Origin of the sequence: Micromonospora sp. NRRL B-16802, assembly GCF_001279555.1 — a bacterium.
GTDB classification, from domain to species: Bacteria; Actinomycetota; Actinomycetes; order Mycobacteriales; family Micromonosporaceae; genus Micromonospora; species Micromonospora profundi.
Window position 1 is genome coordinate 56,400 of sequence record NZ_LGEB01000035.1, and the last position, 57,156, is coordinate 113,555.

Annotated in this window: 51 protein-coding genes (2 of these 51 running past the window's edge); 30 read left to right on the plus strand and 21 right to left on the minus strand. The window is 70.5% G+C overall.

Annotated features, from left to right (window positions below):
- The 3 genes from ADK66_RS05905 to ADK66_RS05915 all read left to right on the plus strand — a co-directional run.
- Window positions 1-554, plus strand: partial view of a metallophosphoesterase gene (locus tag ADK66_RS05905; protein ID WP_053652875.1) — the 3' portion only. Its footprint begins 193 nt before the window's first position; the window shows 554 of its 747 coding nt (coding positions 194-747); its start codon lies off the left edge, out of view; its stop codon occupies window positions 552-554.
- 2 nt (window positions 555-556) lie between these two features.
- Window positions 557-1,189, plus strand: a complete 633-nt coding sequence (locus ADK66_RS05910) for a LysE family translocator (protein ID WP_053652876.1) — start codon at window positions 557-559, stop codon at window positions 1,187-1,189.
- 85 nt (window positions 1,190-1,274) lie between these two features.
- Complete coding sequence (locus ADK66_RS05915) at window positions 1,275-1,769, plus strand: DUF2231 domain-containing protein (protein ID WP_053652877.1); 495 nt, start codon at window positions 1,275-1,277, stop codon at window positions 1,767-1,769.
- Between the two features lie 59 nt (window positions 1,770-1,828).
- Here the strand turns inward: ADK66_RS05915 and ADK66_RS05920 are convergent, their stop codons facing one another.
- Window positions 1,829-5,173 carry a S8 family serine peptidase gene (locus ADK66_RS05920; protein ID WP_157552277.1) on the minus strand — a complete coding sequence of 1,115 codons (3,345 nt, stop codon included), beginning with the start codon at window positions 5,171-5,173 and terminating at the stop codon, window positions 1,829-1,831.
- 339 nt (window positions 5,174-5,512) lie between these two features.
- On the opposite strand from ADK66_RS05920, the gene ADK66_RS05925 reads away from it, so the two are divergent.
- On the plus strand, window positions 5,513-7,393 hold the full coding sequence (locus tag ADK66_RS05925) for a Xaa-Pro dipeptidyl-peptidase (protein WP_053652878.1): 1,881 nt from the start codon (window positions 5,513-5,515) through the stop codon (window positions 7,391-7,393).
- Between the two features lie 9 nt (window positions 7,394-7,402).
- Here the strand turns inward: ADK66_RS05925 and ADK66_RS05930 are convergent, their stop codons facing one another.
- Window positions 7,403-8,287: a helix-turn-helix transcriptional regulator gene (locus ADK66_RS05930; protein WP_053652879.1), complete on the minus strand. Its 885-nt coding sequence runs from the start codon at window positions 8,285-8,287 to the stop codon at window positions 7,403-7,405.
- A 190-nt stretch (window positions 8,288-8,477) separates the two neighbouring features.
- Here ADK66_RS05930 and ADK66_RS05935 point away from each other — a divergent pair, with 190 nt between their 5' ends.
- Window positions 8,478-9,239, plus strand: coding sequence for an SDR family oxidoreductase (locus ADK66_RS05935; RefSeq protein WP_053652880.1), 762 nt, complete (start codon window positions 8,478-8,480; stop codon window positions 9,237-9,239).
- Between the two features lie 99 nt (window positions 9,240-9,338).
- A complete protein-coding gene (locus tag ADK66_RS05940) occupies window positions 9,339-9,863 on the plus strand; it encodes a DinB family protein (protein WP_053652881.1) in 525 nt (174 codons plus the stop codon).
- A 72-nt stretch (window positions 9,864-9,935) separates the two neighbouring features.
- Here the strand turns inward: ADK66_RS05940 and ADK66_RS05945 are convergent, their stop codons facing one another.
- From ADK66_RS05945 to ADK66_RS05955, 3 genes are all read right to left on the minus strand, one after another.
- Window positions 9,936-10,832 carry a hypothetical protein gene (locus ADK66_RS05945; protein WP_053652882.1) on the minus strand — a complete coding sequence of 299 codons (897 nt, stop codon included), beginning with the start codon at window positions 10,830-10,832 and terminating at the stop codon, window positions 9,936-9,938.
- Between the two features lie 163 nt (window positions 10,833-10,995).
- Window positions 10,996-12,174 carry a low temperature requirement protein A gene (locus ADK66_RS05950; RefSeq protein ID WP_197281430.1) on the minus strand — a complete coding sequence of 393 codons (1,179 nt, stop codon included), beginning with the start codon at window positions 12,172-12,174 and terminating at the stop codon, window positions 10,996-10,998.
- A 279-nt stretch (window positions 12,175-12,453) separates the two neighbouring features.
- Window positions 12,454-13,353, minus strand: a complete 900-nt coding sequence (locus ADK66_RS05955) for an NAD(P)-dependent oxidoreductase (RefSeq protein WP_053652884.1) — start codon at window positions 13,351-13,353, stop codon at window positions 12,454-12,456.
- A gap of 127 nt (window positions 13,354-13,480) precedes the next feature.
- Here ADK66_RS05955 and ADK66_RS05960 point away from each other — a divergent pair, with 127 nt between their 5' ends.
- Window positions 13,481-13,891 carry a VOC family protein gene (locus tag ADK66_RS05960; RefSeq protein WP_053652885.1) on the plus strand — a complete coding sequence of 137 codons (411 nt, stop codon included), beginning with the start codon at window positions 13,481-13,483 and terminating at the stop codon, window positions 13,889-13,891.
- A 122-nt stretch (window positions 13,892-14,013) separates the two neighbouring features.
- Complete coding sequence (locus ADK66_RS05965) at window positions 14,014-14,433, plus strand: PPOX class F420-dependent oxidoreductase (RefSeq protein ID WP_053652886.1); 420 nt, start codon at window positions 14,014-14,016, stop codon at window positions 14,431-14,433.
- A 52-nt stretch (window positions 14,434-14,485) separates the two neighbouring features.
- On the opposite strand, the gene ADK66_RS05970 is transcribed toward ADK66_RS05965, so the two are convergent.
- Window positions 14,486-15,370 carry a bile acid:sodium symporter family protein gene (locus ADK66_RS05970; RefSeq protein ID WP_053652887.1) on the minus strand — a complete coding sequence of 295 codons (885 nt, stop codon included), beginning with the start codon at window positions 15,368-15,370 and terminating at the stop codon, window positions 14,486-14,488.
- A 145-nt stretch (window positions 15,371-15,515) separates the two neighbouring features.
- Between ADK66_RS05970 and ADK66_RS05975 the strand changes: the two genes are divergently transcribed.
- The gene (locus ADK66_RS05975; RefSeq protein ID WP_053652888.1) at window positions 15,516-16,850 is read left to right on the plus strand and encodes a glycoside hydrolase family 18 protein; all 1,335 of its coding nucleotides are present in this window, start codon (window positions 15,516-15,518) and stop codon (window positions 16,848-16,850) included.
- 54 nt (window positions 16,851-16,904) lie between these two features.
- On the opposite strand, the gene ADK66_RS05980 is transcribed toward ADK66_RS05975, so the two are convergent.
- Complete coding sequence (locus ADK66_RS05980) at window positions 16,905-17,258, minus strand: hypothetical protein (RefSeq protein ID WP_053652889.1); 354 nt, start codon at window positions 17,256-17,258, stop codon at window positions 16,905-16,907.
- A gap of 179 nt (window positions 17,259-17,437) precedes the next feature.
- On the opposite strand from ADK66_RS05980, the gene ADK66_RS05985 reads away from it, so the two are divergent.
- The 3 genes from ADK66_RS05985 to ADK66_RS32185 all read left to right on the plus strand — a co-directional run bounded on the left by ADK66_RS05985 (window position 17,438) and on the right by ADK66_RS32185 (window position 21,782).
- On the plus strand, window positions 17,438-20,248 hold the full coding sequence (locus tag ADK66_RS05985; protein ID WP_053652890.1) for a M14 family zinc carboxypeptidase: 2,811 nt from the start codon (window positions 17,438-17,440) through the stop codon (window positions 20,246-20,248).
- A gap of 558 nt (window positions 20,249-20,806) precedes the next feature.
- Window positions 20,807-21,289 (plus strand): hypothetical protein, encoded by a 483-nt coding sequence (locus tag ADK66_RS32180; RefSeq protein WP_231639920.1) that lies wholly within the window; start codon window positions 20,807-20,809, stop codon window positions 21,287-21,289.
- Complete coding sequence (locus tag ADK66_RS32185) at window positions 21,282-21,782, plus strand: endonuclease domain-containing protein (RefSeq protein ID WP_231639921.1); 501 nt, start codon at window positions 21,282-21,284, stop codon at window positions 21,780-21,782. Before ADK66_RS32180 ends, ADK66_RS32185 begins: the two co-directional genes overlap by 8 nt.
- Window positions 21,783-22,206: 424 nt before the next feature.
- Here the strand turns inward: ADK66_RS32185 and ADK66_RS05995 are convergent, their stop codons facing one another.
- The 5 genes from ADK66_RS05995 to ADK66_RS06015 all read right to left on the minus strand — a co-directional run bounded on the left by ADK66_RS05995 (window position 22,207) and on the right by ADK66_RS06015 (window position 28,789).
- A complete protein-coding gene (locus ADK66_RS05995) occupies window positions 22,207-24,267 on the minus strand; it encodes a cellulose binding domain-containing protein (RefSeq protein ID WP_053652891.1) in 2,061 nt (686 codons plus the stop codon).
- 262 nt (window positions 24,268-24,529) lie between these two features.
- Entirely contained in the window at window positions 24,530-25,522 is a 993-nt protein-coding gene (locus ADK66_RS06000) for a LacI family DNA-binding transcriptional regulator (protein WP_209273271.1), read from the minus strand.
- Window positions 25,523-25,609: 87 nt separating this feature from the next.
- The gene (locus tag ADK66_RS06005) at window positions 25,610-26,446 is read right to left on the minus strand and encodes a carbohydrate ABC transporter permease (RefSeq protein ID WP_082377255.1); all 837 of its coding nucleotides are present in this window, start codon (window positions 26,444-26,446) and stop codon (window positions 25,610-25,612) included.
- Window positions 26,443-27,441, minus strand: a complete 999-nt coding sequence (locus tag ADK66_RS06010) for a carbohydrate ABC transporter permease (protein WP_053652893.1) — start codon at window positions 27,439-27,441, stop codon at window positions 26,443-26,445. The genes ADK66_RS06005 and ADK66_RS06010 overlap by 4 nt, the downstream gene beginning before the upstream one ends.
- A gap of 52 nt (window positions 27,442-27,493) precedes the next feature.
- Window positions 27,494-28,789, minus strand: coding sequence for an extracellular solute-binding protein (locus ADK66_RS06015; RefSeq protein WP_053652894.1), 1,296 nt, complete (start codon window positions 28,787-28,789; stop codon window positions 27,494-27,496).
- 250 nt (window positions 28,790-29,039) lie between these two features.
- Between ADK66_RS06015 and ADK66_RS06020 the strand changes: the two genes are divergently transcribed.
- From ADK66_RS06020 to trxA, 4 genes are all read left to right on the plus strand, one after another.
- On the plus strand, window positions 29,040-30,665 hold the full coding sequence (locus ADK66_RS06020) for a glycoside hydrolase family 43 protein (RefSeq protein ID WP_053652895.1): 1,626 nt from the start codon (window positions 29,040-29,042) through the stop codon (window positions 30,663-30,665).
- A gap of 193 nt (window positions 30,666-30,858) precedes the next feature.
- Window positions 30,859-32,061: a chitosanase gene (locus ADK66_RS06025; protein WP_053652896.1), complete on the plus strand. Its 1,203-nt coding sequence runs from the start codon at window positions 30,859-30,861 to the stop codon at window positions 32,059-32,061.
- Between the two features lie 140 nt (window positions 32,062-32,201).
- Window positions 32,202-32,594, plus strand: a complete 393-nt coding sequence (locus tag ADK66_RS06030) for a MerR family transcriptional regulator (protein WP_053652897.1) — start codon at window positions 32,202-32,204, stop codon at window positions 32,592-32,594.
- Window positions 32,564-32,911, plus strand: coding sequence for a thioredoxin (gene trxA / locus ADK66_RS06035; RefSeq protein WP_053652898.1), 348 nt, complete (start codon window positions 32,564-32,566; stop codon window positions 32,909-32,911). Before ADK66_RS06030 ends, trxA begins: the two co-directional genes overlap by 31 nt.
- Before the next feature lie 3 nt (window positions 32,912-32,914).
- Here the strand turns inward: trxA and ADK66_RS06040 are convergent, their stop codons facing one another.
- Window positions 32,915-33,562 carry a DUF5872 domain-containing protein gene (locus ADK66_RS06040; protein WP_053652899.1) on the minus strand — a complete coding sequence of 216 codons (648 nt, stop codon included), beginning with the start codon at window positions 33,560-33,562 and terminating at the stop codon, window positions 32,915-32,917.
- Between the two features lie 97 nt (window positions 33,563-33,659).
- Between ADK66_RS06040 and ADK66_RS06045 the strand changes: the two genes are divergently transcribed.
- On the plus strand, window positions 33,660-35,555 hold the full coding sequence (locus ADK66_RS06045) for an ABC transporter ATP-binding protein (RefSeq protein ID WP_053652900.1): 1,896 nt from the start codon (window positions 33,660-33,662) through the stop codon (window positions 35,553-35,555).
- Window positions 35,556-35,615: 60 nt separating this feature from the next.
- Here ADK66_RS06045 and ADK66_RS06050 read toward each other — a convergent pair whose 3' ends face one another.
- From ADK66_RS06050 to ADK66_RS06060, 3 genes are all read right to left on the minus strand, one after another.
- Window positions 35,616-36,143: a PepSY domain-containing protein gene (locus ADK66_RS06050; protein ID WP_053652962.1), complete on the minus strand. Its 528-nt coding sequence runs from the start codon at window positions 36,141-36,143 to the stop codon at window positions 35,616-35,618.
- Window positions 36,144-36,392: 249 nt separating this feature from the next.
- Window positions 36,393-37,688: a HAMP domain-containing sensor histidine kinase gene (locus tag ADK66_RS06055; RefSeq protein ID WP_053652901.1), complete on the minus strand. Its 1,296-nt coding sequence runs from the start codon at window positions 37,686-37,688 to the stop codon at window positions 36,393-36,395.
- Complete coding sequence (locus tag ADK66_RS06060; protein ID WP_053652902.1) at window positions 37,685-38,380, minus strand: response regulator transcription factor; 696 nt, start codon at window positions 38,378-38,380, stop codon at window positions 37,685-37,687. The genes ADK66_RS06055 and ADK66_RS06060 overlap by 4 nt, the downstream gene beginning before the upstream one ends.
- Before the next feature lie 102 nt (window positions 38,381-38,482).
- Between ADK66_RS06060 and ADK66_RS06065 the strand changes: the two genes are divergently transcribed.
- The 3 genes from ADK66_RS06065 to ADK66_RS06075 all read left to right on the plus strand — a co-directional run bounded on the left by ADK66_RS06065 (window position 38,483) and on the right by ADK66_RS06075 (window position 40,810).
- Window positions 38,483-38,932, plus strand: a complete 450-nt coding sequence (locus ADK66_RS06065; RefSeq protein ID WP_053652903.1) for a hypothetical protein — start codon at window positions 38,483-38,485, stop codon at window positions 38,930-38,932.
- 135 nt (window positions 38,933-39,067) lie between these two features.
- Entirely contained in the window at window positions 39,068-40,207 is a 1,140-nt protein-coding gene (locus ADK66_RS06070; RefSeq protein ID WP_231639922.1) for a zinc-dependent alcohol dehydrogenase, read from the plus strand.
- A gap of 18 nt (window positions 40,208-40,225) precedes the next feature.
- Complete coding sequence (locus ADK66_RS06075) at window positions 40,226-40,810, plus strand: hypothetical protein (RefSeq protein ID WP_053652905.1); 585 nt, start codon at window positions 40,226-40,228, stop codon at window positions 40,808-40,810.
- On the opposite strand, the gene ADK66_RS06080 is transcribed toward ADK66_RS06075, so the two are convergent.
- Window positions 40,800-41,387, minus strand: a complete 588-nt coding sequence (locus ADK66_RS06080; RefSeq protein WP_053652906.1) for a TetR/AcrR family transcriptional regulator — start codon at window positions 41,385-41,387, stop codon at window positions 40,800-40,802. The genes ADK66_RS06075 and ADK66_RS06080 overlap by 11 nt on opposite strands.
- Window positions 41,388-41,528: 141 nt before the next feature.
- Here ADK66_RS06080 and ADK66_RS06085 point away from each other — a divergent pair, with 141 nt between their 5' ends.
- From ADK66_RS06085 to ADK66_RS06110, 6 genes are all read left to right on the plus strand, one after another.
- The gene (locus ADK66_RS06085) at window positions 41,529-42,548 is read left to right on the plus strand and encodes an aldo/keto reductase (RefSeq protein WP_053652907.1); all 1,020 of its coding nucleotides are present in this window, start codon (window positions 41,529-41,531) and stop codon (window positions 42,546-42,548) included.
- 19 nt (window positions 42,549-42,567) lie between these two features.
- A complete protein-coding gene (locus tag ADK66_RS06090; protein ID WP_053652908.1) occupies window positions 42,568-43,443 on the plus strand; it encodes an LLM class flavin-dependent oxidoreductase in 876 nt (291 codons plus the stop codon).
- A gap of 150 nt (window positions 43,444-43,593) precedes the next feature.
- The gene (locus ADK66_RS06095; RefSeq protein WP_053652909.1) at window positions 43,594-44,667 is read left to right on the plus strand and encodes an endonuclease domain-containing protein; all 1,074 of its coding nucleotides are present in this window, start codon (window positions 43,594-43,596) and stop codon (window positions 44,665-44,667) included.
- Window positions 44,664-45,368 carry a hypothetical protein gene (locus tag ADK66_RS06100; RefSeq protein ID WP_053652910.1) on the plus strand — a complete coding sequence of 235 codons (705 nt, stop codon included), beginning with the start codon at window positions 44,664-44,666 and terminating at the stop codon, window positions 45,366-45,368. Before ADK66_RS06095 ends, ADK66_RS06100 begins: the two co-directional genes overlap by 4 nt.
- On the plus strand, window positions 45,365-48,583 hold the full coding sequence (locus tag ADK66_RS06105; protein WP_053652911.1) for an ATP-binding protein: 3,219 nt from the start codon (window positions 45,365-45,367) through the stop codon (window positions 48,581-48,583). Before ADK66_RS06100 ends, ADK66_RS06105 begins: the two co-directional genes overlap by 4 nt.
- Window positions 48,584-49,054: 471 nt before the next feature.
- Window positions 49,055-50,113, plus strand: a complete 1,059-nt coding sequence (locus ADK66_RS06110) for a polysaccharide deacetylase family protein (RefSeq protein ID WP_053652912.1) — start codon at window positions 49,055-49,057, stop codon at window positions 50,111-50,113.
- A gap of 82 nt (window positions 50,114-50,195) precedes the next feature.
- Here ADK66_RS06110 and ADK66_RS06115 read toward each other — a convergent pair whose 3' ends face one another.
- Window positions 50,196-51,284 carry a winged helix DNA-binding domain-containing protein gene (locus ADK66_RS06115; protein ID WP_053652913.1) on the minus strand — a complete coding sequence of 363 codons (1,089 nt, stop codon included), beginning with the start codon at window positions 51,282-51,284 and terminating at the stop codon, window positions 50,196-50,198.
- Between the two features lie 67 nt (window positions 51,285-51,351).
- Window positions 51,352-51,969, minus strand: a complete 618-nt coding sequence (locus ADK66_RS06120) for a DinB family protein (protein ID WP_231639923.1) — start codon at window positions 51,967-51,969, stop codon at window positions 51,352-51,354.
- A 63-nt stretch (window positions 51,970-52,032) separates the two neighbouring features.
- On the opposite strand from ADK66_RS06120, the gene ADK66_RS06125 reads away from it, so the two are divergent.
- The 3 genes from ADK66_RS06125 (at window position 52,033) to ADK66_RS06135 (ending at window position 54,089) form a co-directional block, all read left to right on the plus strand.
- Complete coding sequence (locus tag ADK66_RS06125) at window positions 52,033-53,034, plus strand: YafY family protein (protein ID WP_053652914.1); 1,002 nt, start codon at window positions 52,033-52,035, stop codon at window positions 53,032-53,034.
- Between the two features lie 101 nt (window positions 53,035-53,135).
- Window positions 53,136-53,615, plus strand: coding sequence for a hypothetical protein (locus ADK66_RS06130; RefSeq protein ID WP_231639924.1), 480 nt, complete (start codon window positions 53,136-53,138; stop codon window positions 53,613-53,615).
- 102 nt (window positions 53,616-53,717) lie between these two features.
- A complete protein-coding gene (locus tag ADK66_RS06135; RefSeq protein WP_053652915.1) occupies window positions 53,718-54,089 on the plus strand; it encodes a helix-turn-helix transcriptional regulator in 372 nt (123 codons plus the stop codon).
- A gap of 8 nt (window positions 54,090-54,097) precedes the next feature.
- On the opposite strand, the gene ADK66_RS06140 is transcribed toward ADK66_RS06135, so the two are convergent.
- The gene (locus ADK66_RS06140; RefSeq protein ID WP_053652916.1) at window positions 54,098-55,114 is read right to left on the minus strand and encodes a PaaX family transcriptional regulator C-terminal domain-containing protein; all 1,017 of its coding nucleotides are present in this window, start codon (window positions 55,112-55,114) and stop codon (window positions 54,098-54,100) included.
- A 288-nt stretch (window positions 55,115-55,402) separates the two neighbouring features.
- Between ADK66_RS06140 and ADK66_RS06145 the strand changes: the two genes are divergently transcribed.
- Entirely contained in the window at window positions 55,403-56,782 is a 1,380-nt protein-coding gene (locus ADK66_RS06145; RefSeq protein ID WP_053652917.1) for a PHB depolymerase family esterase, read from the plus strand.
- A 120-nt stretch (window positions 56,783-56,902) separates the two neighbouring features.
- On the opposite strand, the gene ADK66_RS06150 is transcribed toward ADK66_RS06145, so the two are convergent.
- Window positions 56,903-57,156, minus strand: the 3' portion of a protein-coding gene (locus tag ADK66_RS06150) for a dihydrofolate reductase family protein (RefSeq protein ID WP_053652918.1). 361 nt of this gene lie beyond the right edge of the window; only the last 254 of its 615 coding nucleotides appear in the window; its start codon lies off the right edge, out of view — the gene reads right to left on this strand; it ends in the stop codon at window positions 56,903-56,905.

The window sequence follows — 57,156 nt, forward strand, 5'->3', positions numbered from 1 at the left end:
TGCCGGTCCTGATGTGCCCCGGCAACCACGACGTGCGTGCCGCGTACCGCAAGGGTCTGCTCGGGGACGACGGCGGCGGCACCGGCCCGATCAACGCCCGGCACGACGTGGCCGGCGCGGTGTTCCTCCTGGCCGACTCGTCCGTGCCCGGCGAGGACCACGGCCACCTGGACGACGAGACTCTGGCATGGCTCGCCGACGAGTTGGCTTCGGTGCCGGCGGGAGCGCCGACGTTCGTCGCCCTGCACCACCCGCCGGTCGTGCTGCACCATCCGGTCATCGACGCGATGCGGTTGCTGCAGGCCGATCCCCTGGCCGCCCTGGTCGCCGCCCACCCGCAGGTCGTCGCCGTGCTGACCGGGCATTTCCACACGGCCGTCGCGAGCACGTTCGCCGACCGTCCACTGCGGATCGCGCCGGGTGTGGTCTCCACACTGCGGATGCCATGGGAGGGCGACCGGTCGCTGACCACCCAGACCCAGCCGCCCGGCGTCGCGTTCCACGTGTACGACGACAGCGGCCTCTTCACCACCCACTACCGGGTGGTGGTCTGAGCGTGCGCGGCGTGGCAGTGCTCGGCTTCCTGGTCGCCGTCGCGCCGATAACCGCCACACCTGGTGCGAGCCTGACGCTTGTCGTCTCGCGGGTCGCCACCGGCGGTCGGCGGCAGGGGTGGTGGGTGATCCTGGGTACGGTCACCGGGCTCTACCTGCACGCCACACTTGCCGCCGTCGGCCTGGCCGCGCTGGTGCTCCGGTCGGCGCAGGCGTTCTGGGTCGTCAAGCTCGTCGGTGCTGCCTACCTGGTCGGGCTCGGGCTGTGGATGCTGTTCTCCGCAGCCCGGCGCTCCCCGTCGACCACGGCACCGCCGGCCCGCACGCGCCGACTGCCGTGGCGGGTGGACCACCCCTACCTCCAGGGGCTGCTGGGCAACGTCCTGAATCCCAAGGCCGCCGCCATCTACCTCACCCTCGCACCGCAGTTCCTCGAACCGGGCCGTCCCGTCCTGGTGCCCATGCTGCTCCTCGCCACGGCGCACTCCGCGCTGCACACCTGTTGGCTGGCCGGGTGGACTGTCGTCTCCGGCGCCGCCGGCCGGCTGCTCCGGACGGCCGCCGTCCGACGGGTGCTGGACCGGCTGACCGGGGTGATCCTGCTCGGCCTCGGCGTACGGGCTGCGGTGACCTGAGGCGATCCTGGGTGACGCGTCCGGCGGGTACCGTTGGCGTCCCTGTCTGGATCATCGAGATCCGTTGTCACCGGAGGAGTCGCCGATGTTCGAGGAGTTCATGGGCCTTCCCGCCCACCCTCTCGTGCTGCACGCCGCTGTCGTGTTCGTGCCGCTGCTGGCCCTCCTCACGGTCGGGTACGCGTTCGTCCCGCCGATCCGCCCGCACACCCGCTGGGTGCTGGGGTTGCTGGCCGTGGGGGCACCGCTGTCCGCGCTGCTGGCGAAGCTCTCCGGTGACGCCTTCTTCGACCGTATGCGGTCGGCCAACCGGGTCACCCCCGAGTTCCTGCCGAAGCTGGAGGCACACCAGGAATTCGGCGACTTCACGCTGTGGGCGAGCATCGGTCTGGCGATCGTGGCGCTGGCGCTGGTCCGGTTCGTCGCGCCGCGAACCGCCGAAGGGAGCGCGGACGCGCGACAGGGCCGGGCGCTCACTGTGGCGTTGCAGGTGTTGTCGCTGGTGGCCGCAGGTGTCGCCGTGTACTACGTGATCCGTACCGGCGACTCTGGCGCGAAGGCGGTCTGGGAGGGTCAGTGATCGGCCCGGACAACGGTGGTGCGGCCCTGTTGGAGCGGGCCGCACCACCGCGTTGACCGTCAGCCCGCGGCGTACGCCCGGATGATGGTCTGGTCGATGCCGCTACCGCTGTCGCCGTCTGCCTTCACCCGCAGCGAGACGGTGCCGGCCCGGGGCAGCTCGGCCCGGTAGGTGTCCCCGCTGCGGGTGACCCGGGCCGTTTTCCAGGTGACGCCGTCGTCGGTGGAGGTCCACACCTGGAACGAGGTCACCTTCTGCGCCTTGACGCCGTGCGCCTGGCGGACGGCGAACTCGGCGGTGCCGCCGGTGGGATGGTTGGCGGTGTCCATCGGCAGCGCGTAGTCGACAGCGAACAGCGGCAACGGCACGCTCCCGGTCCCGTCCGGGCCGGCGGACCGGAACGTCCACGAGGTGGAGACCTTCGTGGAGATCGGCAGGATCAGGCTCGTGTCGACGTCGAGGGTCATCCGGTAGTCGGCGGCCTGCTGCCCGACGGTGATGTCGGCGTACGGCAGGTCCCGCTTCTCGACGAGTGTGCCGTTGCGGTACAGCGACAGGTTGCGCTTCACCCCGATCGCGTTGTTCTGCAGGCAGTCGGCGCGCTGGTGCTGGTCGGTCAACGACACCAGGTCGATGTGCAGGTTGCCCCGGGTTCGTGACGGAGGCGTGGCGCAGGTCCAGCCGTTGTCGGCCGGGTCGTCGTACCAGCCGGAGTGCAGCGGCTGCCGCGCCCAGATCTTCGACTGCCGGCTGCCCGGCTGGTAGCGGCGAGGCGCCTCCTGGGCCGACAGTCCACCGTAGACACCCTCGTCGGCCCAGACGATCTCGGGCGACAGGTAGTCGGTGCGGTACGGCGGCAGGTTGCCCTCGTGGGTCTGGGTCACGCCCAGCCCTTCGACTGTGAAGCCGGTCCGGATCAGCTGGGTGACCATTCCCGGCGAGTCCATCTGGTGGAAGCGCTGGTCGATGCGGGCCAGGCGGGTCTGCTCGGCTCTGCTCACCCGGTAGGCGGGGTCGGCCGGCACGCCATCGGGATACTCGTGCACCAGGTTGTAGCGGTACGGCATGGCCGTGCCCGCGGGCGAGTTGAGGTTGACGGCCGCCCAACCGCGCCGCGACCCGACGCTGGGCTTCGGCAACGGGGAGGTACGGACGCTCGTCGCGGCCCCGTATCCGTTGACCTGACTCCACCAGGCCTGGCCGTTCGGCGCGGTCTGGAGGATGGTGAAGTCGACGCGCGTCGGCGTGGTGGCGACCCCGTCGACAGTCGCCGTCACCGGCTTGGCCCGCGCCGGGTCCAGCGTCACGCTACGTGGGCCCGTCACGTTCAGGTCGGACTCGCCCACGAGCGTCGACTCCAGCACGTCGCTGTCGACGTAGTAGGCGGCGGACGAGCCGAGGATCGCGTACCGGCCGGCGGGCACCCGGACGGTGAAGGTCTCACCGGGTACGCCGCTGGGCCCACCGTAGTAGAGGAGCGGGTCGGTGAGGTTGGCGACCAGGACGTTGATCCAGCTCTCCGCGCCCTCGGAGAGGTCGGGCAGCGGCTTGGTGTGGATCGTCAGGTCGTAGCTGGGCTGCTCGACGTAGAAGCTGACCGGGGTGGTCGACGCCAGTTTGCGTCCGGGGCCGCGGGCGGTGACGGTGGCCAGGTAGAAGCCGGGTCGCGCGGCAAGCGCCGCGCGGTTGATCCGCACTGTCGCGTTGGCGGTGCTGCCGCGCTTGAGCGTCACCCGGCTCGTCGACAGCGACACCGCGCCGCGTGGCACGGCCTGGCCGTCGTGGTTGACGATCGACACGTCGAGGTCGAGGTGGGTCGTCGCCGGGGAGGCGTCGCCGGTCCAGGTCAGCTTCGTCTCGCTGGTACCCGACTGCGGGTACGCGAACGTGCCGAGGTTGACCACCGGCTGGTCGCTGGTCGGGCCGCCGAGGGCGCGGGCCGCGTTGAGCCGGCCGGCTCCGACGGCGTACGGGTCGACGCCGGTCAGCGGGTCGGCCGCACCGACGAGCGCCGCCTTGAGCCGCTCCCCCGTCCAGTCCGGGTGCCGCTGGGCGAGCAGGGCGGCCGCGCCCGCCACGTGCGGGGCGGCCATCGAGGTGCCGGTGCTGCCCTCGTAGAACTTGTCGATCGGGTCCTGGAGGTTGGTGCCGGCCGCGCGGGCGGCCACGATGTCGACACCGGGCGCGACAAGCTCCGGCTTGGCCACGCGGCTGGTGACAAGCGGGCCACGGCTGGAGAAGTCGGCGAGCCGGTCGTCCCGGTCGACAGCGCCGACGGTCAGGGCGCTGGCGGCGGAGCCGGGTGAGGAGATCGCGCCACCGCTGTTGCCGGAGGCGATCACGAACAGCGCCCCGGTCTGCTTGCTCAGCGCGTCGACGGCGAGCGAGAGCGGGTCGCTGCCGTCGTCCGGATAGCTTCCGCCGAGGCTCATGTTGACCACGTCGGCGCGGGCGGCGGCCCACTCCATGCCGGCGATGATGCCGGAGTCCTCGCCGGAGCCGTGGTCGTCGAGGACCTTGCCGATGACCAGGTTGGCGGCCGGCGCGACGCCGCGACGCTGGCCGTTGGAGGCCGCGCCGGTGCCGGCGATCGTCGACGCGACGTGCGTACCGTGGCCGTTGTGGTCGACGGCGTCGCCGCCCTCGGCGGTGAAGTCGGCCCGGTCGACGACGCGGCCGGCCAGGTCGGGGTGGGTGAAGTCGGCTCCGGTGTCGAGCACCGCGACGCGGACGCCCTTGCCGGTGTAGCCGGCCTTCCAGGCATCAGGCGCGGCGATCTGTACCAGGTTGCGGTCGAGGCCGGCGGGCTTGCCGGCGCCGGTCAGCGCGGTGGCGCGGACCTTGCGGTCGAGCCAGACCTTCTTCGCGCCGGCGAGCAGCGAGTTGGTGGCGAGCTTCGCTGTGGTCGGGCTCTTCTTGGGTACGCGGCCGGCGACCGCGCCGATGCTGGGCAGCGCCAGCACGTCGCCGAGCGCGGCCACCCGGGCGGAGGCGGTGGCGGGCTGCACGATGAGCGGCAGTTCCGTGGTGTTCTGGTCGTCGTACCCGTCGGCGATCAGCACTGTGACGTCGAAGAGGTCGGGGTCGAGGACCGGGCCGACCTGGGACGCGACGCGGGCGGGGATGACGTGCAGGTGGCCGTCCGGTCCGCAGGTCTGGTGGATGACCGAGTTGGGGTCGGCGGGTTGCACAGTGGCGTGCGGGCATCCCGATCCGGTGGCCCGTACGGTCACCACGTCCCCGGTGAGCAAGGTGACGGTGTGTGTTTTTCGGTCGGCTGCGGTGTCGGGCGCACTGGGTCGGCTGGGCCCGTCGGGGCTGGCAGTGGCGGTGCCGCCCGGTAGGGCGGTCAGCGCCGTGGCCGTGACGGCGACGGCCAGTAGCCACCGCGTTCTCTTGAGCATCCTGCTCCCTGTCTCATGTGGACAAACGTGCCTTTTCGGCGCGTCGCGCAAGATCATATGCACGTGTACGTGATCTTCGGAGCCCCTGGAAGACGTCTTTTCTTCGCCCACCTGGCAAGGGTTTCGGCCATGTGTCGCCGCCGTACACGGTTCGATGTCGGTTCGATTACCACCCCCGATCGGGACACGGAACCGGCCGTCCCACGCGGACGTGTTCACCCACGACGCCGCCCGACGGGATCGACGGAACGTCGCCCCGGACCTAGCATGACGACGAATGGATCTTCGACGTTGGCCCCGCCGCGACCCGGCAACCAGCCCAACCGAAGGGAGACGCGCATGCGTCGACCCCGTCATCTGGCACTACTCAGCGTCGGCGTGTCCGGCGCGCTGATCCTCAGCGCGGCACCGGCAGCGGCGGCCCCAACCGCAGTGACCGCACCCACCGGCATCGTCGTCGCCGACGGCATGACCCAGCCGGTGTTCTCGCTTGCCGACGCCATCGAGGAGCGGGTGTACGTCCAGACCCCGGTGGACACCGACCACGACGGTCGCCCCGACCGGGTGGCCATCGACATCTCCCGCCCCCGGGAGACCGCCACGCAGGGCTTCAAGGTGCCTGTCATCTTCGAGCACAGCCCGTACCGCAAGGGCACCTGGGGCGACGTGCCATACCCGAGCGTGCTTGTCGACGACCTGCCGCAGAACGGCCTCACCGGCAGGTCGGGGCGTCGGGCGCTCGACATGGGCGTCCAGCGGGCCGAGGCGAAGGCCAACCTGCCCGGCTCACTGGACGACTACTACGTCCCGCGCGGGTACGCCGTGGTGCTCGGTCAGAGCGTCGGCACCGGCGACTCGGAAGGCTGCCCGACCAGCGGCGACCAGGCCGAGACGCTCGGCACCAAGGCCGTCATCGACTGGCTCAACGGGCGGGCCAAGGGGTACGACGCGAGCGGCGCCCCGGTCACGGCCGGCTGGACCACCGGCGCGGTGGGCATGACCGGCGTCTCCTACAACGGAACGCTTCCGAACCAGGTGGCGACCACCGGCGTCAAGGGTCTGAAGACCATCGTGCCGGTCTCGGCGATCAGCAGCTGGTACGACTACTACCGGGCCAACGGTCTGGTCGTCGCGCCCGGCACCTACCAGGGCGAGGACCTCGACGTCCTGGCCCAGTACACGGCCGGGCAGGCACGGGCCGAGGGACCCTGCGCCGACGAGATCGCAAAGATCACCGCGGAGCAGGACCGGGTGACCGGTGACTACTCGAAGTTCTGGCAGGAGCGCGACTACTACGACGCCCGCAACGTCAAGGCCAGCGTCTTCGTCGTGCACGGCCTCAACGACTGGAACGTCAAGACCGGACACTTCGCCGGCTGGTGGGACCAGCTCGCCAAACGCGACGTACCGCGCAAGATTTGGCTGCACCAGGGCGGGCACGGCGGCCCGGGCAGCAGCGCCTCGGTGACCCTGCCCGACGGTCGGACGTGGACCTACAAGCAGACCGAGAACCGCTGGTTCGACTTCTGGCTGTGGAACGTCCGCAACGGGATCATGGACGAGCCGACCGCCGTGCTGCAGCGCGAGGACCGCGCCTACACCACGTACGCCAACTGGCCCGACCCGGCGGCGCGTGAGGTCGGGCTGCGGTTCGCCGCCGACGACGCAACCGCCCCGGGAGCGCTCACCACTGGCAAGCCGCCGAAGGCGAAGGTCGAGCAGAGCTTCGTCGACGAGGGCCGGACCATCGGCCCGGACACCCTGGTCGCCAACCCGGACGCGGCCAGCGCCAACCGGCTCGTGTACCGCTCCCCCGCGCTGACCCAGAGCGTGCGCATCTCCGGCCGGCCCGAGATGCGGCTGCGGATGGCCATCGACAACAAGCCGGACGCGAACCTCAGCGCGTACCTGGTGGACTACGGTCCGGAGGGTTCGACAGCGGCGCCGACGGTGGTGACCCGGGGTTGGATGGATCCGCAGAACCGCAAGAGCGCCGAGCGCACCAAGCCTGTCAAGCAGGGCAAGCTGTACGACTACCGGTGGACGATGGAGCCGAAGGACTACGTGTTCCCGGCCGGCCACCGGATCGGCGTGGTCGTCTTCTCCAGTGACCAGGAGTACACGCTGCTGCCGCTGGGCGGCACCCGGCTGCGGGTCGCGCCGAACGACAGTGAGCTGCGGCTGCCGGTGGTCGGCGGGCGGGGCGCACTCGGCTTCTGATCGGCTCCGTCAACGGGTGGGGCGGTTCGACGACGCGTCGGGCCTCCCCACCCGGGTGTGGTCGTCGGGGGTCTCGGAATGTGCGAGTGCGGCAAGGAGCTGCAGTTTCTCGTCGCTGTCGCTGTCCTTGTCGGGGTAGTAGGCGACGAGGATGACGTCACCGATGGGGAGTTTGTCCCGGTGGAGGCGTAGTTCACCGACGACGGGGTGGTGCACGGTCGTCGTGCCCCCGTCGAGGCTGCGGACATCGTGGCGGGCCCACAGGGTACGGAACCGCTGACTGGACAGCGCGAGTTCGCCCACCAGCTCGACGAAACGGGGGTTGTCGATGTCGTCACCGACGGTGGTGCGAAGGGCGGCGATGAAGTCGGCGGTGGCCTGCGTCCAGTCCTGGTGGAAGGCTCGTTCCTCCGGATCGAGGAGGAGCGACCGCAGCCGGTTCTGACCAGGCTGCAGGCGCGGGGAGAGCGCCCTGGCCATCGGGTTGGAGGCCAGGACGTCGAAGGCGCGTCCTTCGACGAACGCGGGGATCTGAAGGTGGGCAAGCAGTTCGTACACCCGCGCTGGTACGTGCTCGGACCGCTTGCGGCGCGGCGCCCTGGGACGCGCCGCCGCGAGGTCGAGCAGATACGTCCGCTCGATGTCGTCGAGCTGCAGGACGCGCGCGAGCGATTCGAGGACCTGCGGTGAGGGGTTCTTGTCCCGGCCCCGTTCCAGCCGCAGGTAGTAGTCGGGGCTGATCCCGGCGAGCAGGGCGACTTCCTCGCGTCGCAGGCCGGGCACGCGGCGCCTGCCGCCGGTCGGCAGCCCTACCTGCGACGGTGAGACCAATTCGCGCCGGGCCCGAAGGTAGCTGCCCAGCCGGTGGCCGTCACCCGCCTCCTCTTCCCTCATGGTCACCACGGTAATGCGGTGCGCGTGCCGCAGAGGGGGCCCTGCTGGGACCTGGGAAAAAGGGGGCCCTGCCAACTCCGGCGGGCTCCGTCAAGACTTGCTATCACCCTGTTCGGAAAGGACAGCGAGCATCACTGTTTGCGCCCGCGAGTTCACGCGTCGGCGCCCTCTGGATCGAAGGGAAGATCTCGTGGATCTCTCCAACCGCACAGTTTTCATCGTCGGCGGCACCTCGGGTATCGGGCGGGAACTGGCCCGGCGGTTCGCCGCAGCGGGCAGCACCGTAGCCGTTGGCGGTCGTAGCCCCGAGGCCCTCTCGGAGCTCGCCGCGGAAGGTTTCGGCACGTTCGACGTCGACGTCACCGACGGCGCTTCTGTCGGCTTTGCCCGGGACGCCGTGCTCGCCCGTTACCCCGAACTGGACACGGTGGTGACGATGTCGGGTGTCATGCTCATGGAAGACCTTCGCGACTCCGCGCACTTTCCGACGGCGGAGGCGACGATCGACACCAACCTGGTCGGCACCATCCGGGTCATCGACGCCTTCACTCCGCATCTGGTCGGTCGGGGTGCCGGCAGCTTCATCACCGTCACCTCCGGCATCGCCTTCCTGCCGTTCCCGCCCATGCCCAGCTACGCCGCCTCGAAGGCCGCGGTGCACGCCTACTCCGAGGCGTTGCGCGCGCAACTCGACGGCACCGGTGTCGACGTCGTCGAACTCGTCCCCCCGGCCGTCGCGACAGCCGGGCAGGAGAAGGTGAACCCCCACGCGCTGCCGCTCGACGACTTCGCCACCGAGGTCATGCAACTGCTCTCGGCGAACCCCACCCCGCGCGAAATCCTCGTGAAGGGCGTTCTCATGCACCGTTGGGCCGAGCGCGACGGCACCTACGCCGACCTCGTCGCGCAGCGCTCGAAGGCCCTGACGATGCTTCCCGGTCGCGAACGCTGACGCCCGACTGGATCGCCACCGGCGTCTGCCGCCAACTCGCGCCGCACGGGTCGCCAAACCCGCTCGACCGGGAACGTGGGTATATGGCACGGTCGTCGGATGCCGGTATCCCGTCGTGACGTCCTGCAATGGCAGTTCGACCTGACCTGGTCGCTGTTCGAATACCACCTGGAACGGCTGGAGCCGGCGGACTTCCTCTGGGAGCCGGCCGCGCACTGCTGGACGGTACGCCCGGCCGACGACGGCGGATGGGCACCGGACTGGGCGGACGCCGAGCCCGACCCGATCCCCGTCCCGACGATCGGGTGGCTCACCTGGCACATCGGCTGGTGGTGGACGGTTGCCGTCGACCACGCCCAGGGGCGTCCGCCACGGGAACGTGCCGAGATCGGCTGGCCCGGCGACGGCGACAAGGCGGTGGCCTGGCTGCGGAACCTCCGCACCGAATGGTTGGAGGTGTTGGCGCGGCTCGACGACGCCGACCTGGACGGCATCGCGCCGTTTCCGTGGCAGGGCGACCCGGCACACACCGTCGCCCACATGATCGCCTGGGTGAACGCCGAGCTCATGAAGAACGCCGCTGAGATCGGCCAGCTCCGCCTGCTGCGCCACGCACGCGAATAGCCACCCGGCCCGCCACTGACGGCCCTCGGCACCGGAAGGGGTGCGCCCTGGTGGTAGGCGCACCCCGACCGTCTACTCCTGTTCGGCCGCCGGCGTGAATGTCACGCGGGAGCGGACCTGCCGGAAGCCTGTCCGTTCCAACTCGGCCAGCACCGCGACCCGGTGGGCGTCCACGTCGGCGATCACCTCCCGGGCACCGTCCTCGGCCAGCAACCGGACCGCCTCGACCAGCAACTCACCTCGGACGGCGTCGTCGAGCAGGCCGAGGTAGGCGATGAGGGGGAAGCAGGCGTCGCCGGTCGGCCTGACCAGGCCCACCGGCTCACCATCGGCCACCCCGACCCGCCACTGCTCGGTCGAATCCCCCAGCCAGGCAAGGGGGTCCGTGGCCAGGTCGACTCCGCCGACCCCCTGCGCGGTCTCCACCCCGGTCAGCACGTCCGGCTCGGCGATCCGCGCGACCAAGGTGTTGATCTCCGCTTTGTCGAGTGGCCTACGGAACATGTAGCGCCCGGAGGTCGTCGGCAGCGGCGTACCCGTCCAGGAGCACCGCAGCCGCTCTCCGCGCTCGACAAGCCCTGCCAGTCGGGCGGCCTCCATCGGGGCGCTGACCACTGCCAGCACCTCGGGTCGACGCCTCCAGTGCGCCGGGAGTGCGGCGTAATAGACGCCCGGACCTCCGAGTGCCTCGTGGGCGGCGCGCAGCAGCGCGGCCCCCACCTCCGGCTCGGCGACCAGGTCGAACCGGTCCAGCCAGGGAGCGCCGACGGCCCCGGGTGGGAGCAGCCAGGCCGCCCTACCGACCACCTGGCCGGCGCGCAGGGCGACCCAGGTGTTCTCGGGTCGGTAGCCGCCGGCGGCGATGCCGTCGGCGTACGCGATCTTGCGCAACTGCGGCAGCGGGTCGGGCATGGAGTCGAACAATTCTTCCTCGCCCGCGACGAGCGGGCGGATGACCAGGTCGGTCATGGCAGGTCCTCCGGAAAGCGCGCGCCCCGGTCAGATCCGCGTGGACGCCGGAACGCGGAGAGGGCGCAGAACATCGGACATTGTTCTGACCTCCTCTCGGGCTCGACGGCGTGCCCGCGAAGTTACCCGACGTGCTCGCCGGTCACAAGGCACGCGGCGTCGGCTACAACGTCGGGTTGGTCTGCGAGCCGCGCCCGTGGAAATACCCGTCGGCGACGGCGATCCCGGCCAGGATCAGCCCCGAGATGGCGGCCACGGCGACCGGCGGGAGGAAGAGCAGGGGCAGGGTAGCCACGACCAGCACCAGCACGCCGATCGGCAGCACCCGGCAGCGCGGCCGCATCGTGGACCGCTCCAGATAGGCGCGCCCGATCAGGAACAGCACCGGGCCGCCGCAGATGATGACCACCAGCGCCCAGTCGATCGGCGGGTGCGGGTCGTGGATGACCTGCCCGAACCCGACCGCTGTGCAGATGATGCCGGCGACGATGAGCATCAGACTGAAGCCCGACGACCGGGCCAGGCGCAGCGCGTTCGAGTCCGCGGACTGCCCCGGGGCCAGGTGGTAGAAGTACAGCCGCCAGAACGCCACTACCGTCACGAAGGCGGCGACGAGAGTGATGGTCCGCCCGGTCGAGAACCCTGGGAAACTCACCGCGAGCCCCGTCTCCAGCACCACCTCGGCCAACGCGATCATGAAGAACTGGTTGTACCGCTCCGCCAGGTGCGCCTCGGAGATCCCGAACGGGTTCCGTGGTCGTTTCGTGCCGAGGCGGGGCACGGGCCAGTGGATGGCGGAGCCGACGAGCTCGATGGCGAGGGCGATGGTCCAGAAGACCCCACGCCCGAAGCCCCCGCTGATGGCGCCGCCGATCCACAGCACGGCGGAGACCGTGTACCAGGTCAGTACCCGGGCGGGAAGTTTCCCTCGCGGATGCCCCCACTGCGCCAGCGTGAGATAGAGCGGCCGGCCGACCTGGATGATGACGTACGTGCAGGCGAAGATCAGACCCCGCTGGCCGAACGCCTGCGGCAGGCTGACCGCCAGCACCAGCGTGCCGAACATCGTCGCCAGCAGGATGACCTGGATGTCGGTGCGGCGGGGATCGTAGGTGCTGGACATGACGGCGTTGAGAAACCAGATCATCCACATCGCCGTGAAGAACAGCAGCGTCTGACCCGCCTCCGACAGCAGTGCGTGCCGGACGATGGTCAGGTCGTCGGCGACGCGGCCCGCCAGGCGCGCGAGCGCGAAGACGTAGACGACGTCGACGAGCAGTTCCAGGACTGTCGCGCTACGCGGGCTGCGGCTGTCGGCCAGCCCGCGCGACCACGAGGGCATCAGCATGCTCGTGCCCGGCCCGGCGGCCGGCAGGTTGGTCCCCGCACGTGGTCAGCTCAGCCGGTCAGGGGTCACCGGTACGGGCGTGCCGACACATCCGGCGAATGAGCTGGCCTGCGCCGATGCCATCGCCCGAGCCTCCCCGCCGACCGGTCCACCCCGTACCTGTTGAGGCACTTTATCCCGATCTTCGCGGGCTCCCGCGAGTTATCGCGGATCCGGCGGCGGCCGGGTCAGGCGCGGCTGGGATGGCCATGGCCCGACCCGACGGGCACGGGCTCAACGACCGGACGGGTCCACATGGTTGCGCCACGAGTGCCGGGGCTCGAAGCCCAGGACCCGGCGGGCCTTGTCGATGCTGAGAAGCGTCTCGTGCTCGCCCAACTCCCGGCGGATCTCGACTCCCGGGTAGACCTCGGCCATGAGGCTGGCGCTGGACCTGGTCATGACGGTGTCGGCGTTGGCGATGATGAACACGTCGGCGCCGGGCCGGTCGTGGGCGAGCGCCCGTTCGACCGCCTGCGCGCCGTCGCGGGCGTCGATGTAGCCCCACAGGTTCCACCGCCGCGCCCGCGGGTCGGCGTCGAACGACGGGAACGCCGCGTAGTCCTCGACGTCCATCACGTTGGAGAACCGCAGGCCCACCATGACCAGCTCCGGGTCCCAGCGGCAGAAGTGCCGCGCCATCTCCTCCTCAAGGGCCTTGTTCAGCGAGTACGTCGACTCCGGCCGTGGCGCGTACTCCTCGTCGACGGGGGCGTACGGCGGCGGCGTGTCGAACGGCAACCCGAGCACCGTCTCGCTCGACGCCCACACCACATGCCTGATGCCGGCGGCCCTGGCTGCGGCGAACACGTTGTACGTGGCGGCGGAGTTGTTGGCGAACGTGGTCGCGTTGGTCATCAGCCCGGGGGCGGGTACCGCCGCGAGGTGCACGATGGCCTCGACGCCGCCGGCGTGCTCGTCGGCGCCCCCGGTGAACGCCTCCACCACCTGGCCGTAGTCGGTGAGGTCGACGAGGAGGAACTCGCCGTCCACGTCGCGCGGGTCGCGTCCGCCGGCACGGTCCACCGCCAGCACGTCGACGCCCGCGGCGCGCAGGTGCGTTACCACGGCACGGCCGAGCTTGCCGGTGGCGCCTGTGACGACGACGCGCCTGGGGAGTACGGGATCACTCATGCACCCATCCTCTCCAGCGGGGCGCGGCTCCGGGTACCCGGCCCACCCGTGCGACGCCGGCCCCGTTCGCCGGATCGGTCAGGAATCGAGAAGTACGCGACGGTGCGCCGTCCCTAGCATCATCGTCATGGACATCACCATTCACGCGACAGTTCTTCCCCACGTCGACCCCGAGGAGTCGCTGGCCTTCTACCGCGACGTGCTCGGCTTCGAGGTCCGCACCGACGTCGGGCAGGGCACCATGCGGTGGATCACCGTCGGCCCTGCCGGGCAGCCCGACACGTCGATCCTCCTGGCGCCGCCGACAGCGGACCCCGGCCTCACCGAGGACGAGCGGCGCATGATCAGCGAGATGATGGCCAAGGGCACGTACGGCTGGATCCTGCTGGCCACCCGCAACCTCGACGACACGTTCGAGAAGGTGCAGGCCCGCGACGCCGAGGTCGTCCAGGAGCCCACCGAGCAGCCGTACGGCATCCGTGACTGCGCCTTCCGGGACCCGGCCGGCAACATGGTACGCATCCAGGAGCTTCGCTGAGAGTGCCCGGCGGCGGCTCGATCGACCTCGTGGCGACCCGCCCGTTGGCGCGCGTCCCGGCGTGCACGGCGCCCCCGAATGCGTAACGTGCAGGGGTAACGCTCACGCGAGGAGGAGACTTCATGTCCAAGCCACCGCTTCCCGAGACCGCGATCGCCATGCTCAAGAAGCCGAACCCGGCTGTCATGACGACGCTTCAGGCCGGTGGTCAGCCGGTGTCCGCCGCCACCTGGTACCTGTGGGACGACGGACGGATCCTGGTCAACATGGACGCGAGCCGCCGCCGGCTGGGCCATATCCGCAACGATCCCCGGGTCTCCCTCACGGTGCTGGACGAGGCCGGTTGGTACACCCACCTCAGCGTCATCGGGCACGTCGCCGAGCTGCGCGAGGACGAGGGCCTCGCCGACATCGACAGGCTGGCGCGGCACTACACGGGCGACGCGTACCCGCGGCGGGAACGCGACCGGGTCAGCGCCCTCATCGAGATCGACCGCTGGCACGGCTGGGGCGCGCTCAAGGACAACGACCAGGTCGGCTGACGCCCGCTCGGGCTCGTTCCCATCGCGGGCGGTCTGCTCGGCGATACGCCCGTCAGGGCGTCACCGCGCTTGTGGAGCGGGCGCCGACGCGGGTCACCAGGTAGCCGAAGGCCGCCGCGGTGAAGAACATGACGATGCCGTAGACGGCTGCCGGGATCGCCATCTGGGCGTTGTCGAGCAGTGCCGGGCTGAGGGCGATCGTGATGGCCAGTGTGCTGTTGTGGATACCGATCTCGAACCCGGCAGCCGTCGCTGCCCTCCGGTCGACCCCGGCAAGGCGCGGCACCCCGTACCCGATAGCGAGGCTCAGCAGGTTGAACGCGAGGACGGCGAGGCCGACGGAGACGAAGTAGTCGGCGATGTTCTCGCGTTCACCGAGCACGGCCCCGGCGATCACCGCGACGAGCACGACAACGGAGAGGATCCGGACCGGGCGGTTCAGCCGCTCGGCTACCTGCGGCACCCGGGCCCGGATGAGCATGCCGATCGCGACCGGGACGAGCACGATGGCGAAGACCTGGAGGACCTTGTCGAACTGCAGGCCGATGCTGCGCCCGTCGGGCAGGAAGTACGCCGCCGACAGGTTGACGAGGATCGGCAGGGTGAACGCGGCGAGCACCGAGTTGATGGCCGTCAGTGTGATGTTCAGGGCCACGTGCCCGCCGAACAGGTGGCTGTAGAGGTTGGCGGTCGTGCCGCCCGGCGACGCGGCCAGCAGCATCATGCCGACGGCCAGCTCCGGGGCCAGGCCGAAGGCCAGGACGAGGCCGAAGCAGATCGCCGGCAGCACCAGCACCTGGCACACCAGCGCGATGACGGCGGCTCTCGGATGCTGGGCCACCCTGCGGAAGTCCTCAGTGGTCAGCCCGAGACCCAGACCGAGCATGATGATGCCGAGGGCGATGGGCAGGCCGATCAATGTCAGGGCTGAGTCCATGGCACAACATCGTTACCACCGGGTAACGCCGTCACAATCCCCCATGTGGCTGGCGGCTCTTGACCGTTGACGGAGATCGGCTTAACTTCATCAATCAGATAAGTATCTTAACTAATTCTGCTTGATGCCTCGTGGGAGTGTGCCGATGCGACAGTTGCGCCACCGCCGTCTCACAGCAGTCGTTGCCCTGGCGACCCTGCTCGTCACCGCCGCCCCGCCCACCGCCGCGAGCGCAGGTGCGGGTGCGGGCGCCAAACCCGAGCGCGCCGGCTTCCACCGGGTCGGCTACTTCACCCAGTGGGGCATCTACGGCCGCGCCTTCCCGGTCAAGAAGCTCGACACCTCCGGGGCGGCGAGCCGCCTCACCCACGTCAACTACGCCTTCGGCAACGTCAGCGAGAACGGCCGCTGCTATGTGGACGGCGGGCCGGGCGAGGGCGACGCCTGGGCCGACTACCAGCGACCCGTCCCCGCCGAGGAGAGCGTCGACGGTGTCGCCGACGCCCCCGGTCAGGCGCTCAACGGCAACTTCGGCCAGCTCGCCAAGCTGAAGGCCAAGCACCCGGAACTGAAGGTGCTGATCTCGCTGGGCGGGTGGAGCTGGTCGACGTACTTCTCCAACGCCGCCCGCACCGACGCCTCCCGCAAGGCGTTCGTCGCGTCCTGCATCGACATCTACCTCAAGGGCAACCTGCCGGGCAGCCCGGGAGCCGCGGCAGGCGTCTTCGACGGCGTCGACCTCGACTGGGAGTGGCCCAACTGGGAGGGAGAGCCCGGCAACGTCATCCGCCCCGAGGACCGGGAGAACTTCACAAAGCTGCTCGCCGAGTTCCGCAGGCAACTCGACGGGTACGGCCGCACGACCCGCAAGCACCACCCGCTGACCGCGTTCCTGCCGGCCAACCCGGCCACCATGGACGCCGGCTACGAGGGCCGCAAGATCTTCAAGTACCTGGACTTCGCCACAGTGCAGGGCTACGACTTCCACGGCGGCTGGGACGCGGTGACCAACCAGCAGTCGGCGCTGCGCGTACCCCGGGGTGCACCGGACAACCCGGACTTCTCCGCCGAGGTGGCCATCGACGGCTGGATCGCCCGTGGCGCGCCCCGCAACAAGCTCGTCCTGGGCATCCCGTACTACGGCAGGGGTTGGACGGGCGTCACCGGCGGCGGCAACGGCCTCTTCCAGCCGGCCACCGGCCCGGCGCCGGCCACCTTCGAGGCCGGCTACGAGGACTACAAGCAGCTCAAGACTCTCGCCGGCAAGGGCTACACAGTGCACCGCGACCTGCGCTCCGGGCACGCCTGGCTGTTCGACGGCACTACCTTCTGGACGTACGACGACCCGGCTGTCGTACTGCAGAAGACGCTCTACATCAGGCAGGCGGGTCTGGCCGGCGCCATGATGTGGTCGCTCGACGGCGACGACGACAACGCCACGCTGACCAAGACGATCGGCCTCGGCCTGACCACCTGGTAGGCGTACCGCGCTCCTGGCCCGTCGCCGACCGGTTCCCGGCCGGTGGCGGGCCGACTACCGGGCGGCCACCGCGCGCACCGCGGCCTCGACGAGCGCCGTCACCTGGCCCATGTCACGAGCCCGGGGTACGTCCAACTCGGCCGACCACCCGGCCGGACCCTTGAGTGTCACAGTCACGTCGTCGCGGCGATGGGTCAACCAACCGGCGAGCGCCTGGACCAGCACCATTGCCGAGCCGGCGTCGCCGACCGCCACCAGCAGAACAGACGCCTCCTCCTCCGTGTCGGTTGCGGCAGTGGTGACCGTCCCGTGCAGCCGGTCGTCGGCGCGCAACCAGGACGCCAGCGACCGCTGCGCGTCGGCCACCGGACGATCCGAGTGCAGCGCGAGTGTGAACGAATCCGGCAACGTCTCCTCCTCGGCAGCGGAGCGATCGGCACAGCCCCGTCACTCCCGCCATCCTGCCAGCCGGCCCGGACAGCGGCATCCCACGCAGTCACGGAAGTCGATCGGACCTTGACCACGGTATCGACGCTTCATAGGCTCCGGCCACTGCGAGGCTGTTCCCGAGAAGGGAAACACGAGACATGGCCCCATCGATGCGCCCGTTCCGGTCGGTCCCACCGAGGCGGCTCGCGAGCGCCGCCACCATCGCCCTCCTGCTCGGCATGAGTCCCCTGCTCGGCGGCACACCGGCCGCGGGTGCCGCCGCCCGGCCCACCCCGTGCAGCAACGACCCGGGCGCGCGGTTGAGCACCGTGCCGGCCCCGGAGGCCGTGCTCGGCTTCCCCCTCGGCGTGGGCCAGGAGCGGGTCGTCACCAACGGCGAGGTCCGCAGCTACCTCGCGGCGGTGGACAACGCCTCGGACCGGGTTGTCACGGGCGTGATGGCCACAAGCGTGCTCGGGCAACCGCTGCCGTACGCGGTGGTGTCAAACGAACGCCACGTGCGGCCGGCCGCGCTGCGTGAGATCGCCGACGACGTACGCGACCTGCGGGATCCCCGCCGGACCAGCGCGCGCACGGCGGCCAAGACGGCGAAGGACAGCCCGGCCATCGTCTGGGTCACCGCCAACGTGCACGGCGGCGAGAAGAGCGGCACCGACGCCGCCCTCAAGACGCTGTACGAACTGGCCGCCGGCCTGTCCTGCGACGTTGCCAAGCGCAACGACAACCTGGTCACCATCGTCGTGCCGACGCAGAACCCGGACGGCCGCGACGCGACCCGGCGGCAGAACGAGTTCGGCTTCGACATGAACCGGGACTGGTTCGCCCGCACCCAGCAGGAGACCGACGGCAAACTCGAACTGCTGCGCCGCTACCCGCCGCAGGTGTTCATCGACGCGCACGAGATGGGTGGCAGGCAGTACTTCTTCCCGCCCAACGCCGACCCGATCCACCACGAGATCGCCGGGGAGGCCGTGGACTGGATCAACCGGATCGGCGAGGCCAACAAGGCCGGCTTCGGCTACAACGGCGCCTGCGACGACACCGTCACGACCGAGTGCTACTTCAACTACGACACGTACGACATGTTCTTCATGGGCTACGGCGACACGGTCCCGACCACCGGCTTCGGCGCGGCCGGCATGACGTACGAGAAGGGCAGCGCTTCAGCTGTCGCCGACCGGGTGCAGCAGCAGTTCCACACCCAGTGGTCGACGCTCGGCTGGGCCGCCGCCAACAAGCGCGAGGTGCTCAGCGGCTACTTCGACATCTGGACCGACGCGCTGGCCCAGGGCAGGGCGGGAACGCTGGAGCCCAACGAGGTGGTACAGCCCACCAACGAGGTCCAGTTCCCGGTGCCGGACATCACGATCCGCTCGTACTTCCTGCTGCCCGACCGGCAGCTCGCCGATGTCCGGCAGCTCGTCGAACGGCTGCGCCGGATGGACGTCGAGGTCTACGAGGTGCAGAAGCCGACCCGCGTGCCGAACGCCCGGATCTTCGGCGGCCGGAGCGCCACCAACGTGACAGTGCCCCAGGGGGCGTACTGGATCCCGATGGACCAGCCGCAGAAACACTGGATCCAGGCGATCATGGGCGAGGACCCGTACGTGCCGTTCCCGTACTTCTACGACGTCTCCTCCTGGAGCAACCCGCTGCTGATGGGCGTGTCCACCCTCTACACCGGCGACAACGTACGGCCCAAAGCGCAGCTCGTCCGCAAGGTCTCCGGCGGCCGGACCGGGCTCGCGTGGCCGTGGGGCTCGTACACGTACAAGCTGGACTCGGCTGCCGCCGCCGAGTTCACCTTCACCCTGCTCGACCGCGGCGTACCCCTCGTGCGGGACCTGACGACGAACACAGTGGCCATCGCGGCGTCGAAGGTGAGCCGGAGCGTCGACGAGCTGGCCCGGTCGCTCGGTGTCACAGTGGCTCCGGCCGGACGGCCCACCGGCACCCGGCTCACACTGCCCGACGTCGGGCTGTTCCAGGGCACCGGCATCTCCACCACGTCCGGTTCGCACGGCGAGGCCCGGTACGTTCTCGGCAAGCGGTGGGGCCTCGACCTGAAGCCGGTCACCACCGCCGACATCAACGACAACACCGAGGCGTTCACCGGCCGTACCGTGCTGCTGGTGCCCGACGGCAGCAGCGCCACCGGCGGGCTCACCGCGACCGGGCAGGCGAACCTGCGCGACTGGATCGCGCAGGGCCACACCTACATCGGGCTGCGCAACGAGGGCACACGGATGGCCCGCGCGGCCGGGCTCACGTCCACGACCGAAAAGCCCAAGCCTGCCGACTACCTGGTGATCGGCTCGCACCTGCGGGTCGACGTCGACCGCGACAGCCCTGTCGCCCTGGGCCGTCCCGCCGAGGACTTCGAGTTCAACAACAGCGACCCGATCCTCAACCCCAGCACCACCGGAACGAACGTGCTCACCTATCCGACGGGCGACACGTTCTGGGCCAACGGCTACACAGTGGGCGCGGACACGCTCAAGGGCACGGCAGCCGTCGTCGACGAACCGACCGGCGCGGGTCGGGCAGTGCTGTTCGCGTTCAACCCGCTCTTCCGGGCGTACAACGAAAATGGTCTGCACCTGGTGGCCAACGCGCTGCTCTACCCGGCGGGCGCGACCACGCCGGACGCCCGGCGCTCGGCCGGGGTCGACCCGGCACGGGCCAACGCCGCCGCCGCGCCCGTCGCGGCGGACCTGGGCGGCGGGTGGCGGCCCATCACCATCCAGGTCGCGGCGGCGGACCTGCCGCGCGCCCAGGCGATCGTCGAACGCTTCACCACCGACGCGACGGCGTCCGCGAAGAACGGCTCGGTGTACGTCGTGATCCCGAACCCGGAGGGACGCCAAGTCGACGAACACCCGTTCCTCGCCGACCTGGTACGCGCCCTGCGCGACGCCCAGGTGCCGCTGCGATCCGTGGTGGGCTGACCGGACCGGCACCGCGAAGCGCCCGTCCCCCTCGCGGCTTGGGGGCGGGCGCCTCTGCGCGATCTGGGGCGATCTGGGGGCCGTTGTCGCGTGGTGCGGAGGATCTGGCGGGGTCTACGACGCCGGGCGACCTCGGTGACGCAGGTCCGCCAGGAGGCCGGCTCGAAGACCAGCGCTGGCCCTCGCGGATCCTTGGAGTCCCACACCGACGATGTGTGCCATCGCCTGGCCCCGCTCGCCGTCTTCGCCACCTACCGGTCCGACCGCGCGGCCCTGCTCGCCCGTTCTCGCTTCGCCTTTTCGCCACCGATCGGCTCGCGCAAACTCCGAAGATCTTGGACAGTTTCCGTTAGCAGGTAACGGAAACTGTCCAAGATCTTGAGCCCAGCGGCACGACGGCGGACCAGCGGACCAGCAGCAGGGCGGCGGACCGGCACGGCGGCACGGCGGCACGGCAGCCGGCGGCACGGCGGCACGGCGGCACGGCGGCACAGCGAATGACGGGAACTGTCCAAGATCTGGTGGCGTGGAGACGGCCCGCCGGCGAAAGCTGTCGGGATGCTGCCTGCCGATGACGCCGACGCACTCGACTGGCTCGCCTTCGAGCAGGCGGGCGTCCTGACGACCGCGCAGGTCTCCGGGCTGCTGAGCGAGGGGAAGGTGCGGGGCCGGATTCGCTCCGGTCGGTGGCGGTCGGTCTGCCGGGGGATCCTGTTGACCGGCAACGGCCGACTGACCCGCGACCAACAGCTTTGGGTGGCGGTGCTGGCTGCCGGGCCGGAGGCGGTGCTGGCTGGGATGACCGCCGCCGCAGAAGGCGGGGTACGGGGCCTGCGGCGGGAGCCACTGCATGTGCTGGTGCCGGCAGACCGCCGTGCCGCGCGAACCACCTTGCGTCGACTTCCGATCGACATGCCGGCGGTGCTGGTGCATCGCACGTCGGTGCTGCCGGAGTCTCATCGTCAACTCGCCCCGTCCACCGCGTACCACGACGGCCAGAGCGCTTGTGGACGCGGCGGGCTGGGCGGCCGGCGTGGATGAGGCGCAGGCGGTGCTGGCCGCCGGCTGCCAGCAGCGCCGGGTGCTGCCCGAGGAGTTGCGGGCGGTGCTCGACGTCCTCCCTCGGGCGCCTCGCCGGCGGCTGATCGGGCAGGCCGTCAGCGACATCGCAGGCGGCGCGCAGGCGCTCTCCGAGATCGATTTCCTGCGGCTGTGCCGCGGACACCGCCTACCCACCCCCGACCTTCAAGAACATCGCGTTGACGAGGCGGGCCGTAACCGCTGGCTGGACGCGTACTGGCGAGAATGGCGGTTGCAGGTTGAAGTCGACGGTGCGCACCACATGGACGCCCGGCATTGGGCGGCTGACATGCGCCGGCAGAACGACGTCTGGACCAGCGGCGATCGGATCCTGCGCTTCCCGGCCTGGCTGGTCCGCGTCCGCCCCGACGAGGTCGCCGCGACGGTCCGCCGCGCCCTCGTGGCCGCCGGTTGGACCCCGACCCCACGTCGCCGCGACCCGGCACACGAGTAGATCTTGGACAGTTTCCGTTACCAGCTGACGGAAACTGTCCAAGATCTGCAATCGACGGACGGTTTCAGCGGTCTACCGGCCGTCGCCGCTGTCGGTAGCGGCCGAGGTGAGGGCGGCGCGGACCCGACGGCTCGCCGCCGACCCGCAGGCGGCGGCGAGCTGGGTCGACCACGCCCGCCGTCCGGCAGATCGACTGACGGCGCGTCCGGCTGGCCCGAGGATCGGGCCAGCCGGACGGCGCGGCGTCAGCCCGTCAGCACAGCGCCAGCCCGTCGGGGCAGCTCCAGTCCGACGGCACGACGCCAGCCCGACGGCACAGCGCCAGCGCGCCAGCCCGACGGCACGACGCCAGCCCGTCGGGGCAGCTCCAGTCCGACGGCACGACGCCAGCGCGACGGCACGACGCCAGCCCGACGGCGCAGCGTCAGCCGCTCGCGCAGACGGTGCCGTTCAGGCTGAACGCTGTGGGCAGTACGTTCGGGCCGCTGTACGCGCCGACGAAGCCGGCGCTCACGCTGGCCCCGGCGGCGATCTGCCGGTTGTCGTCGGTCGGGGTGACCCGCACGGCCGTGCCGACCTGCTCCCAGTTGGCGCTCCAGCCGCTGCTCACCTGCTGCCAGCCAGTCGGCCAGGTCCAGGTGAGTGTCCAGCCGGTGATCGGCTTCGTCCCGTTGTTGGTGATCTCGACTCCCCCGATGTAACCGTTGCCCCAGTCGTTGTTCGTGGTGAAGCGGACCGTGCAGGCGCTCGTCGTCGGGCTGCCGGTGGCGAAGGTGAGTGGCGGTGACGACCACGAGACCCGTCCGGCGGTGTCCCGGGCCAGCACATTTACCGTGTACCTGCTGCCCGGCACCAGGTTGCCGACAGTGAACGAGGTGCCCGCCGTCTCGCCGAGCTGCTCGCTGACGGCACCGTTCTGCCGGTACACCTCGTACTTGGCGATCGGGCTGCCGCCGGGCGTGGCCGCCGGCCAGGTGATCGTCGCGGCGCGGTCGGTGATGCCACTGGCGGTGGGTTGGCCCGGCGCTGACGGCCGTCCGGCGGTCGCGCCGGCCGGGCGCAGCACAAGCGTGGTCAGGGAGTACGCGGGCAGCGTCCGACTGGTCGCGGAACCGGACTGGCTGGTGGTGATGCCCGTCGCCCCGTTGGTGAGTGTGGACACCGTCGGCGCGGCGGTCGACGGGGTGAATCCGGCGTAGTCGATGGTGACCGTGTGCGCGGCGTCCGGGTCCTTGTTGATCAGCAGCACGGCGAGGTCTCCGTTGGCGCGGCGGACCGCGTGCGCGCTGACGAGCGACTCGTCCGTGCCGGCCCTGACGAACTGGTCGCCTGTCTTCGCGAACAGCTTCATCATTGTCAGCCCGTGGTACGGCGCGAACGGCGTGTTCAGCGGCGGTTCACACACCGAGCCGTCTTCGGTGCAGGCGCCGCTGGACAGGAGCCCGAAGTCGCCGTAGTCGGTCTGGCCGGCCACTTCCGACACCGTGCCGATGCCGTTGTGCACGTTCCACCACTGGACGGTGAAGACACCGCTGGACAGCAGCCCACTGTAGACGTCGGCAAGGAACAGCGCGGCCGGCTGGGTGGTGCGGCCCGCGTCGACGTTCAACTCGGTGAAGCTGATGCCGATGCGCCCGGCGTCCGGACCGGCGTACCGGGCAAGCTGCTCGCGGAGCAGGTACGTCGCGTCGGGAAGGTGGCTGGTCCGGGCCAACGACTCCGCGGCCGTGCCTCCCGGGTACCAGTGCACGTCCACGAAGTCGATCTTCGGGCCGGCGATGGAGAGCACCGTCTGGTTCCAGGGCCCGGGGTCGCTGCCTGCGGTGATCCCGTCCGGCCAGTTGCCCGGCATCGTCAGCACCGCACCGACCTTGATGGTCGGGTCGACCGCCTTCATCGCGTCGGCGTACTCGACGACCAGGCGCGCGTACTGACTCGCGCTCTTGTCCGGGTGGTCGTCGGCCTCCCACGCCGACCCGTAGTGCCCGTTGCCGTAGTTCTCGTTGCCTACGGTCCAGTACCGCGCGCCGTAGCCCTTTGTCACGTTGGCGTACCGCACCCAGTCGGCGGCCTCGGCAGGCGTGCCGGTGCCGTAGTTCGCGATGATCATCGGCTGCGCGCCGGCCCGCTTGACCGCCGCCATGAACGTGTCGAAGTCGGTGTTCGGCGCCACGTACCCGCCGGGAGCGGTGTGGTCCTTCCAGTGGTAGATGTCGGCGTACGAGCCGCCGGGGTAGCGCATCATCTGCACACCGGCGTCGCGCAACAGGTCGGTCGTCTCGGCCGTACCCAGGTTCTGGTCCCAGATGGCGTGGTTGACACCCAGTGCCGTGTCGGGCACGGTGGCCAGCCCCGCGCGGGCGTTCACGGTGACGGCGACCGGGTCGGCCGCCGCGCTGGCGGTGGAGGCTGTGATGCCGGAGAGCGCGCCCGCGGCGAGCACCAGGCTCACCAGGAGTGCCGTGCGGGCTTTCGGTTTACGCATGGGCGGAGTTCCTTCGCGGAGACAGAACAGTGAGTCGCCCAGCCGGTCAGGGTGCGGCGCGGCGGGCGGACCCGTGGACGGATGGCTCCCGGCGCTCCATCGCTCGTGTCACCGTCCCCCGGGACCTGTGCTGGTCCCGGCTGCCCATGGACGGCGGTCAGCCCCGCGCGCGCGGCTCATCGACGGCCAAGAATGTCACGGCCGAATCGACGATCTCAAGGGGTACGCGGCTGCCAGCCTCGCCTCGACTGACGTACGACGATCAGGCTCCTGGCGGGCGGGGTGGCCGGGTGCTGTCACGGATGACGAGCTCGGTGGCGAGTTCGATGCGCGGGCTCTCGGTCTTCTCGCCGCTGGCGAGCCGCAGGACGGTCCGTGCGGCCAGCATGCCCATCTCGGCCAGGGGCTGGCGGATCGTCGTCAGCGGCGGGGAGCACCAGCGGACCTCCGGCAGGTCGTCGAAGCCGACCACGCTGATGTCGTCGGGCACCCGCAGGCCCCGTTTACGGACGGCCTCGTAGACGCCGAGGGCCATCTGGTCGCTGGAGGCGAAGATGGCGGTGGGCGGGTCGGGCAGTGCCAGCAGGTGCGTACCGGAGGTGAAGCCGGCCTCGTGATAGAAGTTGCCAGGTCGGATGAGGGCCTCGTCGACGGGGATGCCTGCGGCACCGAGCGCGGCGCGGTAGCCGTCCATCCGGGCCCGGCTGCACATCAGGTGCGGTGGTCCGGCGATGAAGCCGATCCGGCGGTGGCCGAGGCCGATCAGGTACTGGGTGGCGCTCAGACTGCCCGCCCAGTTGGTGGCGCCGATGGTGGGTGACTCCTGCGGGTCGACACCGGCGGGGTCGATGATGACCACCGGGAGGTGCAGCCGGCGCAGTTCGGCCTGCAACGGCGGGTTCACCATCGAGGTCACGAAGATGACCCCCTCGGTGGACCGGGTACGCATGTTGTCCAGCCATTGTTTGGCCGACGTGATGCGCCAGTGGATGGCGGAGACGACGGTGCCGACGCCGCTGCTCAGGGCCACGTCCTCCACCCCACGGATGATCTCCACTGCCCAGGGGCTGTCCAGGTCGTTGAAGACCAGGTCGATGAGCGCGGCGTCGGTCCGCCGGGCCTGCGTACGGCGTCGGTAGCCGTGGTGGTTGAGCAGCGCCTCGACGCGTTCCCGAGTCCCGGGTGCGACGTCGGAGCGGCCGTTGATGACCCGGGAGACCGTGGGCACGGAGACACCGGCCAGACGTGCGATCATGGCGATTGTGACATTTCGGCCGTTGTCGGAGCCCACGGTCCCCTTCTTCCTCTGACGGGACGGTTCAGATCGGTCGGCGGTTCGCGGTCACCCCTTGACGCTGCCGGTCAGGCCGCCGATGAGCTGCCGTTCGGCCACGGCGTAGAAGCCCAGTGCCGGAAGCATGGACAGGACGACGTAGGCGAGCACCCGGGCGGTGTCGTCGGCGTACTGGCCCTGGAACGCCTGGACCCCGACGGGCAGAGTCCACCAACTCTGGTCGCTGAAGACGACCAGCGGCAGCATGAAGTTGTTCCAGCTGGTCACGATCGCCAGCACGGAGACGGTGGCCAGGGCGGGACGGGCCATCGGCAGCAGGACCCGCCAGAAGAAACCGAAGGCGCTGCACCCGTCGAGGACGGCTGCCTCCTCGACCTCGGCCGGGATGGTCCGGAAGAACTGGCGCAGGATGATGATGGTGATCGGCAGCCCGAAGGCGGCCTGGGGCAGGATGACACCGAGCGGGTTGTCCAGCAGGCCGACGCTACGCAACAGCACGAACAGCGGCAGGATGGCCACCGCGAACGGGAACATCAGGCCGATCGCGAACAACGTCACCAGGAACTCGCGGCCCCGGAAGGCGTAGCGCGCGAAGACGAACGCAGCCATCGCCGCCGAGCCGACGACGATCAGGGTGCTGCTCACGGCGATGAGCAGACTGTTGCCGAGCTGCCGCCAGAACACCCCGTTGCCCAGGATTTCCAGGTAGTTCGGCACCCACGGGTCGGGCCAGCCCAGCGGGTTGCTGGACAACTGGCCGTTGTCCTTGAAACCGCCGAGCACGCCGAAATACACCGGCACGACGATGAGCACGCCGACGGCGATGCAGACGAGGTGCAGCACGACGCTGCGGGTCCGCTGGGCGCGGCTCGCCATGGCGGTCATCGCTGGCCTCCCTGGGTGGTGATCGCGCCCGCCGTGTCACGACGCAGGACGATGCGTTGGTAGAACAGGGCGAAGACGAGGCTCAGCAGGAACATCGTGATGCTGATGGCACTCGCGTAGCCGACCTCGAAGCGCCGGAAGCCGAACTGGTACATCGTGACGGCCAGCGTCTCCGAGGAGTGGATCGGCCCGCCGCCGGTGAGCACCCACACCATGTCGAACAGTTGGACGGTGCCGATGACCGACAGGAAGATGCTGATGCGGATCGTCGGGCCGAGCAGGGGCAGGGTGACATGCCGGAACGCCTGCCAGGCGCTGGCGCCGTCGGTCACCGCCGCCTCGTGCAGCTCCTTCGGGATGCCCTGCCGGGCTGCCAGGAAGAGCATCATGTAGAGGCCGAAGTACTTCCAGGACACCACCATGAAGACGGCGTACAGCACGGTGTCCGGGTCGGCGAAGATGGTGCCCGCGTCGGCGCCCAGCCACCGGGCGACGCCCTCCCCGAGCCCTCGGTTGGGTGAGAACACCAGGGTGAACAGGACGGCTGTGGTGACCTCGGAGAGGACGTACGGGGCGAAGAAGATCAGCCGGTAGACGGCCCGCCCCCGAAGCGGCTGGTTGAGCAGCATGGCCAGGGCCAGCGCAACAGGAAGCTGCACGCCCAGGGACAGCACCACCAGCACCAGGCCACGCCACAGGTCGCCGCGGAACGTCGGGTCGCCGAAGGCGCGGGTGTAGTTGTCCAACCCGATGAAGTTCTCCGGCAGGCCAAAGCCGTTCCACTTGAAGAAACTGGCGTAGCCGGCCACCACGATGGGGGCGAGGACCAGCAGTACGAACAGCGCCAGGGCCGGCGCCAGGAAAACAGCGAGGACGGTGCCCCGGCCGGGCCGGGGCTGGCGGTCGCGCTTTCGCGCGGTGCCCGGCCCCGACGCCGGCGGGTCGGTCGCCGTGTCGCCGCGCCTGTTGTCCGACACGGTCGATGGCCTGGTCATGCCTGCTCCACTCGGGTTCTACGGCCAGCTACGGATGGATGGGTGGTCACGATCAGACGGTCTTTGCCACCTGCGTGATGTCCTTGACGATCGCCGCCGGCGACTTCTTGCCGGCGATGATCTCCGCGACGCTGTCGTTGATCTGCTGTCCGAGTGCGGGCGCGTACGCCTGGTCGAGGTAGAGCTGGAAGCCGGTGTTCTTGGACAGGGCCTCCGCGACGACCTTGTTGTTGGCGTCGCTGACGGCCGAGGTGGCGTCCTTGACCGTGGGCAGCACGGCTCCGGTCTGGGCGGACCGCTTCTGGTTCTCGACGCTGAGCAGGAACTTCAGGAAATCGAGGGTGGCCGCCGGAGCGTCCTTGCCGACCGCGAAGCCGTTGCCGCCGCCGAAGACCTCGGTCGCGGCGCCCTTGCCGCCGTCCACGGCGGGGAACGGGAAGAAGCCGAGCTTGTCGCCGAGACCCTTCTTGCTGGTGGAACTGGACCCCTGCACCGCCGGCGCCCACTGCCCCATCAGCTCCATGCCGGCATTGCCGTTGCCCATGGTGGCGGCCTGGCCGTCGGGCGAGCCGTACTCGGCGCCCAGGAAGCCCTTCTGGAACGGCTGCAGGTCGACGAGTTCCTTGAGCCGCTCACCGGCGGCGACTAGGTCAGGGGTGTCGAAGTTCTTGCTGTCCACGGCCTTCTGCAGCGCGTCGACACCACCGATGCGCATGGCCAGGTACGACCAGTAGAAGTGGGCCGGCCACTTGTCCTTGCCGGCGAGCGCGACCGGGGTGATGCCTGCGGCCTTGAGCTTGCGGACCGCGTCGAGCACGCCGTTCCAGGTGGTGGGGGTCTCGGTGATGCCGGCGCGGGTGAAGAGTTCCTTGTTGTACCAGAACCCGACCATGCCGATGTCGAACGGGATGCCGTAGATCTTGCCGTCGATCGTGTACGGCTGCATGGCGGCGGGCAGGATGCCGCTGACCAGGTCCTTCACGTCGTCGGTGAGGTCCTTGACCAGGCCCGCGTCCACCTGCTGCTTGAGCACGCCGCCACCCCAGGACTGGAACAGGTCCGGCGGGTCGCCGGCCTGGGTGGCGGTGGTGAGCTTGGCCTTGAACGCCTCGTTCTCCAGGGGCTGGATGGTGAACGTGACGTTGCTGTGCGCGGCCTTGTACTCCTCGGACAGCGCGGCCCACACGGGCAGCATCGGTTCGGTGTTCTGGATGTGCCACCAGTTGATGGTCTGCGGGGCGTTCGGGTCGCTCGACGCTTCGTCGCCGCTGCACGCGCTGAGCAGGTAGGCACCGGCGCCGGCACCGGCGAGGCCGAGCAGCGTTCGGCGGGTGAGGTGGGTGGTCATGATCCATCCCTTCGGGACTCACTGAGGGTGCGGAAACGCCGGCCAGGCCGGCACGGTTCAGACCTGGATCTCCGGAACTTTCAATGCTTCTTCGGTGTTACCGATCGATGGCCGGCACGCTACGAGCTGTTTCGGCGGCGGTCAAGACCCCTGTCCAGCCGGGAAAAGACCGACTAACGTAGTGAAGACTTCCTATGGCTTGGTACCGCATAATTTCCGGAAGTTCATAAACCCGCACAGAGGAGCCCTCGTGTCGATCGACACCGCTGACGTGGCGACCGCTGCCCGGTCGATCCGCAACCCCGTCCTCGCCGGGTTCCACCCGGATCCGTCGATCCTGCGCGTCGGCGACGACTTCTACCTGGCCACCTCGACCTTCGAGTGGTATCCGGGAGTCCGCGTGCATCACTCGCGCGACCTCGTCAACTGGCGCACCCTGGGCGGGATCATCACCGACCGCCGCCTGCTCGACCTGCGTGGCTGCGGCGACTCCAACGGTGTGTGGGCGCCCGACCTGACGTACCACGACGGCGAGTTTCACCTCGTTTACAGCGACGTCGCCAGCTTCGCCAGCGGCTACTGGGACCCCCAGAACTTCCTGGTGACCGCGCCCGACATCGCCGGACCCTGGTCGGATCCGGTGAAACTGCACGGCCGTGGGTTCGACGCCGCGCTGTTCCACGACGACGACGGCACCACGTGGCTGCTGAGCATGAGCGCCGACTGGCGACCCGGCCGGGACCGCTTCGGCGGGATCGAGATCCAGCAGTACGACCGGGCCACGCGCCGTCTCGTCGGGCGGCCCCGGATGCTGTTCATGGGCACGTCGGTGGGGGTCACCGAGGGCCCGCACCTCTACCGCCACGACGGCTGGTACTGGCTGATCACCGCCGAGGGCGGCACCAGCTGGGAGCACCAGGTCACCGTCGCGCGGTCGCGGGAGCTGTTCGGGCCGTACGAGGTGGACCCGGACGGGCCGTTGCTCACCTCCGTGGGCCGCCCCGATCTGCCGTTGCAGAAGGCGGGTCACGGCAGCCTGGTCCGCACCCCGGACGGCGGTTGGTATCTGGCGCACCTGGTGGGTCGTCCCTACTCGCCGCTGGGCAACTGCGTGTTGGGCCGCGAGACCGCCATCCAGCGGGTCGAGTGGCCGGAGGGTGGCTGGCCCCGGGTGGCCGGAGGCGTTCCGGCGGAGCAGGTCGTCGCCCCCGACCTGCCCCCGCACCCGTGGCCGGCGGAGCCCGCCACCGACCACTTCGACGAGCCCGAGCTGGGTCATTGCTGGTCGACGCTGCGGCGCCCGGCCACCGCGGACTGGGTCGACCTGCGCTCGCGCCCGTCGCACCTGCGGGTTCACGGGGGGCAGTCGCCGGTGGGGCGTCAGACCCCGAGCCTTGTGGCACGGCGCGTCGGCGCCACGCACTGCTCGCTGGAGACGACTGTCGAGTTCGACCCGATCGACCACCGTCAGCTCGCCGGGATCACCGCCTACTACAACACCCTGAACTGGCACCACCTCTACCTGACCCGCGCCGACGACGGGCGCGCGGTGCTGGAGTTGCTCAGCTCCGACAACGGCCGGCGCACCGCGTACCCGGAGTTGACCGTCGACGTCGGCGGCGTCACCCGGGTCGGCCTACGCGCGGTGTTCGACGGGCCGGTGGTGCGCTTCGACTACGACCTCGGCGCCGGCTGGCAGCGGCTCCCCGTCGACCTGGACGCGACCATCCTGTCCGACGAGCACGCGGCGCTGATCATCGACGGTGAGCCGGCGGCGTGGGGCTTCACCGGGGCGTTCCTCGGCCTCTGGGTGCAGGATCTCGGCGGCGACGGCGTGTATGCCGACTTCGACCTGGCCACCTATCAGGAGCACTGACGACGGGGGGTGCCGACCGGGGAAGCGATCCTTCTCCCGGTCGGCGCCGCAGCGTGGCCGGCGGATTGAACGTTTGACGTCGCATCGACGTACTGGTAACTGTTAATACAGTTTCCTGATTCTTGCGACGTCCACCGGGCCGACACGCCACCGGCCGGCCCGCGGTGCGCCGCTGCATCCCCCAAGGAGCACCATGGTGCGCACGAGGACAACCGCCTACGCCGTGGGCGCGCTGCTGATCGGCGTCGCGGCGGTCGGCTACGGCCTGCCGTCAGCCAGCGCCGCGACCGCCGGCCCGATCACCGGCCTCGGCGGCAAGTGCGTCGACGTCGCCGCCGCCAACACGGCCAACGGCACGCCGATCCAGCTCTACGACTGCAACGGCACAGCAGCCCAGACGTGGACGGTCGGCAACACCGACAACTCCATCCGCGCGCTCGGCAAGTGCCTGGACGTCACCGCCGCGTCGAGCGCCGACGGCGCGAAGGTGCAGCTGTACGACTGCAACAACACCGGTGCCCAGAAGTGGACGGCAAGCAACGGCGCACTCGTCAACACCGGCTCCGGCAAGTGCCTCGACGTCACCGACCGCAACACGGCAAACGGCACCCGGTTGCAGATCTGGACCTGCTCGGGCACCACGAACCAACGCTGGACGCTCCCCGGTGGCGGCACCCCCACCCCCACCACGCCGACGGGCGTCAACCTCGACGACCCGGCGAAGAAGGACGTCGCCATGCAACTCGTCTCGGCTGCGGAAAACTCCTCCCTCGACTGGCGCGCGCAGTTCTCCTACATCGAGGACATCGGCGACGGGCGGGGCTACACGGCCGGCATCATCGGTTTCTGCTCCGGCACCGGCGACATGCTCGAACTGGTCGAGGCGTACACCCGCGCCAAGCCGGGCAACGTGCTTGCCGCGTACCTGCCGGCTCTGCGTGCCGTCAACGGCACGGACTCGCACGCGGGCCTCGACCCGAACTTCCCCCGCGACTGGCGGACCGCGGCCACCGACTCGGCGTTCCGGGCCGCGCAGGAGGCCGAGCGGGACCGGGTGTACTTCAACCCGTCGGTACGCGACGGCAAGAACGACCAGGTCCGGGCGCTCGGCCAGTTCGCCTACTACGACGCGGCGGTGATGCACGGGTACGAGGGCATGCGTCAGATCCGCAGCCGCGCCCTCACCCGCGCGAAGCCACCGGCCCAGGGTGGCGACGAGCGGACCTGGCTCAACGCGTTCCTCGACGAGCGGGTCATCGAGATGCGCAAGGAGGCCGCCCACTCGGACACGTCGCGCGTCGACACGGCCCAGCGGGTGTTCCTCAACAACGGCAATTTCGACCTGAACACCCCGTTGGTGTTCGCTGTCTACGGCGACCAGTTCCGGATCGGCTAGACCCCCACCGGCACTCGCACGACGCTCAGGGCGCCGCCTCGCGGCGCCCTGAGCTGTTTGCCGTGACCGGGCACACGTCTTGCCTTGACGCTGGCGACAAGGTTTAGCGTTGGCCCCACGAGCTGGTCGAGGAGGTCGCGATGCTGATCGGCGAGCTGGCGGAACGGGCCGGCACGAGCACCCGCACGCTGCGCTACTACGAGGCGCACGGGTTGGTACGGCCGCAGCGCTCGGCAAACGGCTACCGCGTCTACGACGAGGCGGAGCTGCGGGTCGTCCGGGAGATCCGGGCGCTGCTGGACGTGGGTTTCGGCCTCGACGACGTCCGCCCGTTCGTGGCCTGCCTGCGGGCGGGCAACACCTCCGGCGACGTCTGCCCGGACTCGGTGCTTGTGCTGCGACGCAAGCTCGCGGAGGTCGACGACTACCTCGAACGGCTCGGCGACGTACGCCGGCAGTTGCACGACCAACTCACCCACGCCATCGCCCACCGGGAGGACACATGCCCCAGGAAACGGCAGTCGGCTCGCTGATCACCGTCACCGACGACACGTTCGCCGAGCTGGTCCTGGCCAGCGAACGACCAGTGGTGGTCGACTTCTGGGCGGACTGGTGCCCGCCCTGCAAGATGATCGAAAAGAGTCTCGCCGAGCTGGCGGGAGAGTTCGGCGACCGGATGGTGGTGGCCAAGCTCAACAGCGACGACAATCCCCGGACCACGCGCGCCTACGCCGTCATGTCCCTGCCGACGCTTCTGGTGTTCCGGCGCGGCGAGGTCGTCGGCTCGATCGTCGGGTCCAGGCCGAAGACCTATCTGCGACAGACCCTGACCACGCACGCCGGCCTCTGACGGTCAGCGCCTGCCGAGTTCGGCCTCCAGCCGCTGGATGAGCGTCTTGCGGCCCTTGCCGTCACGTTCGGTGCGCAGGGCCGCCCGGAGCTGGCGCGTGTCAAGGCCACGAACGAGCTTGGCCGCCTCGGCGACAGGCATCTCCGACATCCGGCCGCCCGTCCGGGCAGCCATTCGCGGCTGCTTGGCGGGGCCGGTGGCGTCTCGCGGCTGCTTGCCGGGGCCGGTGGCGTCCCTGCGCGCCCGCTTGGCCGGGCTGGTGGCGTCCTTGCGCGCCCGCTTGGCCGGGCCGGTGTTGGCGACGTACTGCCTGCCGGAGCGGGACGCTTCACGCTTCTTCGTGTCGGTCGCGCGCTTCTGACTGTCCGACAGCTCGTCCCAGGCACGCTTGGGCAGGTACCGACTTGTCGTACCGCCCCGGCGGGCGCGGGTGTCGCCCTCCTTGGTCTGCCAGTTCTCGTTGCCCCAGCGCTGGAGGGACTTCTGCCGCTCGTCCTTTTCGCCAAGGAATCCGCCGCCGCGCCGCTTGTACTCCTGCGTGAGTAGCTGCGACTTGCGAGCCGACCACTGGCCCTTCCTACCGCCCTTGTCGGATGCCTTGATCTCTTCCTTGATCTGCTCCCGGAGCTCGGGCTTCGTGTACCGCGCCATGGCTCGCAGCTACCCGGGACCGCGCCGGCTATGCCTCCGGCACGCCGTGTTGACCTCAACCGGACACGAGGTTCTAGCCTCCTTGCGGAGGTACGGAATGAGTATGGAAGTTACCGCGTGGACGTCCCTGCACCGCGCGATGAACGCCCAGGAAGAACGACCGCTGTCCCGTGCCACACTGAAGCGCATCGGGAGGTTCGCACGACCACACCGCCGACTGATCGTCAGGTTCCTGCTGTTGAGCGTGGTGACAGCGGTGCTCACGGTGGCCGCGCCGGTGCTCGCCGGCCGGGTGGTGGACGCGATCGTCGACGGCGCCGACAGCGGCGTCGTGATCCGGTTGGCCGCGCTGATCGCCGTGATCGCCCTGGCCGAGGCCGGCCTCGGCCTGGTGACGCGGTTCCTGTCCGCAAGCATCGGTGAAGGGCTGATCGTCCAACTGCGGACAGCCGTCTTCGACCACGTCCAGCGCATGCCCGTGGCGTTCTTCACCCGAACCCGTACCGGCGCGCTTGTCAGCCGCCTGAACAACGACGTGATCGGCGCGCAGCGGGCGTTCAGCGACACCCTGTCGGGCGTCGTCGGCAACGCCGTCACCCTGGCCCTGACGCTTGCGGTGATGCTCACCTTCTCGTGGCAGATCACGCTGCTGGCGCTCGTACTCCTGCCGATCTTCGTGCTCCCGGCCCGGCGGATGGGTTCGCGGCTCGCGCAGTTGCAGCGCGAGGCGGCCGAGCACAACGCGGCAATGAGCACCCGGATGACCGAACGTTTCTCCGCGCCCGGCGCGACGCTCGTCAAGCTGTACGGGCGGCCGGCCGAGGAGTCGGCCGAGTTCGCGGCGCGGGCGCGGCGGGTGCGCGACATCGGTATCCGCGCCGCAATGCTCCAGTGGGTCTTCATCACCGCGCTCACCGTTGTCGGCTCGCTGGCGCTGGCCCTCGTCTACGGACTCGGCGGCGTGTACGCGCTGCGGGGCAGCCTCGACGCCGGCACCGTGGTCGCGCTGGCGCTGCTGCTGTCGCGCCTCTACGCGCCGCTGACCTCGTTGGCGAGCGCCCGGGTCGAGGTGATGAGCGCGCTGGTGAGCTTCGAGCGGGTGTTCGAGGTTCTCGACCTCAAGCCGCTGATCCTCGACAAACCCGACGCCCGTCCGCTGCCGGACGGGCCGGTCGCTGTGGAGTTCGAGGGGGTACGGTTCGGCTACCCGTCGGCCGAGAAGGTGTCGCTGGCGTCCCTGGAGGATGTGGCGAAGCTCGATGCGCGCGGCGGCGAGGAGGTACTGCACGGCGTGTCGTTCCGCGCCGAGGCGGGCCAGATGGTCGCTCTCGTCGGCTCGTCCGGGGCTGGCAAGTCGACGATCGCCCAACTCGTCCCCCGCCTGTACGACGTCGAGGACGGCGCGGTACGCCTCGCCGACGTGGACGTACGCGATCTGTCGTCGGATTCGATCCGGGCGGCTCTCGGCGTGGTGACCCAGGACGGGCACCTGTTCCACGAGAGCATCCGCGCCAACCTGGCGTTCGCCGCGCCGGGCGCGACGGAGGAGGAGATGTGGGACGCGCTGCGCCGGGCTCGGCTGGAGGCCCTGATCCGTTCGCTGCCCGACGGGCTCGACACTGTCGTCGGTGAACGGGGGTACCGCCTGTCGGGCGGGGAACGGCAACGGCTCACCATCGCGCGACTACTGCTGGCCCGCCCGCGTGTGGTCATTCTCGACGAGGCGACGGCCCATCTGGACTCCACGTCGGAGGCCGCCGTCCAGGAGGCCCTCGCCGAGGCGTTGGACGGGCGGACGAGTGTGGTCATCGCACACCGGCTGTCCACAATCCGCGCGGCCGACCAGATCCTCGTCGTCGAGGACGGCCGCATCGTGGAACGTGGGCGGCACAGTGAGCTGCTCGCCGCCGGTGGTCGCTACCAGGATCTGTATCGCACCCAGTTCGACCAGGACGAGCCGGAGGCGCCGCAGCAGCGCGTCGCGACCGTCTGAGGAGTGCTGTCATGCTGCCGCCCGCCACGGTGATCCCGTGACGGGCGGCGGCAGGTGGTGTCAGTCGTCGTCGCCGGACTTGTCGTCGTCATCATCATCGTCGTCGTCGTCGTCGTCGTCATCGTCGTCGTCATCGTCGTCATCGTCGTCGACCGGCTCCTGCTCGGCCTTGACCACAGTGCCGTTGTCGCGGTCGACGTCCACCTCGTGCTCGATGTCGCCCGCGACGATCTCGACGCTCCAGACCGGCCGGCCGTTCTCCTCCTCGGCCTCGACCTCGACGATCTGGCCGCCGCCCGCCTTGGCGAGGGCGATCTCACCAGCGCGTTGCTCGTCCACCGCGCTGCCCGCCGGCGCGGTGCTGGCCGAGGGAGAGCCCGCCGACGGCGTACCCGATGGGGTGCCGCTGGTGCTCGGAGCGGGCGTGGTGGCGGTGTCGTCAGTGGCCGTCGGGGCGACGGTTGCCGCGGCGAGTGTCGTGCCCCCGGACCGCGAGTTGTTCGCGGCGGTGACGCCGAGCGCGACCCCGGCCACCGCCAGCACCGCCGACCCGCTGACCGTCGCCAGAAGCAGATTGGTGCGCTTCATCGTGGTGTCCACCTTTCCTCGGTTGTCGACTCTGAGGATCGGTCGAATCGGGATAGCACCGCGCTGTCCAGACGATAAGACCGGGTTAAGCCGCGGCGTCCCAGTAGATCTTGGACAGTTTCCGTCAGGCACTGACGGAAACTGTCCAAGATCTCCGACTGCCGGACGGCGCGGCGGCTGCCGGACGGCGCGGCGGCTGCCGGACGGCGCGGCGGCTGCCGGACGGCGGTACAGCGCGGCGACGGCGGCCTATGCCTCTCGCTGCGGCCCGAGCCGCAGCAGCACCTGCGTCCCGCCTCCCGGAGCGGCACGCAGCTCCAGCCGGCCGCCTCCGGCCTGCGCGGCGCGGCGGGCGATGTCCAGGCCCAGACCTGTCGACCCGGCCGAGCTGGCACCCCGCTCGACAGCGCCGGCCGGCATTCCCGGCCCCTCGTCCATCCCCGGCCCCTCGTCGGCGACGGTGAGCAGCACCTCCCCCGCCTCGGCGGCCAGCCGGACGGCGAACGGCGTCCCGTCGGGCGTGTGCGCGAAGACGTTGCCGAGCAGGGCGTCCACGGCGGCCGTCAGGTCGTCGGCGGGCACACCGACGAGGAGCGGGCCGGGGGTCAGGTCGAGACTGACGGCCCGGCCGGTGTCCTCGGCCAGCACCGACCAGAACGCGACCCGGTCGGCGACGATGGCCGCGGCGTCCGAGGCGGCGGTGCCCGGCGTCGGCGTACGCCAGCGGGCCTGCCGGATCAGCCCGGTGACCGCCCGTTCGAGCCCGTCGGCGGCGGCCGTGATCCGGGCCGCGTCGTCCGGGTCGCGCAACGACTCGGCCTCCAGCCGCAGCGCCGTCAACGGTGTGCGTAGCCGGTGCGAGAGGTCGGCGACCTGCTCGCGCTCCTGCACCAGGAGGACCTGGATCCGGGCGGCCAGATGGTTGAGCGCGCCGGCGACCTCGCGCAGCTCCGCCGGGCCGGCCGGCGTGACCCGGGCGTCCAGTTCGGCGTTCGCGAGGCGGTGCGACACGGCGGACAGCTCGCTGATCGGCCGGACCAGCGTGCGGGCCAGCCGGTCGGCGACCGCCAGCCCGATCAGCACCAGAAGCACTCCGAGCAGGGCAAGCACCAGCCAGGCCCGGGTCACCCCGGCGGTCAGCTCCTGTTTCGGCACGACGATGCGGATCACCCCGGTGCCGTCGGCCCGGCCCTGCACGGCGATGACCACCTCCCGCCCCGCCGCCGACTCGCCCGTGAGGCTCTGCCCGCGTGCCGCCAGGGCCACCGCCGGCGTACGGGGTGCGGGAGCGCCGAGCACAGTGCCGTCGGGCAGGAAGACGCTCACCTCCCGACCGGACTCGGCGGCGAGCTGCTCGACGGTGACCCGGATGGTGGCCGCGTCGGCGGTGCCGACCACGGGCACGAGGCTCTGCGCGTCGGCGGTGGCCCGGACTGTCGCCCGGTCCTCGGCGACGGTGCGCACGAGCAGCGCCAGCGGCACCAGGAACGCGATGAGGGTGAGCACACTGACCGCCGCGACAAGCAGCGCGAGGCGTGCCCTCACCGCTGTGCCACCGGCGCGTCCAGTCGTACACCGACGCCCCGCACCGTGTGCAGGTAGCGCGGCTGCTGGGCGCTCTCGCCAAGCTTGCGACGCAACCACGACAGGTGCACGTCGACGGTCTTGTCGGCGCCGCCGTACGGGATCTGCCACACCTCGGTGAGCAGCTCACGTTTGGTGACCACCTGGCCGGGCCGTCCCGCGAGGTGGTGCAGCAGGTCGAACTCGCGGGGCGTCAACTCCACTGTCGCACCGTCGAGGGTGACCTGCCGTGCCCGGGGGTCGATGCGCAGTCCACCGACAACCAGCGCCGGGTCCTGCGTGTCGCCGCCCGTCGGGCCACGCCGCAGAACGGCCCGGACGCGGGCGTCGAGCTGCGCCGCCGTGAACGGCTTGACCACGTAGTCGTCCGCGCCCGCGTCGAGCACCCGCACGATCTCGGTCTCGTCGTCGCGGGCGGTGGCCACGATGACCGGAACCGAACTCACCGCGCGCAGCATCCGCAGCAGCTCCCGCCCGTCCAGGTCGGGCAAACCGAGGTCGAGCACGACGAGGTCGGGACGGTCCTCCAGGGCGTCGCGCAGCCCGGCCATCGCGGTCGAGGCCGCGGCCACCGCGTGCCCGCGTTCCCGCAGAGCCCGGATCAATGGGGTACGGATCGTCAGGTCGTCCTCGATGAGCAGCAGGCGGGCCACAGCAGGCAGGCTAGCCGGTGCGGCCGGGCCCGGGGCGGGCGTTAGCAGTGCCTTAACGTGCAGATGTGCCGGCCACAACCGAGGTTCGGGGATAGTCAGAGGATGGGCCGTCGTTCGATTCTCGTCGCCACCGGGTGGGTGGCGACCGCCGCCGTGGCCACCCTCATCGGGTTGGGCGCGATCCGGCTGGTGGGCGAGAGCATCACCGGCACCCCGGGCGGGGTGCGCAGCGAGGCGGAGATCGAACGGGCGCTCGCCTCCCCGGAGCCGACGCCCACCGGCACGACGGCGGCCGGCACGACGCTGGCCGCGCCGGCCGCCAGCCCCGGGTTCCGCCGGGGCTTCGCCACCGAGGGCGGCACGGCGGTGGCCGAGTGCGGCGCCGACGGGGTACGCCTCGTCTCCTGGGCGCCCGCACAGGGTTTCCGGGTCCGCGACGTGGACCGGGGCCCGGACGACGACGTCGAGGTCACGTTCGAGGGGCCGGGCGGCGAGCACGAGCTGAAGGTGCGCTGCATCGGCTCGGAGCCGGTGGCCGTCGCCGACGACTGAGCCGCCGCTCCTCGACGCCGGGTCACCGCCCCGGGTGCTCCGGTTTACCCCAGGAAGCCCAGGGTAGGGAGCGCGGTGCGGCGGACGGCAGGCCGTCCTTGAGCACGGTGGTCCGGGAGGCAACGAATGCGAGCGATGGTGTACCGCGGACCGTACCGCGTGCGCGTCGAGGAGAAGGACCGGCCGGTCATCGAGCATCCCAACGACGCGATCGTCCGGGTGACCCGGGCCGCGATCTGTGGCTCGGATCTGCACCTCTACCACGGGATGATGCCGGACACCCGGGTCGGGATGACCTTCGGTCACGAGTTCGTCGGTGTGGTCGACGAGGTGGGGCCGTCGGTGCGCAACGTCAAGCGCGGAGACCGGGTGATGGTCCCGTTCAACGTGTACTGCGGGTCGTGCTTCTTCTGCGCCCGAGGGCTGTTCAGCAACTGCCACAACGTCAACCCGAACGCCACCGCCGTGGGCGGAATCTACGGTTACTCGCACACGTGCGGCGGCTATGACGGTGGCCAGTCCGAGTACGTCCGGGTGCCGTTCGCCGACGTCGGGCCCAGCCTGATTCCCGAGTGGATGGACGACGACGATGCCGTCCTGCTCACCGACGCGCTCGCCACCGGATATTTCGGCGCGCAGCTCGGCGACATCGTCGAGGGCGATGTGGTCGTGGTCTTCGGCGCCGGTCCGGTGGGGCTGTACGCAGCCAAGTCGGCCTGGTTGATGGGAGCCGGCCGGGTCATCGTCATCGACCACCTCGACTACCGGTTGGAGAAGGCGGCGTCGTTCGCCCACGCCGAGACGTACAACTTCGCCGAGTACGACGACATCGTCGTGCACATGAAGAAGATCACCGATCACCTGGGCGCGGACGTGGCAATCGACGCGGTCGGGGCCGAGGCGGACGGCAACCTCCTCCAGCACGTCACCGCCACGAAACTGAAGTTGCAGGGCGGCTCCCCCATCGCGTTGAACTGGGCCATCGACTCGGTCCGCAAGGGCGGCACGATCTCGGTGATGGGCGCGTACGGGCCGATGTTCAGCGCCGTCAAGTTCGGCGACGCGATGAACAAAGGGCTGACCCTGCGGGTGAACCAGTGCCCTGTGAAGCGGCAGTGGCCGCGCCTGTTCGAGCACGTCCGCAACGGCTACCTCAAGCCCAGCGACATCGTCACCCACCGGATTCCGCTGGAGCACGTCGCCGAGGCGTACCACATCTTCTCCGCCAAACTCGACGGCTGCATCAAGCCGCTTATCGTTCCGAGCGCCGCCTGACCCGACCGGGAGTCCTTCATGCCGTACACAGCGGACAAGCCGAAACTGGCCGAATCCAGCGACGAGCTGCGCGCCCGTATCCCCGGGTGGGGCGTGGACCTCGACCCGAAGGACCGGCCCTCGGTGCCGAAGGAGCAGTTCGATCCGAACCTCAACGGCGCGCACTGGGAGTTCCCCGAGCGACAGCCCGAGAAGTGGCCGCGGGAGAGGTCGATCGAGCACAAGTTCCTCACCCCGGTCTTCGGCACCTCGTGCCCTCCCAAGGGGCTCTCCGGGGTGATCCGCCGGTACTCCTATCGTCGGTACAGCGAGGGGCGAGCGGCGCACTGGCTGCTCCTGCTCGCGGCGGACCGGGTGGACGCTGCGGAGAGCACTGTCGCGTCGTTCCTGACCCGTCGCCCCGACAACCTGGTGGCCGAGACCGGTGTCCTGAGCGAGTTCACCCGGCACGGGCTCTCCTCGCGTCTGCGCGGCAAGCGCGTGGACCGGGTGCACCACCCGCTCGACCCGATCATCGTCACCGCGCCGTGGGTGCTGGCCGGAGGGGCCGCCTATCTGGTCCTCCGTGGGCTCGCCCGACGCGGACGGTCCTCTACCCGGTAACCCGCAGCCCGGCGATGAGGATGCCGACCATGCGGCGGGCGTCGTAGCGGGGGTCGTCCGCGCCGATGCAGAGGTTGCCGACACCCCGCAGCAGTACGAGGGCACCCACGTCGGGGCGGATCTCGCCCGCCGCTGAGGCAGCGGCGAGCAGTTCGGCACACACGGGCACCAGCCGGTCGATGAAATAGGCGTGCAGCGTCTGGAAGGCGGCGTTGTCGGATTGCAACGCCTCGGCGAGGCCGTGCTTGGTGACGAGGAAGTCGACGAAGAGGTCGATCCACTGCGTCAGCGCCGCGTACGGCGTGCTGCTGCTTGCCAACAGGGCGGGCCCGGCCTCGGCGCACGCCTCGACCTGGTGTCGGTAGACGGCCACGATGAGGTCGGCGCGCGTCGGGAAGTGCCGGTAGATCGTGCCCACGCCGACCCCGGCCCTGGTGGCGATCTCGCGGACGGGCACGTCGACGCCGGAGGCGATGAAGGCCGAGGCGGCGGCGTCCAGCAGGGTCGCCTCATTGCGCCGCGCGTCGGCCCGTTTCCGGGGTGCCGGACGCGCTGATCCGCTCTCGATGTCGGCCACTGCGCCGCTCCTTCGGTCACTACGACTTGGCAAACGGAACCGGGTTCCGTATATTCGTTACCGGAACCTGGTTCCGCTTGCCCAGTCTGCCAGATCAGGTGGGCCGCGGCCAACACACCCCTGCCACATGGAGGAACAGTCATGCAATACCGCACCTTGGGTCGCACCGGCGTCCAGGTCAGCACGCTCTCGTTGGGCGCCATGAACTTCGGCAAGATCGGACGAACCACCCAGGAGGAGACAACAGCAATCGTCGACGCCGCCCTGGAGGCGGGCATCAACCTCATCGACACCGCCGACTGGTACAGCCTGGGCGAGTCGGAGGAACTGGTCGGCAGGGCCATCGCCGGCCGTCGCGACGACATCGTGCTCGCCACGAAGGCGGGCATGCCGATGGGCGACGAGCGCAACCATCAGGGCAGCTCACGCCGCTGGCTGGTCACCGAGCTGGACAACAGCCTGCGGCGCCTCGGCGTCGACCACGTCGACCTCTACCAGATCCACAGGTGGGACCCGACCACCAGCGACGAGGAGACCCTGTCGGCTCTGACCGACCTCCAGCGGGCCGGCAAGATCCGCTACTTCGGCTCCTCGACCTTCCCCGCGTACCGCATCGTGCAGGCCGAGTGGGCCGCCCGGGAACACCACCTCAGCCGGTACGTCACCGAGCAGCCCAGCTACTCGATCCTCCAGCGCGGGATCGAGACCCACGTCCTGCCGGTCACCGAGCAGTACGGCCTCGGCGTGCTGGCCTGGAGCCCTCTGGCGTCGGGCTGGCTGTCCGGCGCGGTCCGGGCCGGACAGGAGATCACCACCAGCCGCTCGACGATCCTGCCGGAACGCTTCGACCTCGGCATCCCGGCCAACCAGGCCAGGATGAACGCCGTCGAGCAGCTGGCCAAGGTCGCCGACGACGCCGGCCTCACCATGATCCAGCTGGCGCTCGGTTTCGTCACCGCGCACCGGGCCGTGACCAGCGCGATCATCGGCCCCCGCACCACGGACCATCTGCGTTCCCAGCTCGCCGCGGCGGACACCGTGCTTTCCGGCGACGTGCTCGACGCCATCGATGCGATCGTCGCTCCCGGCGTCGACCTGGCCGCCCACGAGAAGTTCGACACCCCGCCCGCCCTGCTCGACCCGGCACTGCGGCGTCGCTGACACCGAGAGGAGGCCACACATGCACCATGGACACCGAACGCTGTTCGGGATCATGACCGCTCCGTCGCAGGTCGACTACCAGGACGTCCTGCGGGTCTGGCGCGAGGCGGACGCGATCCCGAACATCGAGCACGCCTGGCTCTTCGATCACCTGATGCCGATCGCCGGCGACCCCAGCGGGCCGACGTACGAGGGCTGGACACTGCTCTCGGCCCTCGCCGCGCAGACCCGGCGCCTGCGCCTCGGTCTGCTGGTGACAAGCAACCGCTTCCGGCCGCCCGCGATGCTCGCCAAAATCGCCACGACCGTCGACGTGGTCTCCGGCGGGCGGCTGGACTTCGGTATCGGCGGAGGTTCACGGCCCGGTCATCCGCTGGCCCGGCGCGAGTACGCGGCGCACGGGTTGCCCTTCCACGACTTCGCCCACTCGGTGGGAAGCCTCGCGGAAGCCTGCACCGTCATCCGGCGCCTGTGGACCGAGGCGGAACCTTTCGACTTCCATGGCACGTACGTCGATCTCACGGGCGCCTTCGGCAACCCCAAGCCGGTCCAGCGTCCCCACCCTCCGATCCTCATCGGTGGACGGTCCGCGCCGGTCCTGCGCGTGGTCGCCGAGCACGCCGACCTGTGGAACATCCCGGGCGGCGACATCGACGACGCCGTGCACCGGAGCGCACTGTTGGACCGCTACTGCGCCGAGATCGGTCGCGACCCCGCGTCGATCAGGCGATCCATGGTCCTCCAGGTCTCCTACGACGAGCCCGACACGACCCTGGAGGCGATCCGCACGGCGATGGGCGCCGGGTTCTCGCACATCGTTCTGGGGCTGGCGGCGCCATACCCCGCGCATGTTGCGCAGCGGGTCAGCGAGCGGCTCATCACCCCGGCCGGCTAGCACCCGGAGTTCACCGGAAGGTGGTGTCCCGGGACGGTGGCCGGGCCGATCACTGTCGTAAGGTGCCAGCATGGCGCACCCCGCACGGCCCGATGTCGGGCCTTGCGGGACGCACGGGGGCCACCGCCGGCAGTACCGTGCCGCAGCCCGATGACGTCGACCTGGTGGGCCGCTGCGCCGCCCCGACGCGTCAGCCATCTGCCGGCCGTCGACCCCGAACTGCTGCGGGTAGCGCTCGACCCGCTGCCCCCGGGCGCACCGGCTGTCGTGCACTACCGGCCCGTGGCCGTGGGTCCGCTGGGTGACCTGGTGAGCACCCTGCTCGACCAGTTGGACAGCGTGGCGCTCGCGATGTTTCCCAACTGGTTGCCGGGTGCGGCCGGCTTCGACGGTCAGGGCGAGCTGAGCGCGGCGGCGGCCCGCTCGCTGGCGGCCCGCACCGCCGCCCGGTCGCGGCACTTCGGCCCGTTCCTGATCGACCTGGCCGAACGCGCGACACGCGGTGCCCGGCAGCCCGGCGACCGGCTCCGCTTTCCGGCGGAGGTACGCGCCGCCGGGCTCGCCCGGGTGATCGCCGAGGCGTACGACCGCACGGAGTGCGTCCTTCTCGTCACCGTGCCCGAGTTGGACCCGGACGCCGAACGGACCCTCGTGGCCGCCGCCGAGTGGCTGGTGCGCCACGGCGGCTTCACGGTGTGGCTGACCGGCACCGCGATGCGGCACGCGGACCGGGTCCGTTCCGTGCCGGTGACGGTGCCGGCGCGCTTCGCCGAGCTGGCCGACCCGAGCAGTCGGATTCCCGACGTGGTCGGCCCACCGGAGCCGACGTTGCTGGCCTGGCCGCCGATCGCTGGTGTGCCACGCGGCGACAGCCCAGCCGAGCAGGCACTCGAACGCGCCCTCGCGTCACACCGGTGGGCGCGTGGGCGGCGGTGGAATCAGATCTACGATCCGCATCCGCTCGGCGAGGCGTACCGTCTGGATCTCTTTTGGCCCGCCGAAGGTCTTGCGGTCGAGGTGGACGGCCCGGAGCATCGAGGGCGAATCGCTTTCGCCAACGATCGGCGGAGGGACGTTCGGCTGCACCTGCTCGGGCTGAGCGTGCTCCGCTTCACCAATGAACAGGTGCTGTCCGACGTGGCGGCGGTGGTCGACGGGATCCGTCGTCTGCTGGCCCGCCGACGCGCGGACGGCACGCATCCCCTTGGAGATGAGACATCATGACGAGCCCGGCGGACGTACCGAGCCTGACGTCGAACCAGATCAACGCCCTCGTGGTGCTGATGGTCGAGGCGCGCCGACTCACCAACGTCGAGCTACGTGAGCTGGCCGGCTTCTCCCTTACCGGCAAGGACAACAAGCGGCTCATCGACCTGGGCCTGGTCGAGACCGACAGGGGGCACCGGCCGTTCGCCCACGAGCTGACCGACGAGGGCTGGCGGGTCGCCCGCCAGCTGCACACCGCCGCGCCGCCCAAGGGAGCGGGCTCGGCGACGCGGTCCCTGCTCACCGTCCTCGCCAACCTGCACCGCTCGCTGGACCGGCTCCGGGTCAGCCACGGCGACTTCTTCAAGCAAACCGACGGCGCGGGTCCGGCCGCCAGCACGCCGGAACCCCCCGTCAGCACGCCACAACCCGCCGCCACGCCGGATGCGGCCGCCGCTGACGTACAGGCGCTGGTGCGCGAGGCGTACCGGGAACTGGCAGCGGCGCCGGGGGCCTGGGTCGGCCTCGCCGACATTCGGGACCGGCTCGCCGACACCGACCGGACCGCCCTGGACGCGACGTTGCGGGCGATGGTCGGCCAGGAGAACGTCCGCATCATTCCGGTGGCCAACACCAAGTCGCTCACCTCGCGCGACCGCGCCGCGGCAGTGCGGATCGGCAACGAGGACAACCACGCCCTGGCGATCGGCCCGGCGTGATCTCCGACGAGCAGCGCGCCGCCCTGGAGGCGGTGAGTCTCAACCCGGCGGTCACCCCCGACGACGTCTGGCGGGCCAGCCCGCACAACGTCCCGGAGTTGCACGAGAAGGTGGTCGCGGAGATCCTGCGCGGGGTGGGACGGGCGCGCACGGACGACACGACGGTGCCGCTCGGGGTGGCCATGCAGGGCCGCGCGGGCGCCGGCAAGACGCACCTGCTCGGCGCGGTTCGTGAACGCGTCCAGCGCGACGGCGGCTACTTCTTCCTGGTGGACATGGTCAGCGGCAAGACGTTCTGGGAGAGCGTCGCCCTGGCCCTGGTGGAGGGCATGGGTCGCGACGCGATCGGCTGGGGCACCCAGCTACGTACCTTCCTGCGCCGGCTCACCGCCCAACTCGGCCTGCCGGTCGAGGTCCGGGACGCGATCGCTGGGACCCGGCCGGTGACCCGGGAACACCTTGACACCTTCATCCGAGGGCTGCGCACCCGTGACCGGGAGGTCGGACGGGACTGCCAGGACACCGCGCGGGCGCTGGTCCTGCACGGCGCCATCGACTTCGAGGCGCAGGACGTGGGTTACGCCCACCTGATCTCCGAGCCGGGCGACCCGCAAGCGCGGGCGGCGTGGGGGCTGAGCACCGCGCTGCGGACCCCGCAGCAGATCGTGCAGGACATCTCCCGGCTGATGGCCCTGACGTTGGACCCGACGGTCATCGCCGTGGACCAGCTCGACACGCTGTTCGCCCAGAGCAGCACCTCCCTGTGGGAACAGCACGCCGGGCTGGAGGACGCCCAGGCGAGGGTGGTCGGGCCGATCGCCGACGGCCTGCTCAAGCTCCGTGACGTCACCCGTCGGACACTGGTCGTCGTCTCCTGCCTGCCCGACACCTGGGAGTTGCTGACGCGCAGCGCGCCCACGCCGGTCAGTGACCGGTTCCGGCAGGCGACTCTGCCGGATCGGATACCCACTGCCGAGATCGGCCTGGCCATCGTGGCCAAGCGGCTCACCGACGCGTTCGCGGGACCGCGCTTCGTCCCGCCGCACCCGACCTGGCCGATCGACCCCGCCGCCTTCGCCGACGCGCCGACCCTGACACCACGCGCCTTGCTGCGGCGGGTGGACCGCCACGTCGCCTGGTGCCGCGACCGCGACGAGGTCACCGAACTCGACCGGCTCATCGACGGCGCCGACACGGCGGCGACTCCGGCCGTCGTGCCCGGCCGGACCAGTGACCAGGCCGCCGACGAGCAGAAGCTGCGCGAACTGGACGCCCGCTTCGCCGAACTGGTCGACGCGGCGGACGTTTCGGCCGCGCTCGCCGCGGCCACCGAGGACGAGCGGATGCCACCATTGCTCGCGGCCGGGCTGGCCGCCTGGATCGCCGAGCAGGCGCCGACGGGTGCCGCCTACAAGTACGATCCGCCGCCCAGTCGCAAGCCCGCCCTGCACGGGCGGTTGATCGAGGTGCTCGACGAGGCGACCGAGAACGAGGCGCACTGGTGCTTCCGGGCCATCGCACACTCCAACGCGATCGCGGTCACCGCGCGGGTCAAGGCCGCGTGCACAATGGCCGGACTGGACCGGGACCTGCCGCAACGGCGACTGGTGCTGCTGCGTAACGGCCCGTGGCCGACGGGCAAGCGTACGACGGAGGTGTTGACCGCCTTCGACGCGGCCGGCGGCGTTCGGTGCGCGGTGACGGAGGCGGACCTGCGGGTCTTCGCGGCGCTGCGGGTGTTGGCGGGCGAGCCGTCCGCGGTCCTGCAGGAGTGGCTGCTCACCCGCCGCCCGGCCAGCGGCACGGGTCTGTTCCGGACGTTCTTGCCGGGGGCTGACCACGCGGCCTCCAGCACGGAAGGTTCGCCGCAGGGGCACCTCGACGACGGCACCGACGAGACGACGGCCGACGCGACCGCACGGGTCACCACCGATTCGCCCGACCCGGCGGTCGTCGCCGACGGGCGGTCGATCGGCTTGGGGCGGACCGTCCAGGGTGGCAAGCCGTTCGCGGTGGATCTGGAGTCGCTGCGCCGGCACGCCGTCGTGTTCGCCGGCTCGGGTTCCGGTAAGACCGTGCTGATCCGCCGGCTCGTCGAGGAGTGCGCCCGGCAGGGTGTCTCCTCGATCGTGCTCGACCCCAACAACGACCTCGCCCGGCTCGGCGACGCGTGGCCCGAGGCACCGAGCGGCTGGAGCCCCGGTGACGCCGAGCGAGCCGACGACTATCTCGCCCACACCGAGGTGGTGGTGTGGACGCCCCGGGTCACCGCCGGCCGGCCGCTGAGTTTCCAACCGCTGCCCGACTTCACATCGCTACGTGAGTGGCCCGACGAGTTCGACCAGGCGATCCGGTCCGCCGTGGAGGCCCTCGCGCCGCGGGCCGGCGTCGACCGGCCCACCAAGCTGGCGCAGCAGGGCAAGGCCGTGCTCACCGAGGCCCTCCAGGCGTACGCGCGCAGCGGCATGGTCGGCCTGCACGGCTTCACCGAGTTCCTCGCCGAGCTGCCCGAGGGGGTCAGCCGTCTGACGCGGGCCGACAAGCTCGCCCAGGAGTTGGCCGAGACGCTCAAGGCGGCGATGGTCACCGACCCGCTCTTCGGCGGGATCGGCGCGCCGGCCGACCCGGGGTTGCTGTTGACGCCGTCGCCGGGCCGGCGGGCACGGGTCTCGGTCATCAGCTTCGTCGGCCTCACCTCCGACCAGGAACGTCAGAGCTTCGTCAACCAGTTGCAGATGGCGCTCTTCGCCTGGGTCAAGCGGCACCCGGCGGGTGACCGTCCGTTGGGCGGCCTCTTCGTGATGGACGAGGCACAGACGCTCGCCCCGTCGACCGGCAACACGGCCTGCACGGCCAGCTCCATCGCGCTCGCCTCGCAGGCCCGCAAGTACGGGCTCGGGTTGGTCTTCGCCACCCAGGCGCCCAAGGGTCTGCACAACCAGATCTCCGGCAACGCGACGACGCAGTTCTTCGGGCTGCTCAACGCGCCCGCGCAGATCGACGCCGCTCGCCAGTTGGCCGAGGCCAAGGGCGGACGGCTGCCCGACATCGGCCTGTTGAGCAGCGGCGAGTTCTACGTGGCCGGGGAGGGGTTCTCGTTCGTCAAGGTCCGCACCCCGCTGTGCCTCACCCATCATCCGAAGGCGCCGATGACTCCCGAGGAGGTCGTCGCCCGCGCCCGCCCGGCGGGTGATCCGCACTCTGGCAGGCCGTGACGGCAGCGTGGCGCGGCGGCCGGAAGCCGCCGCGCCACAGAGCCGATCCGAGGGTACGAGGGTCAGCTCGCTGCAGGAGACCGACTGCCAGGTCCAGTTGCCGCCGCCCCCGTCGGTGCCACCCACTGATGCCTCGCAGCGCACATGGTCAGGCGATCGAATCGACGCCGATAGTTCCGATGAATTTCCGGATCTCGGCATCCGGAGGTCGCGTCCGGCCTCATGATCGACCTTTGCCTGCGGAGACCATGTGCACGTATGACGTCGAGCCCTGCGTGGACGGACGACTGCCAGCGTTCCGGAGAGCTTCCGGAAGTTGTTGACGCGTTGGAATTCCCGCTGTAATACTCCGATCCATTACGGTCGATGCGATCCCGCTTCGTCGGGTTTCGATCGGTCTCCCCACCACCACCCGGACGGCCGGAGTACGCGCCCCCACCGCACAACCCGGCCCGGTAGAAGGGGCACCAGATGAGCACTGTCCCTGTCCAGACGCCCGTACGGTCGAAACGACTCCGAGCCCTGCTGTCCGTCGTCGCCACCGCCGTCGCGGCGTGCGGCGTCGTCATCGCGGCCACCGCCACCCCGTCCAGCGCCGCCACCTGCAACGGCTACGTCGGGCTCACCTTCGACGACGGGCCGACCGGCAGCACCAGCGCGCTGCTGAACGTACTGCGCGCCAACGGCGCACGGGCCACGATGTTCAACGTCGGCCAGAACGTCCAGAACAACAGGTCCGCGGCGCAGGCCCAGGTGGCCGCCGGCATGTGGATCGGCAACCACAGCTGGAACCACGCCCACATGACCTCGATGAGCCAGTCGCAGATGCAGTCCGACCTGTCCCAGACCAACTCTGCGATCCAGTCCGCCACCGGCGTCCAGCCGAATCTGTTCCGGCCCCCGTACGGCGAGACCAACTCGACCCTCCAGTCCGTCGCCTCGTCGCTCGGCATGCGACAGGTGATCTGGGACGTGGATTCGCAGGACTGGAACGGCGCAAGCGTCAGCCAGATCGTGGCCAACGCCAGTCGCCTCCAGGCCGGCCAGGTCATCCTCATGCACGACGGAATCCAGAACACCCGGGACGCCATCGGTCAGATCATTGCCAACCTCACGAGCCGCAACCTCTGCCCCGGCATGATCTCGCCGTCCACCGGACGCGCGGTAGCGCCCGACGGCACCACTCCCCCACCCGGCACCACCCCGCCGCCGGGCACGACACCACCGCCCAGCACGACACCACCGCCGGCCGGCGGCACCTGCACGGCGGCGGCGACCACCACGAACGTCTGGGGTGACAGGTACAACACGTCGGTGACCGTCAGCGGTGCCAGCACCTGGACCGTCGTCGTCGCTCTCACCGCGCCGCAGAAGGTTTCCAGCGTCTGGAACGGCAGCGCCAGCTGGGACAGCAGCGGCAACGTCATGACGGTGCGCTCCAACGGCAGCGGCGCCACCTTCGGCTTCACCACGATGTTCAACGGCAACAGCAGCGCCCGACCGCAGATCCGCTCCTGCACCGCGGGCTGACCGTCTTTGCCCTGGTCCTGCGGGGCGGGCGGCGGACGCCCCGCAGGACCCCCCATCGAGCGACCGTTGCCGGCCGCGATCCTCAGTTGTCGATCCGGACCCGGTCGCTGTCGCCGTCGGAGAGGAACGACGCCAACGCCCCTGCCTGCTCAGTCACTGCCGTGGCCTCGGCGCGGGAGAGGCGGCCCAGCGGTGTGACGCGCACGGTTGCCGCGTCGACGGTCCACGTCGCTGCCACCCGTCCGTCCACCAGCACCACCCGCTCACCGGCGACCGAGAGGCCACGGTGGGCGTGGTCGATGATCCGGCTGCGGTCGTGGTAGCCGAGGATCGCGTTGTCGAACGCGGGCAGGAAACGTACCGGTGCTGGTGTGCCGGGGTCGGGACGCGGCGCGTCGGGGAGGTCGAGCAGTTCGCGGCCACGCTCGTCGCGGAACGACACAAGCGTCTCCCGCAGCGCGGCCACGGCTGCCGGCAGGCCGGCGAGCCCACACCAGGCCCGCAGGTCGGCCGTGGCCGCCGGGCCGAACGCCGCCAGATACCGCCGGACGAACGCCTGGCCGACCGGGTCGGAAGCGTCCGACGCCGGCGGGTCGACCTCCCGACCCAACCAGGACGAGATCGGTACGTTGCGCACCCCCGCCCTGGTGCGCCACACCCCGCGCGGCGGCAGCTGGGCCATCGGTACGAGCGCTGTCACCATTTCACCGAGCGCCCGTGGCCCCGGCGCCGGCCACCGCTCGGCGAGCGCCCGCCCGATCTCGGCCATCGTGCGGGGCTCGCCGTCGGCAAACAACGCCCGGCCCACCGCTGCCAACTCGTCGAGGTCCATCCCGTCGAGGTCGCCTCGGTAAACCCCGAGCACCCGTTGACGCAGCATCGCGTCGTGCCGGGCGCGCCAGGTCAGGACGTCGGCGGCGGTTACGAGGTGGACGGTCCGACGCATCAGGTGCGTGCGTACCACCTGCCGCCGCAGCAGCAGGTCCGACAGCACCTCCGGGTCGAAGGCGCGCAGCCGTGACCAGAGCCCGACGTACGGCTCCTGCGGCTCCTGCGCCTGGAGACCGCCGAGCCATGCGACGGCGTCGAGGACCGGCAGGTCGGCGCGATCGAGCAGCAGTTGCCGGGCGAGCGTCGCACGGTTGAGCGCCCGGTTGTCGAGAACCGTCATCCGGCGCGCCGGATCGCGCGGCTGGCCGGCCGCGTGGTGACAACGCTCGTGTGCTCTGCCGCTGGCGTCACGAGGACGTACGGCCGTCGAGCGCCTCGCGCAGGATGTCCGCGTGTCCGGCGTGCTGGGCGGTCTCGGCGATGAGGTGCGCCAGCACCCGCCGCACGCTGTACGCCGTACCCGGCTCGTGCCAGGGCGCCGCCGGCAGCGGCTGCCGGGCCGACAGGTCGGGCACGGCAGCGATGATTTCCACACTCCGCTCGGCCACCTGCCGGTAACGGTCGATGACCTCAGCGAGCGTGTCGCCGGGCAGCATCCGCAGGTCGTTCTGGTGGTCGATCGCCCACTGCGGAAACTCCCGGGCGGTGCCGGCCGCCATGTCGGCCCAGGTGACGCCCTCGGGCAGGTCGTAGCTCATCGCCGAAGGGCCCTCGACGACGAAACGCATCCAGGTGTCCTCCATGGACGCGACGTGTTTGATCAGACCGCCCAGGCACAGGGCACTGACCGTGGGACGTTCGCCGGCCTGCTCGTCGCTGAGGTCACGCGTCGTGTTGATCAGGGCGAGACGGGCGCTCGCGAGCTGGTCGAGCAGCTCGACGCGTTCCTGGTCGAGGGCTGTGGTCGGGCTGGTCGTGGCGGTCATGGTGATGAGTTCCTTCCGGTCGTTCGCGGTGTCGGGCACGAGACGACGATCGCAGGCGAAGCGGTCAGGTTGTGTCCTCTTCTCCTGGCATCATCGGAAGCCGTGCCGAAGACCTCAGCTCGACTGCTGTCGCTGCTCTCACTCCTTCAGGCGCGTCGGGACTGGCCCGGCGCGCTGCTGGCAGAGCGGTTGGCCGTCAGCCCGCGCACCATCCGCCGGGACGTCGACCGCCTGCGCGAACTCGGCTATCCCATCGTGGCCAGCAAGGGCCCTGAGGGCGGGTACCGGCTCGGCGCCGGCACCCGACTGCCGCCTCTGCTGTTCGACGACGAGCAGGCCATCGCCGTCACCGTCGCACTCCAGATCGCCACGACGGCCGGTGCGGGCATCGAGGAGTCGGCAGCGCGTGCGCTTACCACCGTCCGGCAGGTAATGCCCGCGCGGCTGCGCCACCGCATCGAGGCCCTACGGGTCACCGCCGTCGAGCGGTCGGGCCGACCGAAGCCGCAGGCCGACAGCGGCGTACTCCTGGCTCTCAGCACTGCCGTGCACGCTCGCGAGGTGCTGCGCTTCGACTACGCCCCGGCCCACCCGCAGGCGCCCGGCGCCGACATCAGGCCGCGTCGGGTGCAGCCCCACCACGTCGTCACCTGGGGTGGGCGCTGGTACCTCGTGGCCTGGGACCTCGACCGCGACGACTGGCGGACGTTCCGGGTCGACCGGATCACCCCTCGGACGCCCACCGGGCCTCGCTTCACGCCCCGCGAGCTGCCCGGCGGGGACGTGAGCACCTTCGTCGTCAGCCGGTTCCAGGGCTACGACGGTTGGCCGTGCCGGGGGGAGGTGATCCTCGACCTTCCCGCCGAGGCCGTCACCCCCTACCTCAGCGACGGCGTGGTCGAGCACCTCGGCCCCGGCCGCTGCCGCCTCGTGGCCAGCTCCTGGTCGTGGACGGGGTTGGCCGCAACCATCGGCAGGTTCGACGCCGACGTCGAGGTGGTCGGCCCGCCCGAGCTCAGCGACGCCTTCGCCCGGCTCGCCCTCCGCTACGCCGATGCGGGCCGGCGGCGGTGGCCTTGTGTAGGACCGTCGGCGACGGGGTAGGGTCAGTTTCGGGTCAAGACATGCGCCCTCCACAGGTCAACTCTGCCGCGACACGGCCGCGGCGGGCGGGCCATCCCCTGATTCGAGGGTGGAGGTGTCATGTGACAGACCAGGTCCCCCTGCCGCGCCCGGAGGCGAACGGCCGGCACTCCGCTCACCTGATCGACCCGATCATGATCCTGACGCTGAGTCGTGACGGGTCGACAAGCCTGATCCACGTCGTCGGCGAGATCGACATGAGCAACGCCCACCTGATCACCGAACTGGTGGAGCTGCTCTGTGTCGCGCCGACATCACTGGTCACGCTGGAGAGCGCGGAGAAGCGCGGCGTTTCGACCGGCCGGGCGACGGAGATCGCCGCCCGTACGGTGAACAAGGAGCGGGCACGCTCGGGCGAAGCCCGCACGGCGAGCCGGTCGTCGGTGGCCGACGTGTCGTCCGGGCATCGCGGTGGGAAGCGCTCACACACCGGCGCCAAGGGTCGCACCAAGGAGCAGTTGTACAACGAGGCCAGGCAGCGCGGCATCAAGGGCCGCTGGTCGATGTCGAAGGCGGAGCTGGAGCGAGCGCTGTCGAAATAGCGGCGTACGGTCGTGACATCGGTTCACGATGGCCGAATACCGACAACACTGGATCGGGGAAGTGTCCGGTTCCGCCCGTCTAGCGACACTCTTGGTGGAACGATGCATGACGTGGGAACTGCAGAGACTTCTATGCCTGTCATCTCGCCGCTCGCCGGCGAACCGATCAAGCGCGCCGATGCCGAGCGACTCGCGGGCGTGCTGAAAGCGTTCGCCGACCCGGCTCGCCTGCGGCTGCTCAGCCTGATCCAGTCCGCGCCAGAGGGCGAAGCGTCGGTCACCGACCTGACCGCGCCGCTCAATCTCTCCCAGCCGACCGTGAGCCATCACCTGCGGATCCTCACCGAGGCCGGCCTGATCGAGCGGGAAAAGCGCGGCGTCTGGGCGTACTACCGCATCGTGCCGTCCGCGATCGCGACGATCGCCGACCTGCTGACGCCGCCTCGCAAGCGGCCGACGAAGAAGACCCGCTGACGCCGACGCTACACAGCCGTCCGCCGGTGCGTGGGCGGTTCCCGTCGGGCCGGGGGCACCCAGCCCGCGTCGCCGTGCACCCCGGCGAGCAGGTCGGCTGTGGTGTGCGCCGAGATGCCGGGATCCACGCTGTCGGTGAACCGCCCGACGACCGCCCGTACGTGCCGCTGGGCCGGGTCGGCGAGACCGTCGTAGACGGCAGCGAACAACTCCCGGGCCGGCTGCCGGAGCCAACCGGCCGGCAGGAGGTCCCGGGGCAGCTGCGGGTCGAGGATGGGAAAGCGCCGGTAGGTGTCCATGATTTCGGTACGCGCCCGCACCGCCGCCGCGCCGTCGACCTCCCCGGATCGCACCTGCGGCACCAGTGGCGCCCACCGCTGAAGGAACTCCTCGTAGTGCCCGCTGATCGCGTCAATGTCCCACGCGTCGATGAGAGCGCGTCGGCTGTCCGCGTCGAGCGCGATCTGCCGCCCACGGAACACCGTGACGGCGCCCCTGGTGAGCTGTACGAGTCTCGCCTGGGCGCGCGGCGTCAACTCGTACGGGGAGATCCACAGCCCGTCGTACAGCGGCGCGTACCCCAGCCACCGGAGCTGGCCCCGCAGGGCCCTCCGTTGCGTGCCGCGGTCCTGGGGCAGCGAGAAGGCAACTGTCGTCCAGCATCCGTCCCAGGGTTCGGCGGCGGTGGTGGAGGTGAGGATCCAGTGGCCGCCGACGGAGAGGTTGACGGCGGCGGCCTGGGTGAGCCGGTAGGAGCTGTGTCGTCCCTGCCGGCTGCCCTCCAAGACCCCCCGTCGGGCCAGCCGGCTGATCGCGGCACGGGCGCCGGCCGTCGTCACGCCCGATTCGGCGAGCAGCGCGACGATGGCGGCGGACGGGAGCGCGGCGCGGGCCCGCAGCGTGTAGTCCGCCAACAGGGTCACCGCTACGCCCTGCGGTGAGCTGCCTGCCTGACGCCGGGGCATCCGGAGCGAGTGCTCCCCATCGTCCGGATAGATCTCCTCGATGTTGAACGGACTCGTCACAGGCACTCCGGGCTCTGCTCAGGATCGGTCCACCGACTGTAGACGGACCGGCGGCGGGCCGGGGATTCCGAGGCCCGCGAAACCTGCCGCCCATGATCGAGGTGCGTCGATTGACACTTCTCGGTCCGGAGACGACACTATCTGCATTGCGACGCCGCACAGAGCCGGGCACAGGGCGAGCACACGTTGTAGGCGATGCGCGATCACCGCGGGCAGCCGGGCACACCCGCCATCCGAGCGCGCATGGCCGATCTTCAGCCGCACAGCTGAGCGAAGGAGTCGTCCCCCGTGAGAATCAGAAGGAAACTGTTGCTCGCCCTCACCGCGTCAGTGGCCGCGATCGGTCTGGTGATCCCCGCGTTCCAGCCCGCGTACGCCGCGTCGCTGACCGAGGTGACAAGCTTCGGCGACAACCCCGGCCGGATGCGCATGCACGTCTACGTGCCGGACAACCGCCCCGCCAACCCGGCGATCGTGGTGGCCATGCACGGCTGCGGCGGGTCCGGCCCCGGCTTCTACTCCGGCAGCGAGTTCGCGAGCCTGGCCGACCGGTACGGATACGTCGTGATCTACCCGAGCGCCACCCAGCAGGCCGGGTTCGGCAACTGCTTCGACACCTGGTCCGACGCCGCCAAGCGCCGTGGCGGCGGCAGCGACCCGGTGTCGATCATCTCCATGATCCGTTACGTGCAGCAGCAGTACGGCGGAGACCCCAACCGGGTGTACGCCACTGGCAGTTCGTCCGGCGGCATGATGACCAACCACATGCTCGCGCTCTACCCCGACGTGTTCAAGGCCGGCGCCGCCTTCATGGGCGTGCCCTTCAACTGCTTCGCCAACGCGGCGGACTACCCGCCCGGGGCCAGCCAGTGCACCGGCGGCAACATGAACCGCACTCCGCAGCAGTGGGGCGACGCGGTCCGCCAGGCGTACCCCGGCTACTCCGGCCCTCGCCCCCGGGTGCAGTTGTGGCACGGCACCGCCGACACGCTCGTTCCGTACTCGCTGCTCCAGGAGACGATCGAGCAGTGGACGAACGTGTTCGGGCTCAGCCAGACACCCACCTCCACCGACACGCCGCAAGCCAACTGGAACCGCCGCCGGTACGCCGACAGCGGCGGCACCGTCCAGGTCGAGGCGTACAGCATCCAGGGCGCGGGGCACAGCCTGCCCAGCGCCGGCATGGCCGCAGCCGCCCTCGCGTTCTTCGGCCTGACCAACCCGCCGACCACGCCGCCGCCGACCACGCCGCCTCCGACCACGCCGCCGCCGACGACCCCGCCGCCGACGACTCCGCCTCCGACCACCCCGCCCCCGACGACTCCGCCTCCGACGACCCCGCCGCCGGCCAGCGGCTGCGGTGTGGCAGTGGCAGTCAACGCCTGGAACAACGGGCTGACGGAGAACATCACCATCACCAACAGCGGCAGCAGCGCCATCAACGGCTGGTCCCTGGCCTTCGCTCTGCCGAGCGGGCAGGCCATCACCTCAGGCTGGAACGCCTCCTACTCCCCCACCTCGGGGCAGGTGACGGCCAGGAACCTCAACTACAACGCCACAATCCCCGCCAACGGATCGATCACCATCGGCTTCCAGGCCACGCACACAGGTAACACCGCACGGCCCAGCTCGTTCACCCTCAACGGCGCGTCCTGCACACTCGCCTGAGGGCGGCGGTACTCCGGGGGTGGCGTCGGCCGGCGTACATCCCCGGAGTACCGGCCGTCGCGGTCCGACCGGCACGACGCGCCGGTCCCGCGCGGAGCGAAACCATTCGCCCCGGCCGGGCTATTCGCCGCTGGGGACCTGGTCGGTGACCTCGTCGTAGCCGACAGGGGCGGGAGCCCCGGTCGGCGCGTAGATCACGCGGAGCACGCCGGTCGGGAAGACCTCGGTCGCCGTGACCTTCAAGTGGTACGGCGTCTCGCCCTCGTCGAACAGCCGGCGACCCTTGCGCGCCGCCACCGGGTGCACAAGCAGGCGCAGCTCGTCGACGAGGCCGGCGGCGAGCAGCTGCTGCACCACGGAGATCGAACCGGGGA

Bases quoted from the DNA above. Each gene is read 5' to 3' on its own strand.
- ADK66_RS05915 (WP_053652877.1), top strand. From the start codon at position 1,275: ATGTTCGAGGAGTTCATGGGCCTTCCCGCCCACCCTCTCGTGCTGCAC.
- ADK66_RS05920 (WP_157552277.1), bottom strand. From the start codon at position 5,173: ATGCTCAAGAGAACGCGGTGGCTACTGGCCGTCGCCGTCACGGCCACG.
- ADK66_RS05925 (WP_053652878.1), top strand. From the start codon at position 5,513: ATGCGTCGACCCCGTCATCTGGCACTACTCAGCGTCGGCGTGTCCGGC.
- ADK66_RS05930 (WP_053652879.1), bottom strand. From the start codon at position 8,287: ATGAGGGAAGAGGAGGCGGGTGACGGCCACCGGCTGGGCAGCTACCTT.
- ADK66_RS05940 (WP_053652881.1), top strand. From the start codon at position 9,339: ATGCCGGTATCCCGTCGTGACGTCCTGCAATGGCAGTTCGACCTGACC.
- ADK66_RS05945 (WP_053652882.1), bottom strand. From the start codon at position 10,832: ATGACCGACCTGGTCATCCGCCCGCTCGTCGCGGGCGAGGAAGAATTG.
- ADK66_RS05950 (WP_197281430.1), bottom strand. From the start codon at position 12,174: ATGCCCTCGTGGTCGCGCGGGCTGGCCGACAGCCGCAGCCCGCGTAGC.
- ADK66_RS05955 (WP_053652884.1), bottom strand. From the start codon at position 13,353: ATGAGTGATCCCGTACTCCCCAGGCGCGTCGTCGTCACAGGCGCCACC.
- ADK66_RS05960 (WP_053652885.1), top strand. From the start codon at position 13,481: ATGGACATCACCATTCACGCGACAGTTCTTCCCCACGTCGACCCCGAG.
- ADK66_RS05965 (WP_053652886.1), top strand. From the start codon at position 14,014: ATGTCCAAGCCACCGCTTCCCGAGACCGCGATCGCCATGCTCAAGAAG.
- ADK66_RS05970 (WP_053652887.1), bottom strand. From the start codon at position 15,370: ATGGACTCAGCCCTGACATTGATCGGCCTGCCCATCGCCCTCGGCATC.
- ADK66_RS05975 (WP_053652888.1), top strand. From the start codon at position 15,516: ATGCGACAGTTGCGCCACCGCCGTCTCACAGCAGTCGTTGCCCTGGCG.
- ADK66_RS05985 (WP_053652890.1), top strand. From the start codon at position 17,438: ATGGCCCCATCGATGCGCCCGTTCCGGTCGGTCCCACCGAGGCGGCTC.
- ADK66_RS32180 (WP_231639920.1), top strand. From the start codon at position 20,807: ATGCTGCCTGCCGATGACGCCGACGCACTCGACTGGCTCGCCTTCGAG.
- ADK66_RS05995 (WP_053652891.1), bottom strand. From the start codon at position 24,267: ATGCGTAAACCGAAAGCCCGCACGGCACTCCTGGTGAGCCTGGTGCTC.
- ADK66_RS06000 (WP_209273271.1), bottom strand. From the start codon at position 25,522: ATGATCGCACGTCTGGCCGGTGTCTCCGTGCCCACGGTCTCCCGGGTC.
- ADK66_RS06005 (WP_082377255.1), bottom strand. From the start codon at position 26,446: ATGACCGCCATGGCGAGCCGCGCCCAGCGGACCCGCAGCGTCGTGCTG.
- ADK66_RS06010 (WP_053652893.1), bottom strand. From the start codon at position 27,441: ATGACCAGGCCATCGACCGTGTCGGACAACAGGCGCGGCGACACGGCG.
- ADK66_RS06015 (WP_053652894.1), bottom strand. From the start codon at position 28,789: ATGACCACCCACCTCACCCGCCGAACGCTGCTCGGCCTCGCCGGTGCC.
- ADK66_RS06025 (WP_053652896.1), top strand. From the start codon at position 30,859: ATGGTGCGCACGAGGACAACCGCCTACGCCGTGGGCGCGCTGCTGATC.
- ADK66_RS06030 (WP_053652897.1), top strand. From the start codon at position 32,202: ATGCTGATCGGCGAGCTGGCGGAACGGGCCGGCACGAGCACCCGCACG.
- trxA (WP_053652898.1), top strand. From the start codon at position 32,564: ATGCCCCAGGAAACGGCAGTCGGCTCGCTGATCACCGTCACCGACGAC.
- ADK66_RS06040 (WP_053652899.1), bottom strand. From the start codon at position 33,562: ATGGCGCGGTACACGAAGCCCGAGCTCCGGGAGCAGATCAAGGAAGAG.
- ADK66_RS06045 (WP_053652900.1), top strand. From the start codon at position 33,660: ATGAGTATGGAAGTTACCGCGTGGACGTCCCTGCACCGCGCGATGAAC.
- ADK66_RS06050 (WP_053652962.1), bottom strand. From the start codon at position 36,143: ATGAAGCGCACCAATCTGCTTCTGGCGACGGTCAGCGGGTCGGCGGTG.
- ADK66_RS06065 (WP_053652903.1), top strand. From the start codon at position 38,483: ATGGGCCGTCGTTCGATTCTCGTCGCCACCGGGTGGGTGGCGACCGCC.
- ADK66_RS06070 (WP_231639922.1), top strand. From the start codon at position 39,068: ATGGTGTACCGCGGACCGTACCGCGTGCGCGTCGAGGAGAAGGACCGG.
- ADK66_RS06075 (WP_053652905.1), top strand. From the start codon at position 40,226: ATGCCGTACACAGCGGACAAGCCGAAACTGGCCGAATCCAGCGACGAG.
- ADK66_RS06085 (WP_053652907.1), top strand. From the start codon at position 41,529: ATGCAATACCGCACCTTGGGTCGCACCGGCGTCCAGGTCAGCACGCTC.
- ADK66_RS06090 (WP_053652908.1), top strand. From the start codon at position 42,568: ATGCACCATGGACACCGAACGCTGTTCGGGATCATGACCGCTCCGTCG.
- ADK66_RS06095 (WP_053652909.1), top strand. From the start codon at position 43,594: ATGACGTCGACCTGGTGGGCCGCTGCGCCGCCCCGACGCGTCAGCCAT.
- ADK66_RS06100 (WP_053652910.1), top strand. From the start codon at position 44,664: ATGACGAGCCCGGCGGACGTACCGAGCCTGACGTCGAACCAGATCAAC.
- ADK66_RS06110 (WP_053652912.1), top strand. From the start codon at position 49,055: ATGAGCACTGTCCCTGTCCAGACGCCCGTACGGTCGAAACGACTCCGA.
- ADK66_RS06115 (WP_053652913.1), bottom strand. From the start codon at position 51,284: ATGACGGTTCTCGACAACCGGGCGCTCAACCGTGCGACGCTCGCCCGG.
- ADK66_RS06135 (WP_053652915.1), top strand. From the start codon at position 53,718: ATGCATGACGTGGGAACTGCAGAGACTTCTATGCCTGTCATCTCGCCG.